Raw genomic sequence first — 57,671 nt, 5'->3', positions numbered from 1 at the left:
TCCTGGACCCCGGCCAAGGTCAAGATGGCGGTCTCGGGCTGTCCGAGGAACTGTGCCGAGGCGACCTGCAAGGATGTCGGCGTCATCTGCGTCGACAGTGGCTACGAGATCCACTTCGCCGGCGCCGCCGGCCTCGACATCAAAGGCACCGAGGTGCTCGGCCTGGTCAAGACCGAGGACGAGGCGCTGGAGCACATCGTGGCGCTGACGCAGATGTATCGCGAACAGGGCCGCTATCTCGAGCGCATTTACAAATGGGCCAAGCGCATCGGCATCGCCGAGATCAAGCGCCAGGTCATGGACGATGGCGACAAGCGCAAGGCCTATTACGAGCGCTTCGTCTTTTCGCAGAAATTCGCGCAGGTCGACCCGTGGTCGGAACGCGTTTCCGGCAAGGATAAGCACGAATTCCGGCCGATGGCTTCGGTCGGCTTTGCCCAGGCGGCGGAGTGATCATGATGAACTGGGTGTCAATCGGCTCTCTCTCCGACATCCCGCGCCGCGGCGCGCGCTGCGTCGCCACGCCCGAGGGAAAAATCGCCGTCTTTCGCACGGCGGAGGACCAGGTCTTCGCCATCGAAGACCATTGCCCACACAAGGGCGGGCCGCTCAGCCAGGGCATCGTCCATGGTGCGGCGGTGACCTGTCCCTTGCACAATTGGGTCATCTCGCTGGAGACCGGCAAGGCGCTTGGCGCCGACGAAGGCGCGGTGCGCACCATTCCGGTGCGGATCGAGGGCGAGCGTCTGTTCATTGCGCTCGAAGCGCTGGCCAGTCGCGCAGCCTGAGCATGAACATCGACGAAGCGCGCGAGGTGAGGACCACCTGCCCCTATTGCGGGGTGGGCTGCGGCGTGCTGGCCAAGGTCGCTGCGGACGGTGAGGTAACCGTCCGCGGCGATCCTGACCATCCGGCGAATTTCGGCCGGCTCTGTTCCAAGGGCTCGGCGCTGGCCGAGACGATCGACCTCAACGGCAGGCTGCTCTATCCGGAGATCCGCGATCGCCGCACCAGCTGGGACGAAGCGCTCGGCGTCATCGCCTCGACCTTTTCGCAAACCATTGCCGAGCACGGCCCCGATTCGGTCGCCTTCTACGTCTCGGGCCAGTTGCTGACCGAAGACTATTATGTCGCCAACAAGCTGATGAAAGGCTTCATCGGCTCGGCCAATATCGACACCAACTCGCGCCTGTGCATGGCCTCGTCGGTTGCCGGCCACCGCCGCGCCTTCGGCTCCGACACGGTACCGGGCAGCTACGAGGATCTGGAGCTTGCCGACCTCATCGTGCTGGTCGGCTCCAATCTCGCCTGGTGCCATCCGGTGCTCTACCAGCGCATCGCCGCCGCCCGGGAAAAGCGGCCCGACATGAAGGTGGTGCTGATCGACCCGCGCCGTACGATGACTGCAGATATCGCCGACATGCATCTGGCGATCGCGCCGGATGGTGACGTTGCGCTGTTCACAGGGCTGCTCGCCTATCTCGGTCAGCATAACGCGCTGGACCGCAGCTATATCACGGCGCACACGACCGGCTTCGGGCAAGCCCTTTTCGCCGCCTCGGCGCTCGACCTTGCCGGTATCGCCGCTGCCACGGGCTTGGGCGAGGACGAGCTTGGCCGCTTCTACAGCCTGTTTGCCGCGACGGCGAAGACGGTGACCGTCTACAGCCAGGGCGTGAACCAGTCGTCCTCGGGCACCGACAAGGTCAATGCCATCATCAATTGTCATCTCGCCACCGGCCGCATCGGCAAGCCCGGCACCGGGCCATTTTCGGTGACCGGTCAGCCCAACGCCATGGGCGGCCGCGAGGTTGGCGGCATGGCCAACATGCTGGCTGCCCATATGGAGATCGAAAACCCCGAACATCGCGACCGCGTGCAGCGCTTCTGGGACGCGCCTGACATCGCCGAAAAGCCTGGCCTGAAGGCGGTCGAAATGTTCCAAGCCGTGGCCGACGGACGCATCAAGGCGCTGTGGATCATCGCGACCAACCCGGTCGATTCGATGCCGGATGCCGATGCCGTCGAGGCGGCAATCAAGGCCTGCCCGTTTGTCGTGGTATCGGACGTGCTGGCCAAGACCGATACGGTCCGCCACGCCCATGTCCGGCTGCCCGCCGCCGCCTGGGGCGAAAAGGACGGCACCGTCACCAATTCGGAGCGCCACATCTCGCGCCAGCGCGCCTTTTTGTCCACGCCCGGCGAGGCAAGAGCCGACTGGTGGATCATCGCCGAAGTGGCCAGGCGAATGGGTTTTGGCGAGGCGTTTTCTTATGCGTCGGCGGCGGAGATCTTTGCTGAACACGCCGCGCTGTCGGCATTCGAGAATGACGGCGCGCGGGATTTTGATATCGGTGCCTATGCTGACGCAGAGACGTATGAGGATATTCTACCGTTCCAATGGCCAGCGCCGACCTTACCCTCCCCCTTGAGGGGAGGGTCGGGGAGCGCGTCGAGCGAAGCGAGACAAACGAGCCGGGGTGGGGTCGGTATTGAAGTCTCGACCTCTCCGGGTCACCCCAACGAGGTGGAAGCCGTCGCAGACGACCCCCTCTGGCCTGCCGGCCATCTCCCCCTCGAGGGGGGAGATCAGCCGCCACTACGACCTTCGCCAATCTCAGGCGTTGCAGGAATGCGCGGATCGAAGACGCTGCCAATCTCCCCCCTAGAGGGGGAGATGGCCGGCAGGCCAGAGGGGGGCGGCACGACCGGGCGCCAGCCCGTTCGCTTCTTCGCCAACGGCGGCTTCTACACACCCGACCGCAAGGCGCGTTTCATCGCCGTCCGCCCGACAGCGCAAACCCGCACCAGCCCGGACTATCCACTAATCCTCAACACCGGCCGCGTCCGCGACCACTGGCACACCATGACGCGGACCGGAAAGAGCCAGCGCCTATCTCAGCACATGGCCGAGCCCTTCGTCGAAATCCATCCGGCGGATGCCGCCCGCACCGGCATTGGCGACGCCGACATTGTGCGCGTATCGACTGTGCATGGCGAAGTGCTGGTCCGGGCGCTGCTAACGGCTCGGCAGCGACCGGGATCGGTCTTCGTGCCGATGCACTGGACCGACCAGTTCTCCGCGCGCGCTCGTGTCGATGCGCTGGTGGCGCCCATCACCGATGCTGTGTCCGGGCAGCCGGCCTCGAAAAATGTTGCCGCCCGCGTGGAACGCTTCGCTGCTGCCGCCTTCGGCTTCGCCGTGCTGGCCGAACGGCCGACCTCGATCGACGCCAACTATTGGAGCCTCGCCCGCTGTGCCGCCGGCTGGCGCCTAGAGCTTGCGTTCGAGGCTGGCCGGGACTGGCCGGCTTTCGCAGCCTCGCTTTTCGGCGCGGATGCGCTAGGCGAGACGCTCGCCTATCATGACGTCACCGGCGGGCACTATCGCTTTGCTCGTTTCGCCGGCAGCCGGCTGGCTGGCGCGCTCTATCTGGCGCCCAAGCCGGTCGCCGTGTCGCGCAGCTGGGCGGTGGAGCAGTTGAGCGCGGACCACGCCGATCGGCGTGGGCGGCTGGCGATCGTAGCCGGGCGGCCCGGCGGCAACCGCGTCGACCGTGGCGCCATCGTATGCTCCTGCTTCGGAGTTGGCGCCAATCAGATCGCGGAAGCGGTGCGCGGCGGCTGCGTAAGCGTCGAGGCGATCGGCGCCACCCTGCATGCCGGCACCAATTGCGGTTCCTGCCGTGCCGAGATCAGGGCCATCATCGAGGCGCGACGCCTTCAAGCGGCGGAGTGAGGACGTCGAGAAACGCTGTCACGCCGGGCCTCGACGCTTACCAGCAATTTACAAACCATGGGCTACCAACGTCCTCATTCGATTCGTTCCGAACAGGACCCGTATGAGCAAAGCCCTCACTTCATTCGCACTGGTCGCCATATTGACGGCTTTGCTGATGGCGCTCAGCCTGGCAGTGGCCCAGCATGGCTATCCTTATGGTGCGATCGGCGCAAAACGCCTGGACGACGTCGCCGATGCCGGGACGTTTATCCCGCTTGCATCGGTCTATTTCTTCAGCGCGCTGCTGATGATGATCCTGCCGATCAGGGCCGCCAGCGTTGTCCTGACGAACGCCGCGGATGCGATCTTCTGGACAGTCGTCGTGTTGTTTGCAGCCATCATTGGCTGCCTCGCTGCCAGATGGGCTTTCGATCGAAGCAACATCTTGCCGGCGCTGCTGAACTGGCGCTTCCTGTTCGTCGTCGCCATCGTCGGATGCCATCTTTTCATGAACGAGCTGCGCCGCAATATCCTGCTGAGAAGCCTGTTCTTTGTCGTCTTCGCCGCAGCGACGTTGGCCTGCCTGTTCTGGTCGTTCACCATCTGACAAACCCGCGCAGGCGCTGGCTTGACGGCTCAGTTCTTGTCGACCGGCTTCGAACGCATGCGCGAAACGGTTTCGCGTTCGGCCCGCTTCGAACGCATCGGCGGCAGCCCGCGGTCGATCAGGTCCATATCTTCCAGCACCATGTCGCCCATGCGCTTGAAGGCGATGTCGAGCGCGCCGGCCCGGTGGGCGGAACGCAGGAAGCCGGGCAGCGCGCGCACGGGATGATCCTGTGCCAGCGGCTCTTCCGGAAACACATCGCTGGCGGCGACGATATGACCGCTGCGAACGGCGTCCATCAATGCCGGGAAATCGACCACGCCGGCACGGCTGAGCAGGATGAAGGCAGCTCCCTTGCGCATTCTGGCAAAGGCCTCAGCGCCGAGAAAACCCTGGTTTTCGCTGGTCACCGAAGCGACGACGAAAACGAAATCGCTCTCCGACAGGACCGAATCCAGCGACGCCGGCTCGACGCCGTTCTCTATCAGGATCGACGGCGGCAGCCACGGATCGAAAACCTTGGTCCGCGTGCGAAAGCCCGACAGCAGCCGGTTGAGCGCGCGACCGAGGTCGCCGAAGCCGATGATGCCGACATCCGCGCCAGAAAGAAGCCGCGCCGTCCGGTTGCCGTCGCCGCCCCACAGCTCCTTGCCCTGCCGGAAGGCGAGGTCCGCATCGACGATGTCGCGAGCGAGGTTGAGCGCCATGGCAAGGCCGAGCTCGGCAACAGGCTCGGCGAAGACCAGGCCCGTGGTGACGACATGGATGCCGCGCGTAAACAGCGTCTCATACGGCATGTTGTTGAGGAGGTTGCTCTCGACATTGAAGATGCAGCGCAGCGTTTGCATCTTGTCGAGCGTCTCCGGCGCGATCGGCGGCTGGCCGACAATGTAGCGCGCCTCGGCGAGCACATCGGCCGGCAGGGCCGCGACGCCTTCCGGCGACGTTTCGACGATACGATATTTGGCGCGGAATCTCGCCAGTGCCTCGGGCGTGAAAATCAGATCGAGCGTGCGTGGCTCGGGCGCGCTGATCACCAATGGCAAGGCGCTGTCGGACATGGCGGTTCCTCCTGGCGCGATCCGCGTCGCACACGCACTAAAGTCATGGTTTACCACCTAGACACCTAACACATGCCTGTCGAGGAGGAGAACTTTGCGGCCGGCGGCCTTGCGGTGTGGCGGCCGGTGGTCCAGATAGACGGCAATCGAAAGACGACAAGGAAGACAGCGATATGACCCCGTTTCGAAAGAACCTCATTGATGGCGAGTGGGTTGGCGATGCCGGCTCCCGCAACATCAACCCGTCCAATCTCGACGACGTGGTCGGCGAATATGCGTCGGGCGACGCCGAGCAGGCCCGGCAGGCGATCGCGGCGGCGAAAGCGGCATTTCCGGCATGGTCGCGATCGGGCCTGCTGGCACGCCACGCGTTGCTGAGAAAGGCGTCGGACGAGATCACCGCGCGCAAAGATGAAATCGGCCGGGCGCTGGCGCGCGAGGAAGGCAAGACGCTGGTCGAGGGCATTGGCGAGACCGTGCGCGCCGCCCAGATCTTCGATTTCTTTGCTGGTGAGGCGCTGCGCCTGTCGGGCGAGCTGGTTCCAAGCGTGCGGCCCGGCGTCGGTGTCGAGATCACGCGGGAGGCGGTCGGCGTCGTCGGCATTATCACGCCGTGGAATTTCCCGATCGCCATCCCGGCGTGGAAAATCGCTCCTGCCCTGGCCTATGGCAATACCATCGTCTTCAAACCGGCCGATCTGGTTCCGGAGAGTGCCTGGACCATTGTCGACATCCTGCATCGGGCCGGCCTGCCGAAGGGCGTGCTCAATCTCGTCATGGGCAAGGGTTCGGTGGTCGGCCAGGCCATGCTCGACAGCCCCGACCTCAATGCCATCACCTTCACCGGTTCGGTTGGCACCGGCAAGCGCGTGGCTGCCGCGAGCGTCGAGCACATGCGCAAGTTCCAGCTCGAAATGGGCGGCAAGAACCCGCTTGTCGTGCTCGACGATGCAGATCTTGCCGTTGCCGTCGACTGCGCGATCAACGGCGCATACTTCTCGACCGGCCAGCGCTGCACGGCATCGTCCCGCCTGGTCGTGACGGACGGCATCCATGACCGCTTCGTCGATGCGATGAAGGATCGCCTGGCTAAGCTGGTCGTCGGCGACGCTCTCGATGCGAAGACCCAGATCGGACCGGTCGTCGACCAGAGCCAGCTGAAACAGGATGAAGACTATATCGCCATCGGCCGCCAGGAAGGCGCCGATCTGGCCTTCGGTGGCGAGCGGCTCGATCGCGAAACCCGCGGCTTCTACCTGCAGCCGGCGCTGTTTACGCAAGCCAGCAACGCCATGCGTATCTCACGCGAGGAGATTTTCGGACCGGTCGCCAACGTGATCCGCGTCAAGGACTATGACGAGGCGCTGGCGGTGGCCAACGACACGCCGTTCGGGCTGACGTCGGGCATCTGCACATCGAGCCTCAAGCACGCCACGCATTTCAAGCGCAATTCGGAGGCCGGCATGGTGATGGTCAATCTGCCGACGGCCGGCGTCGACTTCCATGTGCCTTTCGGCGGCCGCAAGGGATCGAGCTACGGCCCGCGCGAGCAGGGCCGCTATGCGGCGGAATTCTACACCACGGTGAAGACCGCCTATACGTTCGCCGGCTGATAAAATCGGCAGCGCGAGTGCACGGGCGAACATGCCCGTGCCAACGTTGCAACGGCGCTGGTGGCTGGGCTAATGCTTGCAGATGGGCAAGTTTCGTCGGCGAAGGCTTTTGCGAAAGGCGGTTCATTCCGCCATGCTGCCCTTTCTTCGCGTTCCGCCGCTGTTATGGTCGAAGGGCATCGGGCAGTTTTGCGAGTTTGCCGGTCCACGCTGGTATCGATACGCACCGACCGAATCGGCACAGACCGAGGCGTTCTTTCGCAAGTACTATAGCGGCGCACATGGCATGGTCTGGCTGCGCCTGAGCACCCGGGCCAGGGAATCGCGTGTCTGCGATCTCGACACTTTCGTCGAAGTGGCCCTGCCAACCATCACGGCGCCGTTCGCGCTGGTGACGACGGATGGCGATGCGTCGGTGCCGTCAAATCTTGCGAAAAATACCGTCGACCGGCTTCTCACCAACCCTTTCCTGGTGTCCTGGTACACCCAGAACTGCGTCGGCGATCACCCCAAGCTCAAACCTTTCCCGATCGGGCTCGATCTTCACACCCTGCGTAGCTTTACCACGCCCGGACAGCTTGCGAGGCTTCTCGAAACCATTCGCCGTCGGCAGGACGTGCCGAACCGTCGCCCGCTCCGAATATTCTGTGATCTAAGTTTGAGCAGGGAACCCAGGGAGCGACGGGATTTGGTCGATACCCTGAAGGGATGCCCGCATGTTGATTTTCTTGACAGGCGGCTGTCGCAGCGTTCGATCTGGGAGCGCTATGCACAGTACCCGCTGGTCGTTTCGACGGCTGGAAGCGGCCTCGACTGCCACAGGACGTGGGAACTGCTGTATCTAGGCTGTATCGTGGTGACCAGGACGTCGCCGCTAGATCCTCTCTATAAAGGGCTGCCCGTCATCATAGTCGATGATTGGCGACAGGTCCGGGATCCCGAAATGATGCAACGATCGGTCGACCAGGTCGCGCAGCTCACCGATCGCGACTACATCTGGCAAAGGCTGCGGCCGCAAGTCTATCTGGCACCGATCCGAGAGGAGCTCGAACGGCGTCTGTCAGTCCTGATCACCACGGAACATGGAGTATCTCAAGCTTTGGAAAACCGGCGGGCCTGATGCCCAGATCGTTGGCGAGGGCGCCGAAGCCTTCGGTTTCGATGAGATCGCGGTAGGGAATTTCCGGGAATCGAAGACCGCCACGGTGCAATGCTGTGTCGACAAGAAGCATGGTCCCGCCGACCCCATCGAGACCGATGCTTTCGAGATGCCTGACATCGCTGAGGTGAAGGCGGCCGACGGAATGGGCGGGCGGCTGGTAAAGGCCGCCGCGTATTTGACGATAGTAGCGATAGTCTTTTTCGGGTCGTGTGGTGACGAAACTGTTGAGGTCGAAGCTGTCGCCGCCGGCAATCTTTACACAGTTGGGAACTGCGATCCGATGCCCGCTTCCGATCAGCAGGTTCACGACATCGCTTGGAAATTGCCATACATCGATGTCGATCCACAGCGCCCAGTTGTCGTCGGCATCCAGCCCATGATCGATGAGGTGGTTGCGCACCTTGGCGATGGCGCCTCGTCTCTCGCGCTGCTGTCGTGGTTTCGCTCGCTTCACTCGGTCAAGGCGCGTGCCCAGACGCTTTTGCAGCAGGACGACGCCACGATAGCTGCCGGCAAGCGGCGCCACTGCCGCCTGCAATCTATCCCAGCTTCCGTCCAAACTGTCGCCCTCGCAGAAGACCAGCTTTATCCTATCCTTGGGGTAGTCGAGCGCCTGCAGCGCATCGAGGAACGGCTGAATATGGTCGGCGGCATCACGCAAAGGCACCAGAATGGCAACGTTCGAGCCTGACGGCAACGGTGCCGAAAGCGCCGCCTGGCTGACGCTCGCCTTCGCCACGGCCTCGTCCAGATGCGCGCCCCGTGTCAGATGATGCCAAAACCGGTAGGCGTGGTTGCGGACCTTGTCACGCCACGGCGTTGCCGGCCGCGCCGTCCACCATGTGCCCGCCCAGTGATGGACGGACAGCGTCAGCGCCCCGCTGCCGGCTGGCATATCCGTGCGCCCGGACGAGTCAACCGGCGTGAACAAGGCGGAGGCGTGTATGGCGAAGGCCGCCTGGTCGCCATAGGCGAGCTGAGCGGAGGTCAGCACACAGGGGCCGGTCGCGTCGAGCGCTTCCTTGGCATGGACCAGCCCCGGCAACAGCGACAGGACCTGTAGCCAGAAGGGATGCCGGGGCGGGCTCGCTATTGTGCCGTTGAACAGCAAATAGGGCAGGCCACGAAACTTTGCCTGGGCAAGCACATGCGTATCCGGTTCCTTGCAAAGCACGATCCGGTCCTCGCTCATGATCGGATCGAAAGCGGCGACGCATTCGCAGTCGATGTCGGCGTAGACCCCGCCAAAATGGTACAGCAGCAGATAGCGTGCCGCGTCGGCGCGCCGCACGCCATGTGAATAGCTGCAAAAGGTCGGCAGGAAATCCGCATAATACTCGGCGACAAACTCGAGCAGCCTCCGGTCGCTCCAGAACATCGTCGTCCAGCCGGGATGGTGCCGTTTCCAGCTTTCGACATACTCCTGGAAACGGGCAGGGACGCTGTCGGTCTTCCATGTCTGGTGCAGGATGGGTGGGATCATCGGCAGCTCATCGATCGGTGGTTGGAAAGCGTGGGTGTCATGTGCCGGCATCGTCCAGCCCAAAGCCGCCGCGGACGGCCTTGCGGATGGCTTCAGGGCCGAACCTGGACCATGCGGCTTCATGCGCGCGAACGCGCTGGCTCGCCATGCGCGTGCGGTCCAGACAAAGCTCGGCAGCCATGTCGGCAAGTCTCTCATCCGAATCCGATAGAAGCACCTCTTCATTGTCGACCAGGTCAAGGCCCTCGACCGCCAGCGGTGTCGCAATCACCGGAACGCCCCAGGCCATCGCTTCGAGAACCTTGATGCGCGTACCGCCGCCTGCCGAAAGCGGGATGATGCTGACATGCGCGTGCGACAGCAGTGGCCTCATATCGTCCGGATTTTCGACAAGGTCCACGCCTTGCAGCCCGGCCAGAGCTTTCACGGCCGGCTTGGGATAACGGCCGGCGAGGACCAGTCTTGCGGTCGGCAGTCTTTGCCGGATGCGCGGCAGGATGGTGGCGGCCAGCCGTTCGGCGGCATCGATGTTTGGCTTGTACCCGAGATGGCCGACAAACAGGATTATCGGAAAGCCGCCGTCGGTCGCGGCCTCAGCCGGCAGGTCCACGGGGCTGTCTTCGAAACGAGGGATGCCGTTCGGCACGATATCGATCGGCACATTGTGCGGAGAAAGTGCCGCCAGTCTTTCGTGGTCCTGCCTCGAGCAGACCCAGACCCTGTCGACGATGGCGAGCGCTTTTCTCTCGAGGCGCCTGACGCCAAAGGCGGTGATGGGGGGCAGCGACCTTGTGTCGTCTGCGCGGTGCAACTGTCCCGCCAGGTCAGACTCGACATTGTGCATGTCGAGAATGAGCTGCCCCGCCAATGGCCGCAACGGCCGTAAAAGTTTGAACAGCGCAATGCCCTCGACGACAAGGCTGTCCGGGGAAAATTCGCGAACGATAGCTTGGAGACGAGTCAGTGCGGAGCGGGGAATTCGGTTCTCGGCACGGATCCTCCACCAGCCGATCGAAGCCGTGCGGGCTTCCCCTTCGATTGTCAAAGCCGCTGTTTGAATGCGGCGGTTGGCCGGTTTCGACGGATGGGTCTGCGGCCGGATCGAGACAAGGCAGACTGGCCCGAATTCTGCTGCGGCCATGGCGTTGCGATGGTTCCTGAGATCGGCGCCCGATGCAGGAGGGAAGGCCGGATCGTAGGACAGCACAAGCGTGCGCCGCTCTTTGCCGTGGTTGGGGGTGGTAAACCGTGTACCTTGACTGTGCTTTTCGATCATTGCTCCGAAATGAATCCGGGCGCTGTACTGTAAGGCCTTCCAGCTCCGGCCGGATGCTTTATGGGCGTGAACGGCCCGCATCATGCCTGCCGCGTCGGGGTATCTTTTTTGCTTGATGAGCTGTCGTGAAATCCGCTGCGCGATCCAGGACTTTCGCCATTGAAGGGCATCCCTCGCGACGCCAAACTCAGCCAGCCTGTTCAGTTCGAGCGCAATGGCAAGAAATGTCCTGCGTGGCGCCAGAACGAAACGCTGCGCCATTCTTGTTTCGTCGTGATGATAGAGCAGCACCGGAGCCGAGACGATCGCCACATCGAGGCGCGCGAGCAGAGCCACCCAGTAGCACGTGTCTTCGTCGAGGCCGATCGCTTCCGCAAAGCGGATGGTGGCTGTGGCTGATGTCGCGACCAGGGCGCTTCCCATGGCGATCGGCCAGAGCTCGTTGAGAAGATATCGCTTGGTGTTTTGGGCTCTGTCGCTGGTGTATCCGTGCGGGGTCTTGAGCTTGTCCGGCCGCCCGTTCGTGCGACGGATGCAGGCCCCGATCGACAGGCCAGCCTCAGGATTGCGAAGGAGGGCGTCATGTAAAAGCGACAGGCCTCCCTCTATCAACTCGTCATCCGCATCGAGGAAAAATATGGATTTGCCCGTGGCCCGCGCAATTCCGGCGTTGCGCGCAGCACCGGCACTGCCGAGGTTGACGCTGACGACCTCCAGCGGCAATCCGTATTGTTTTGCGCTTGCGATCGCGGCAGACGCGGTCTGATCGTCGGAACCGTCATCGACCAGAAGGATCTCGCCGACCAGAGCGCTGTCGGAGATCAGGCTGCGCAGCGCGGCATCGATCGTCGCGGCAGCATTCCTTGCCGGGATGACGACCGTGACGTCCAATCGCGTTTCCTTTGATTTACTCACTGCCGCTCAAAAAAGCCGCGGTTTCGTACACGATCATAATAATGCTTGAGCGGCGAGACTGGGCGCAGCGAAAGACTGACGAGGTTCTCGACCAGCTGCGGTTCGACATCGAACGGCGACTGGTTCTCCAACCAGCTATAGGAGGATCCATCCTTCAGCACCGAGGGACTGCCCACCACGTAACCGCCAAGTGCCTTGGCGTGGCCGACCCGGCGCATGCCGAAATGCAGGCTGGATGACACCGTCGGTTCGCGTGTCCTCAGATAGACGTGGAAGCCGTTCGGGGACCTTGCGACTGGTGTGCGGTTTGCAATTTCACCATGGATGCCGAACCAGCCGCGATATGCCGCAGCGTTGTCGAAGTCCAGGATCAGCAGGTTGGCAAATCCTCCCAATATGCCGACGTTTCCGGTGAAGTCGTGAAACCAGCGCTCGATGTCTTCGGAGGTCGGTGGTTTCTGCGACAGCTGGAACGCAATGGAACAGAAGGCGAGCTCCTTTAGATCCTTGCGCCGGGTCTGTAAATGCAGCGGATCATACCCCATGGCCTTGAGGTCGAGATGCTTACCGCCGGCACGAAGCGGCAGGCATATATAGCCCTGCGCCAGCAACCGGACCGCATAGTCGGGTTCTATTTCAAGCGACATCCAGAAATGTTCCGCCCCGTGCCATTTCACTCCAATCTTCTTTAGCCGAATAGCACTTTCGTCAAGCGTTGGATGCGGCGCGGCCGCCTAGCGCCTGCCAGATTATGAGCGATCCTGTTGAATCGGGAGACCCGCTATCGTCCCGTCATCGGACATGGCAGCCAGCCTGGGCGGGTCGCTGTCTGTGACAGCCAGCCGCCGCTGAACCCTGCCTTGCACAGGCCGCGGCGGATATGCGGGCTCGACCGCATCAACTCCCAGATCAAACGCGAACGGTGATTTTCGATCATCAACACGACGATACCTTGGTCCAGTCCGTAATGCGCATCCGATATCCAGCCGCTCGGCCCGAATTTCCGCCGGTTCGCCAGCGTCGGGTTGAAGCCGCTCGGCATCCTGAAACCGTCGATCACCTCTGGGTGGCGTTCCCCAAGATGGCGTAACGCCGGCAGGCAGATTTCCGGCGCGAACGGCAGCGATGCAAGGTACGACCATGGCGCTATCGTTCCGTCGTCGGGGCCAAACGGTGCGCCGCGCGCCGCGTAGCCGGAAAATTTACGCGGTCGCCGCTCGATTTGGGCGCGGAAGTTGCCGGGTCCGTCACCTGCTGAGAGGCCCCACAGCCCTTCGCCGTAGCCGTCGTAGCCGGAAGGGTTATGCCGCGCATAGTCCCGGTGAAGGTAGGTCGCGCGGCGGCTGTTTTCGAAATAGTCCGAGTTCTTTTCCCGCATAAACGCATCCCGGATGCCATCGAAATCGATCCAGGCATGCGAGAACTGGTGCATGAACAACGGACCGCCATAGAGCACGTCGTAGCCGTAGATGTTTTCCCACTGATATGTCGCCGTCCAGCCGGCATAGCTGTCGTCCGAGGCTGGCCTGTCCGGAGCGGCCATCGCCAGAACATAGAGCACCGTCGCTTCGTTGTAGCCTTCCCAGCCATAACGCAGAAAGCCACTCTTCGGCTTCCAGCCCTGCCGCAACGTCGAACTGCTGCCTTGCGCCCATCGCCAATCGACGCGCCGATAGAGCATTTCCGCGAGGTCGCGGATTTCGGTTTCTTCGTCATTGTCGCCTTTGAAATAGGCGCCAGCCACGAGCACGCCTGCCATCAAGAGCGCGGTGTCCACCATCGACAATTCGCATCGCCAGGCGCGCAGGCCGGTCCGCATATCAAGGAAATGATAGTAGAAACCTTTGTGGCCAGTTGCGTCGTCGTCACTGCCTTGCCGGCTGTTCCAGAAGAAGCGCAGCGTGGCGAGCGTCAGCTTCACGGCTGCGTCTCGCGTCATCCAGCCACGTTCGACCCCGACCGGATAGCAGGACAGGGCGAAGCCGACGACCGCGATGCTTGCCGGCCAATTTGGCCGCGAGGTGTCGGCGACCAGCCCGTTCTCCGGGTTCACGGTTTCCAGAAAATAACCGAAGGCCGCGCGCTGGAAGCGGTCGAGCAAATCCTCGTCGGACAGTGGAGGTTCGACGCTAAGCAAACGAAGTGAACTCCAGTCTGACGGGCGCTAGCGCTAGATCGCGCCTCACTTGCTTCAATACGTCGCCCGGCCGCCGGAGACGTCGAAGACTGCGGCCGTCGTGAAGGAGCATTCCTCGGAAGCGATCCACGAAATCAGCGCCGCCACTTCCTCGACCTCGCCAAACCGCGCCATCGGTATCTTCGACAGCATGAAATCGATGTGCTGCTGGCTCATCTGCTGAAAGATCGCGGTGCGCACGGCCGCCGGCGTGACGCAGTTCACCGTCACCTTGGTCTTGGCCAGTTCCTTGCCCAGCGACTTGGTCAGGCCGATTACCGCAGCCTTCGAAGTGCTGTAGGCCGCCGCGTTGGGATTTCCCTCCTTGCCGGCGATCGAGGCGATGTTGACGATCCTGCCGTAATTGCGCTCGAGCATATGCGGAACCAGCGCCTTGTTGCAGAAGAAGACGCCGTTGATGTTGATGTCGATGACCCGGCGCCAATCCTCCACCGAATAGTCCCAGGTCGGCATGTTCGGTCCGGTGATGGCCGCGCTTGTGACCAGGATATCGACGGCGCCAAGGGCATCGATCGTCTGCCGGGCGGCCTGTTCGACCGCTACGGGATCGGCGACGTCGACAGTCACGCCATGCAAATCGGCAATGACGGCCTTGGCCTGCTCGATCTGGGCAGGGTCGCGATCCCAGACGCAAACGCGTCCGCCCTCTTCAGCGATTCTTTGCGCGACGGCCAGACCGATGCCTGAGGCGCCACCGGAGATAACGGCCGATCGTCCGGCAAACCGTCCCGCAAAGCTCATCGGCATGTGCTCGTTCTCCCAATTGGCGGCGAATGTGAAGTCAACGGCGGCGAAGTTCAAGCCGGAGTCTGGAGCCTCCGAGCATGTTCGTGGTGGGCCAGGAGCAGGCAGTTGAATGGCGTTGCCTGTTCGCTAAGCCTGCTCTGTCCAGTGCTGAAGAACTGAAAAACAGTTCGCACCCAGTGGGTGCTCTGTTCTTGCCGCACTGCCTGTCTCGGCCTTCTACCTGCCTCTCCTAAGGCGTCCGCATGGGTGTTTTTGCCTCATTTGGGTGACAGGCTGCGGGGGATGGGTTATATTGCACTGCACAACGGAAGCGCCAGCGCTTGGCGCGGCGGCAAATCGGCCTTGAGCTGTATGGACGGGAATCCGCTACCGAGATGAAGATTCCAAAATCTCTGTTGATCGACCCGGAGAAGAACACGGTCTACGGTAGCTTTGCAGTTGCCATCTCCATTTGGGCGTTCTCCTACTCCGCCGTTTTCGGCCAGATCCTGATCCTGGCCTATTATGCGGTCTGGCTTCCCCTTATCCTGGTCGACTACCGGCGGCTGTTGCGACATCTATCCAGCGCATGGCTCCCGCTGGCGTTTGCCATCTACGTCTGCCTCTCGGTGTTCTGGTCGGATGCTCCCGGCCTCACGTTGAGGACGGCAATCCAGTATTGCTCCCATATCGCTTGCGCCTACATCGCTGCGCGGACCGTCAGCGTCCGCACGTTGGTGATAGGCTCACTAATCGGGATTTTTGTCGTTCTGCTCTATTCGCTCCAGGTCGGGGGTTATTCCTATGATATTCTCGACGGGAGCTACAATTTCGTCGGCGCATTCAGCTCGAAGAATCAGATCGGCTTTGTCGCATCGCTCGGGATCTATTTTTGCGTTGTGTTCCTGGCCTTTCTCAGACGCGGCCGGGTAAGCCTTTTTCTGACGGCGCCCGTCTTCGTTCTGTCGGCCTACCTGCTGGTCATGGCGCATTCCGCCACCTCGACAGCTTCGGTGCCGGCAGTTCTCGCTCTGGTGGCTCTGCTCGCCATGGCCAAGAAGCTTTCGCTCCGTTATCGACGGGTGATTTTCCTGGTCGGTGCATCCGGGCTGGTCATGGTCACCGCAGTTGCCTTTGCCGGACTTATGGATTTCATCCTTGGCGCCTTCGGAAAGGATTCCACGCTCACCGGGCGGACCTATCTCTGGGATCAAGGCTGGAATGCGGCGCAGCAAGCGCCGATCCTCGGTGTCGGCTACGCGGCCTATTGGGTGCAGGGTTTTGCCGAGGCCGAGCGGCTTTGGAACGAATTCTACATCACAACCCGATCCGGCTTCCATTTCCACAACACCTACATAGAAGCCCTCGTGGAGCTTGGTTATGTCGGGGCGACGCTGATTTCGCTGATCATCCTGCGCACGCTGTGGGGCCACATATCGGCTTTGATATTCAGGACATGGCAAGCCGAGTCCGTGATCCTTGCCGGTGTGATGATGCTTCTGTTCATCCGGTCCTTCGTCGAGATTGATACCTTCAATCCCTACATCATGGGCTCCTTCCTCTTGTATTACAGCTACTTCAAGCTGGTGAGGGTGCCTGTCGCCCGTCCCCGGTGGACCGCGACCAACCTCGCGGAACCAGAGACCGCAAGAGGATAAGCAAAGCCCTTAATACGGCCGTCTCGCAGGCAGCTTCTGAAGCGGTGGCGAAAGGCAGTTGCTCCTTCACTCTCGCCCGAGTTGGATTGCTGCCTGTTGATCAGGCCCGAAGGGTTAGAAGCGCATACCATGCGAACCGCTTCACGTAGGGAAGCGTCAGAACGACTGAATCGATCGCTTTTCCAACCGTGTAGACGGCCTCCGAGATGCTTCGCGGCATCAGCGCGCTTCCTACGGAGCACAGGCCGAAATACTCCACCCGCACATCGCTGAAATAGTGGCGAGCCAACGCGAAGTCCGAAACCAACAAAGGATGTTCGTCCTCGGTGCGGATGAGGGGCGTCCGCCTTCTGTAGGCATTCAGGAGAGGATTGTGTCCCATCGGCTCGTAGAACGACGCCACACCGTTCGGCTTCAGGATACGGACCACCTCGGAAAAGCACCGATCCAGGTCCAGGTGATGGATGATTCCGCGTCCATACACCAAGTCGAACTTGTTGTCTTCGAAGGACATCGCTTCCGCATTCATCGCCAGGAATGTAGCGTTCGTGCTGCCAAGCGTGCTCGCCCGTTCGTTCGCCTTGTTTACCGCTACGTCCGAAATGTCGATCCCCGTCAGAGATCGGCAAAGGCCGGGCAGATGCAGGGAATGCAGCGACCACCCACCATCGGAACAACCGTACTCGAGCACATCAGCGTTTTTCGAAAGGCGTTTTATTTGCCTATCTTGATGCTCAGCACCGTGGCGAATTGTTCGATACCACTTGTCCAGACTTTCTCTTGGATCCGCCTCCTGACTAAATCTAAGATTGTGAAATTCTCTTTCCCGACTGACTATTTCGTCCCTTTCACTGCGCACGACAAAGTCCTCCTCCCTCAGATTTAAGTTGCAAACTAAATCACAACGTCTGCTTGCGCCGTAATTGCTCACGTCCCGAGTTGGCGGTAGGCTGGCTTGTCGGGCGGCGAGAACAGTATCGGTGAGTTCAAGGTCGAACTCGTCTGGGTCGAACTCTTCGCCGATCAAGTCGATCTGTTCGGCGTCGTCGTCAACGGCAGAGCAATTCCGGATCAGCGCGACGAGAATGCCTTTTTCTGGCTATGCGTTACTCCTCTTGTTTAAATGGATGTAACGGTACTATCCAAGCTATCTGTTTAGGGGAGGCACGACGGATATTCATACGCCCAACGCATAGCCGCTCCTCGCCAACGAGCGTGCACCAATGAACGGCCTTGGCCGACACTCCTTTTGAGTGCCAACCGACGTTGAATAATTCGATCGCTCGAAGGTCTATTGGCTAGCCATTGGCGCTAGCTTGACCTTGATTACGTCACCTGGCAGCACCGGTGTGTCTTCGCTGGCCGCGATTTCGCTGGTTTTGCCGTCGACCACCCTAACCAGGCCAAACGACATCGTCGGCTCTTCGCCGTCGCGATAGCGTTGCAATGCCGGGTTCCCCGTCATGGCTTCGGCCATCAAGCCTGTTTGCATGTTCATCTTGAGCATTGTCGCACTGAGGTCGGCTTCTACCTGTTGCCGATCGGCGGCGAGGCCCGCATTCTGGGTGTTTTCCAGGTCGATGGCATCCTGGGTAGCCTTGCTGATCGACTGCTTGGCGGTGAGGATGGCCGTGTCGTAATCCAGGATCTGACCTTCCAGGTCGGCGATCGTTTGTTGCGAGTTCAGAACCCGCGTGTTGACGACAAGGCCTTTCTGCGCCAGCGAACCGATGCCGCTGAGCTGTTCCTTTGCCAGGTCGACCTGCCGTTGCTGGTTGACGATCTTTTTCTGCAGCGAATCGATCTCGCTCTGCAGCAGCTTCTTCAAATCGTCGAGCGCCTGAAGGCGCAGTTTCAGCTTCTTTTGATCGGCCGTCAGGATCGCCATCTCGTCGGCAACGATGCTTGCGAGTTTCGGATCGTCGGTCACTTCCTTCGGCACGTCGAATGTCGGCTTGTCCGCGATCTCCGCTTCGATGCGCGCGCGCCTGACGATCAGCCGGACCCGTTGGTCTTGAAGGACGTCAAAATCGCCCTTGGCATTGATCATGTCGCGGTCGTAGCGCTGTCCTTCGGGGCTCCGCCGGACGCCGCCGGCGATGCTCATCGCCCTCAGGACGGTCAGGTCAGGCACGTAAGGATACTGGCCGGGGCTCTGGACCTCTCCGGAAATGTAGAACGGCCTGTACTGCGCCATTTCGACGGAGGCTTCCGGCCGGTCAGCCAGGGCGAGCTTGCGCTGAAGCGCCTGGCCGATTGCTGCAGCGACCTCGGATGTGGTCTTGCCGGATGCCGGCATTTCGCCGACGAACGGCACCGACAATGTCCCGGAAGGACCGACCGTGTACTCTCCGTTGACGGCCGTCCAGTCGCGGAAGGTGCCTTCAACGGTCTGCCATTCGGCCACTCGGATGGTCAGCCTGTCCTGCGATCCCAGGCGGTACTCGTCGGCGGCGGCGAGTTGGGGAACGGCGAGCGCCAGCGCAAGGCAAGTGGTCACAAGCCGCATCCGTCGCATGCGATTGCTAACGGTGCCGGCGCAGGAGATTTCGACGATGTCTGTTTTCAACTGAACGTTTTCCGATCCGCTTTGGCCCCGCCCGACGAACTTGCTGCAGAATGCTTGGCGTCTAGAGCGACGTGCGTCCCTTGGGACGCACAAAAGCACACTCCAGCACTTTAATCTGCGCATCGTGCTTTTCGAAAATCCACGATGCACGGGACAGTCACTCCTCGACACAGAACCGGCTGGCGGCCGGTCAATAGCAACCCCGCGACATCCAGACGGCGGGTACGGTCTTGATAATGATGCGAATGTCTTCGAACAGCGACCAGTTCTCGACATAGTGGCGATCGAATGCGACGCGGCTGTCATAGGAAACGTCGTTGCGGCCGCTGACCTGCCACAGCCCGGTCAGGCCGGGGCGCGATTTCAGATAATAGACCGCCGAACTGCCGTAGATTTCGAGCTCGTCGCGCACGACGGGGCGAGGACCGACAAGGCTCATGTCGCCCTGAAGGATGTTGACGATCTGCGGCAGTTCATCGAGGCTGAGCTTCCTCAGCACGGCCCCGACGCGCGTAACACGCGGGTCGTTCTTGAGCTTGCGGGTGGCCATCCATTCGGCTTTGGCGTCCGGGTTGGCGGCAAGATATGCAGCCAGCACCTGTTCGCTATCCTGAACCATTGTGCGAAACTTGAGGCACGGGAAAATCCGCCCTCCCCGACCGATCCGGCTGTGGCCGTAGAAAATCGGCCCGCCATCGGAAAACTTGACAAGCAGCGCGACCATTGCAAACAGCGGACTGAGCGCAACCAGGCCAATCAGTGAACCGGCAATATCGAAGCTGCGTTTGAGCAGGCCGCCGATTGGTGGAAAGTCGATGCCGGCCTGCGAAAAATCCGCATCGGCCGACTTGGCTACGTCCCTCATGCATAAACTCCATACGTTGAACGGATGGTTGGCGCCACGATACCAAAAAAATGCTGCATCGCAACACACAATTTCTCGATCGATTGAAATAATCACGTCATGAATTGACTAAATAATAAACCCATCCTGCACAAAATTTGGCCTTTATGGCACATTCGTGACATATTATGGGCAACTTTGAAAAATCTAGTGCGTTTTTGAGGCTGATTTGGGGCGAATCGCTCTTTTTGCCACGTATTTGAGCATCATGGTGCTTTATCTTTGCAAAGCATATGGGGATTATAAAGTAAAATACGATTTAATATTGTGGCTGTTACTGAAGTGAGTCCATATCCGGAGATTGGTCGCGGTGCAGATGTGTGCATCGCAACATGGCGGAGTCGATCCCGCGAATTCACCCAAAATTATTTGTGGTTGGCCTTGCCTGCTATTGCACAGCTCAATAGAGTTGCAAATTGTTTCTGTCAGAGTATGGACAGGGTGGAATAGGCCGGAAGCAACCGGCCAAAAAGCGGGCAGCCTCAACGAGCTCGCATGGCGAAGGGAGGGCTCGGGGGTGGGTCAATCATCGATTTTTGCCCGGGCAGGTTAACAGGCTGTCGGGTATGTCGCTACCAAAGTTCATCATCGGCATGTTGTTCGCTCTGGCGGTTGTGGTCGCCTGGTCTTACCTGGCCGGCGCTTCGCTCGGCACGACGCTTTTTCGCGCTATAGCCTGCGCCATCGTCATCCAGCTGGGTTACTTTCTGCTGGTTTTTGTCATGGTTGCCAGAAACGCTCCGACGTCGGCTGACAAGCTTCGCGATGCCGAACGAAAGCTGAGTTCGGCTGATGTGGCCGATGGCGAGAAGTTCAGTGCCCGGAGAAGCCTCCATTGACGACCTGACGTCAGGTCGCGTTGGCGAAATTCCTTTCTGACTGCTTGACAGCATCCTGGCAATCGGCCTCCGGATTTTCCCTCGCCTTCTGATCACCAAATTCAGCCGCATCTCGACGATGCGGCCGTTTTCCGTCGCGACCGCACAGTCGGCGAACGACGCGATGATCGACGGTCTGCCTCCATCCAAAATGAGCAGGGCGGCTTGCGAGGCGGCGCGCCATCCGCGGGCCATTTCATCGTTCATCGATTTTGCGCCACGACGACATCGAAAGGGACGACACGGAAAGGAAAGACTGGACGGAGCGAATGATTTTGGCGATGCTTTGCTTCGCACTTGCAGCATAAGCGTCGGCCGACGCTTTTTGAACAGCCGGACGGTGAGAACGAGCGCTGCATCCAAGTTCGACGGGGGAGCGGCGAGAAAATTCGGAGTTACCGGTGCAGTCGAGAGGCGAATTGATGACAGAACCCCAGGTCTGCGTGATCATCGCTGCCCGCAACGCGGCGCGGACAATCCCGGTTGCCATCGCATCGGCATTGCGCGAGCCGGAGGTGGCGGAAGTCGTCGTCGTCGATGACGCGTCCACCGACGACACCGCGAAGGTCGCTCGGGCGGCCGACGACGGCAGCGGCAGGCTTTCCGTCATCCGGCTCGACGTCAACGGCGGTCCTTCCTTCGCCCGCAACGCCGCGATCGCCAGCTCCAAATCGCCGTTCATCAGTATTCTGGACGCCGACGATTTTTTTCTCGAGGGCAGATTTCGCGAGTTGTTCGCCAGCGCCGATTGGGATTTCGCCGCGGACAACATCATGATGATCAGGGACGATGCGGCGACCGATGTCTCGAAAATCGCCGCGCCGCGGTTCTCGGCCGATCCGGAATTCCTCGATTTCGAACGTTTCATCGAGGGCAACATCTCCAGTCGCCGCGTGCGGAGAGGTGAGTTGGGTTTCCTCAAACCGGTGATCAGCCGTGCTTTTCTCGACCGGTATGGGCTTCGTTATGACGAAAACCTGCGGCTGGGCGAAGACTATGAACTCTACGCGCGTGCGGTTGCTCACGGGGCGCGGTTCAAGGTCATCAGGTCCTGCGGCTATGGCGCGATCGTTCGCGCAGATTCGTTGAGCGGCCAGCACAAGACGCAGGATCTCAAGCGCCTGGCCGACGCGGATCTGGCGCTGCTGGCGATCGACAGTTTGCCGGAAGGCTCTAAGGCGGTGCTCAGGAGGCATGAACGGCAGGTACGCGACAAATACCGGTTGCGGAACTTCCTCGACGTCAAGAATGAGCGTGGGCTGACATCGGCTGCGGCCTACGCCCTGGCCAGCCAGTCCAACCTCATCCCTATCGTTCGCGGCGTGGCCGCCGACAAGCTGGATGCGCTGTTTCGACGCGCCGGCTTTGCCTCGAAGCAACCTGTGCCGCCGCTGCGTTTTCTGATGGCCGCAACCAGCCCGGTCGGCGAGACTTGAGCTTGTCCGTGGCCGGCGCCATGCCACTCATGTCAACAGGTCCTCAACCCGCTCCAAAGTGATGCGAATTTCCGATTGGCCACACCAAAGCGCGTCGCGTTTGATGAGGGTCATGCGACGCGCTTTGAGTTCTTGCTCTTATGCATGTCGTTGTCGCAAAACCGCCGCGCACGTTTGCGCATCATGCATTAGGTGGTTGCCTACTCGCTTTGGGGATGGCATGTATGTTGCGGTGCAGCAATTTTGGCCGGCCGTTCGAATCGGCCCGAAAATGTCCTCCTGTCAGAGGAACTGGACGATGCGACGAGATTTTTTGGCTCGAACGGACACGAGGCTAGGCTTTAGGCCAGCCATGACAGGGAACTGAGCGCATGGCCTCGATATTCGGCTTCAGATCAAGGGATCCGGCTCGAGACAGGCAGACCGACGTCTCGCGGCTTGACCGCCTGGCCAAGCTGCTTGACCAGATCGCGGCCGAGGTCGAGGCGGAGAAGAACGGACTTGAGAACCGCTACCGGACAAAGGCCACCAACGCGGCCTTCCTGGTCGAGGCGATGGAGAATGGGGCAGTCTCCACCAGCAGATCCGCGGAAGTCAGTGAGCTGACGAGGTCGATCCTGAATTGCGAGCGGCGCATCGCGGCGCTCGCGCGCCAGAACGAATTGATGAAAGATCTCCGTCATTCGCTGGATGCGATCTTCGATGAAAGCGCTCAGCCTAGCTCGACCACCAAGCCTGGTTTCGCCAAGCCGGCCGCCGGCACGGGATGAATCTCAAAGTTGTGGGTGACACCGCAGGCAAGAGATTTGGTGCTACAGGGCAAGAAAGAGGCAGCACCAGGAAGGTACAGGGAGAAGGTCAAGATCAGCTCGTTTCGTCACGGTTCGAACGTCGACTTTGGGTTGGGGGCGCACAGCACAAAGGTGAGTTTGGTATGAACGCGGATCCGAAAATCACGACCACCCCAGCCATCGGCGGCGGGCCGTTTACGCGCTCGGTCGGGCGAGGGAAGCTGAGGCGGCTATGTTCGGGCGGCGCGTTTCTGCTGGCCGCACTCGGCGGCCTGGCTGCAGACCCAACCCCCTCTCATGCGCAGGATATTCCGACTGCGCCATCGTTCGTCGATGATTTCACCAGCTTCGATCGTGCGCGCTGGTACGTTTCCGACGGCTGGACGAACGGCAGCCATCAGAACTGCACCTGGTCCAAAAGCCAGGTCAAGCTTTCCGACGGCGTGCTGACGCTCGGTTTCGAAAAGCAGAAGCTGAAGGATCGCGACTTTGCCTGCGGCGAGATCCAGACCAAGCAGCGCTTCGGCTATGGCACCTATGAGGCGCGGATGAAAACCGATGCGGCCTCCGGCATCAACACCGCCTTCTTCACCTACATCGGCCCCTCCGACAAGCAGCCGTGGGACGAAATCGACTTCGAAGTGCTGACCAAGGACACCTCCAAGGTGCAGGTCAACGCTTATATAGCCGGCAAGGGTAATAACGAGAAATTGGTGGATGTAGCAGGTGGCACCGACAAGGCATTTAACGATTATGCCTTCGTCTGGGAGAAGGACCGGCTGCGCTGGTACGTCAACGGCCAGTTGGTGAACACGATCACCGATCCGGCAAAGCTGCCCTCCCATGCGCAAAAGATATTCTTCAGCCTCTGGGGCAGCGACACCATGAAGGACTGGCTGGGCCCGTTTTCGGACCCAGGCCGCAAGCTCACCATGCAAGTGGACCGTGTCGCATTCACGGCGCTCGGCCAGCCATGCCAGTTTCCGGAATCGCTGGCATGCAGCGTGAAGTGAAGGCTAATCTGAACCGGCCGGACCGAAAGCGATCCGAAGCCTCGAATAGGGATGAAACTAAATGAATTTGACGGTCTTTGGAATTGGCTATGTCGGTCTCGTGCAGGCGGCGGTGCTTGCCGAAGTCGGGCACCAGGTGGTGTGCGTCGACATCGACGTGAAAAAGGTCGAGCGGCTCAATCAGGGATTCATCCCGATTTTCGAGCCCGGGCTCGAAAATCTCGTCAAGGAGAACCATGCCGCCGGCCGCATCAAGTTCACAACCGACGCCGCCGCCGCGGTCAGGCATGGCGTGATCCAGATGATCGCCGTCGGTACACCTCCGGGAGAGGATGGTTCGGCCGACCTCAAATATGTTCTGGCCGTCGCCGAGGCCATCGGCAGGGAGATGGACGCGCCCAAGATCGTCGTCGGCAAATCGACCGTGCCGGTCGGCACCTGCGAAAAAATAAAGGCCAGGATTGCCGCCACGCTGAAGGCGCGAGGGCGCGAGGACATGGCTTTCGACGTGGCCTCCAATCCGGAATTCCTCAAGGAAGGCTCCGCGGTGGCCGATTGCATGAAGCCCGACCGCATCATCGTCGGCACCAGCAGCGAGAGCACCGAGGCAGTGATGCGTGAGCTTTACGCCCCGTTCAACCGCAACCACGAGAAGATGATCGTGATGGATGTCCGCAGCGCCGAATTCACCAAATACGCGGCCAATTGCATGCTGGCGACCAAGATCAGCTTCATGAACGAAATGGCCAATCTGGCTGAGCAGCTGGGCGCCGACATCGAGGAAGTTCGCAAGGGCATCGGCAGCGACCCGCGCATCGGCTACCACTTTATCTATCCCGGGCTCGGCTATGGCGGCTCGTGCTTCCCCAAAGACGTGCGCGCCCTGATCAAGGCGGCGGAAGGCGTCAAATTCGATGCCAAGCTGCTGCGCGCGGTCGAGGAGCGCAACAACGAGCAGAAGTCGGTTCTGTTCGACAAGGTGAACCGATATTTCGAGGGCAATCTGAAGGGCCGGACCTTTGCGCTGTGGGGCTTGGCCTTCAAGCCCGACACCGACGACATGCGCGAAGCGCCGGCGCGTGTCTTGATGGAAGCGCTGTGGAAGGCCGGCGCCAAGGTGCAGGCCTACGACCCCGAGGCGATGCAGGAATGCCAGGCAATCTACGGACAGCGCGATGATCTGCTCTTGTGCGGAACCAAGGAGGCAGCGCTGCGTGGCGCCGATGCGCTGCTGATTGCCACCGAGTGGAAGAGCTTCCGCGCGCCTTCATTCGACGCGATGAAGGATGCGCTGACCACGCCGATCATCTTCGATGGCCGAAACCTCTACGACCCGAAGGTCATCGCCCGCCATGGCATCGAATACCACTCGATCGGCAGGATGGCGGCGTGAGGCCCATGCGGGAAAGGCCTATGGCTAGACCGGATCGCACATCAGGGACTGTGACGAAGGCTTTGATGCTCGTTTCAACAAAGGGTTTTATCTGATGGTGCTGGGCATCAGGCCGGAACAGATCGCCAACGAACATTTCGACCTTGTCGCCATCGGTTCCGGTTTCGGTTCGGCCTTCTTCCTGCATGCGTTCGCGAAGCAGCGAAAGGCGCGCGTTCTGGTTTTGGAGTGGGGCCGGCACAACACGCATGAATGGCAGCTCGACCAGAACGTCAACACCGACATCGACGAAGAGACGACCTACAAGACCAACTCCGATAAGCCGTGGAACTACACCATCGGATTGGGTGGCGGAACGAATTGCTGGTTCGCGCAGACACCGCGCTTTCATCCGAACGACTTCAGGCTGAAAAGCCTCTACGGCGTCGGCAACGACTGGCCGATCAGCTATGACGAGCTCGAGCCGTTCTACTGCGATGCAGAGGACCTCATGTCGATTTCAGGCGACCCCGACATGGCCGCGATGATGCCGCGCTCCAGGCCGTTTCCACAACCACCGCATCACATGTCGACGCCGGACCGGATGATGAAGGCGGCGCAGCCGGACCAGCATTTTGTCGTGCCGACAGCCAGGGCGCGTGTGCCGACGGCGCAGCGGTCTTCGTGCTGCGCCAATTTGCGATGCGGCTTATGCCCGGTCGACGCGAAATTCACCGCCAACAACGGCCTGATGCACGTCTTCGAGCATCCCGACGTTTCGGTCTGCCTTGGCGCCGAAGTGCGCCGGCTCGACCATGTCGGCGGATCGGTCCGTTCGGTTGCATTCGTGCATGACGGCAAGGAATATTCGGTCAGCGGCGATCTTTTCATTCTGGGCGCCAATGCCATCCAGAGCCCGGCGATCATGTTGCGGTCCGGCCTGTCGGGCGAATTCGTCGGGCGCGGCCTGCACGAATCCTACGGATGGAATTTCGAAGCCTATCTCGACGGCGTCGACAATTTCGACGGCAGCACCATCACCACCGGCCTGAATTTCGGCCTTTATGACGGCGCCCACAGGTCACAGCATGCGGCGGCGCTGGTCTATTTCGAAAACCGCTGGCAGCACGGGATGCGGCCGGAAAAGGGACGTGTCCGTCAAACGCTTCCCCTCATCATCGTCACCGAAAACCTGCTCGAACCGGAAAATCTCGTTATCCTCGACGAGGATGAAAACGCCTTCGTCAGTTTCAAGGGTGCATCCGACTATGCCGTCAAGGGCATGGCGTGGGCAAAGGATAAACTGCCGGCGCTCCTGGCCCCGCTGCCGGTCGAAGAGATTTTCGATCGCGGCATCCGGCCGACCGAGTCGCATGTTCAGGGCACGTTGAGGATGGGCTCGAGCCCGGCGGATTCGGTCGTCGACCGGGACATGATCCACCATCAGCTCAGGAACCTGGTTGTCGTCGGCTCCAGCACATATCCAAGCTGTTCCTGCGCCAACCCGAGCCTGACCGCGGCAGCCCTCTCCCTGCGGGCAGCCAGCCGGATAGCGGGAAAGGAAGTGGCCGGATGATCAAGGTTTCGCGACGCGCGGCACTGGCCATCATGGCCGGCGGAGTCGCCTCGACCGGCATTGCCTACGCCGCCGTTTCCTCGCTTTCGGACGAGGACCTGGTGCGCGTCACGCTGGAAAGATATTTCGGCAGGCTGAATATGCGCATCGAACATTTGCAGCAGTTCGTTCTGGAATTCCAGAAGCGGAACCCCTGGATATTTCCAAACACCAAGCTGGGCGATGCGGTCACCCTGCTTGAGGAGCTGAAATTGGGCGCCGCACGCCGGTTGCTGCCCGAACAGAAAAAAGAGGATCTGAGGCATTTCGACCGCTGGGTCATTGCCGAGTTCCATATGCTGACCGACTATGCCCGGCGCAGTTCCCCAACCGACCCGATCCGCTTCACCGGATGGCAGCCATGCACCAATCCGTTCGCCAATTTAGAGATGCAACAGAATGCGTGAGGCGGGTCGCAAGCCCTTCACCCGCAAACAAACCATGCGTCATCGCCCGTAGATTTGAGAATGCGACGAGGAGCCGAAACCATGAAAGTGCTTTTTGCAGGCGGCAACGGTTACACGCCCCAGTTCAGTGGCGGCGTCCAATCCAGCACCCATCATCTTGCCGAGCAGTTGCTCGAGCATGGGCATGAGGCGTCGGTGCTCGCCGCCCTGTTCGGCCAAGGCGTCTTCGGCTACAAGGCACGGGCCAAGATGAAGCTTCTGAGGCAGCGCGCGGTCATCGACAGCTATCCGGGCTATCCGGTCGTGCGGGCCTGGTTTCCCTGGGAGGCGGCGGGTTTTGCCGTCGAAAAGCTGAGGCCAGATGTCGCCGTGGTCCAGTGCCACAAGTCGGTTCCGATCGGCAAGGCGCTGCAGGCCGAAGGCGTGCCGCTGGTCGTCTATCTCAGGAACGTCGAGTTCCACGAATTGGGCGGCGATCTGCGTGAGCTGCATTCGGCGCTTTACATCGCCAATTCCGAGTTCACCGCGCGCGCCTACAAGGCAAAATTCGATATCGATTCGACGGTTATACCGCCAACCATCAATCCCGCGCTCTACAGCACGCCGACGACAGGCGAGTTTGTCACGCTGATCAACCCTTACGAGGAAAAAGGTTTCGAGCTTGCGGTGCGCATTGCCGCCGCCTGCTCCGAAATCCCGTTCCTGTTCGTCGAAAGCTGGAAACTCGACGACGATCATCGGGCCAGGATCGAACGGACGATCGCGCCGCTCGGCAACGTCACGCTGGAGAGCCGGACCAGCGACATGAAGACGGTTTATGGTCGCACGAAAATCCTGCTCGCCCCCAGCAAGTGGGAGGAGGCTTGGGGCCGGGTGGCGTCGGAAGCGCATTGCAGCGGCATTCCCGTCGTCGGTTCGCGTCGTGGTGGGCTGCCCGAAGCGATCGGCTCCGGTGGCGTGGTGCTGGACTATGATGCCCCACTCGCCGATTGGGTGGCCGTGGTCAGGCGTCTGTGGACCGACAGCCAGGAATATAGGCGGCTTTCAACGGCGGCCCGCGCATTCTCCGAACGTCCGGAGCTCGATCCGGCGAGTCAGTTCGCGACTTTCTTCTCGATGCTCGACAGGGCGGCACGGCAGCCTTCGCGACAGGCCGCCTAGAGCAATTCCAGGAAAAGTGTGAAACGGTTTTCCGTCCAGAATTGCTAAAAACTAAAGAGATAGAGCGGTTCGGGTTTCCGTGAAACGACGAACCGCTCTAAATTCTGAATGGGTTCAAGCAGGTCGTTTGACCCGGCTCTTGAGCGTTTCGTAGCCGCGCTCGCCGAGCAGCGTGCGCGCGACGGTCTTGATCGCCGTCTTGCGCCCGTCCGGCGAACTGATCTCCCGCAATCTGCTGGGAAGGTTGCGCGCCGTCTGTCCGAGTGCCGGAAGCGACAGCGTGTCGGGATAGCTTACCAGATGCGTTTCCACGCACAGCACCGGTTTGCCGGAAAGCTTGGCGATCTTGAGCGCCTGCTGGTGCTCGCTCTCGATGAACAGGATGGCGTCGGATTTGCGGTAGAAGTCGGCCTTGAAACTGCCATGCACGCCAAGCCGTTGCCGTTCCGCCTTGCTCGGCAGGTCAAGCATGATCAGCTTGTCGTATTCGATGCCGTGCTTTGCGAGCCATGTTTCGGTAAGCGCGCGGTATTTCTCGAGCCGGCTGGTGACGAGCCAGCCGATCCTGCGGGTCGGGCCAAACAAGGGCAGCGCTTCGCTCAGGAACTGCTCATAGGCGGGGCCGTCGTCGTTTTCCGCTTCGGTCGGATCCAGGCAAAGCACGCCGTCAATGTCGACGCAGCATTGCGCGAGGAATTTGTGGTGCATGAAGTTCCACTGGAACATCCTCGGATGCGGTACGACTTCCAGGACGATGTCGGTTTCCTCGTGCTGGGGCAGCAGGCCGAACACTGCGGCAAAAGTGAAGTCCGCCTTGATGCCGGCGGCCTCTACCCGGCTGCGCGCCGCTTGCATGGCGGCGCCGCCGCTGACGCTGTCGTCGATCACCAGAATCTTGCGCATGTCCGACGCTTGCCGGTCGAGCGCGGCGCGGCGCTTGGTGGCCCCCGACGTGTAGATCTTTCCGGCAAGGAAACTGTCCAGATCGGTCATCGGTATGTTCGCCGTCAGGCTGAGCAGCGTGGCGGCAAGAATGCCGCTTCTGGGAACACCGACCACCAGGTCGATGTCGCGCGGCAACCGGTGAAGGTTTCTGACAATCGCATCGTTCATGTCGGAGATCGATCGGTAGTGCATGGGATCAGGCCTGGTCCTCGAATGGATGTCCGCGCAAGTTACTTCGCCTCGCTTGGTGCTGTCGCGGGCGGCCGTGCCGGCAGGAGCTTCAGGGCCTCCCGCAGCGCCTCGCGGCCGGAAGCAAACGCCAATGCGACCATAATGGTGATCATGTAGGACATTACCACCGCACCGGCCATAGCGACGATGTGCTGTTGCGGCAGCAGCGGCTTGACGAACCAGATGGCGGCAAGCGCCAGATGCGCGCCAAGCATGAAGGGCGATACCGCGCGAAGGATATGGCTTGCCCGCAGCGGGCCGGTTTTGCCGATATACAGCCACAGGAAAGGCGTTTTGAGATACTCGCTGATTGCATAGGCGATCGCCACCCCCAGTGCGCCATAGGGAAGGCCAATCAGGAAGGCCAGTACCGACGTCATGGCCGCTATGATGCCCCAGCGCATAAAATCGCCCGAGCGCCCCTGGCTGATGAAAAGCCATCCCGCCGGGTTGTTGAGCGGCTGCAGCAGCCCGGCAAAGCCGAGCGCCAGGAAGATGCTGGAACTCTGCCGCCACTGCTCGCCGAGCACGAACGGTATCAGCACGTCGGACATGGCGGTGGCGAAGGCGACGCCCGGAAGTGCGACCAGCAAGATCAGCGGCATGACGCGAAGATAAGCGCTGCGGTAGCGGTCCGGCTCGTCCTTCAGCCTGGAAAGAGCCGGCACCATGACCTTCGACAGCGGATTGGTGATCTGGCTCAACGGAAACAGCAGCAGCTTGTAGGCCCGGTCATAAAGCCCAAGCTGCGCTTCGCCCCAATATTTTCCGATCAGCACATTGTCGAGATTACGGGCAAAGAAATTGGTGAAATTGAACCCGGTGATGCCGGCGCCGAAGTTGATCAGTTCGCCGATGCCGTTGACCTTGCGCGGCAGGCTAGGACGCCATCGCGAGTTTGCCCAGAAGCAAAGCGTCGGCAGTACGGCTGCTGTCAGCGTGCCGGCAAAAAGCGCCCAATAGGAACGGTCGATGAAAGTCCAGGCGATCGATACGACCAGGCCGGCGATGGCACTTGCGACATCGATAACGGCCAGACGGGCGAACTGCATCCGACGTGTCAGCAGCGCCAGATGCTGGGCGCCCAGCCCATAGGCTATGATCTGCAACCCAAGCGCTGCCACCAGACCGGCCACCCGCGGTTCGTCGTAGAAGGCGGCGACCAGGGGTGCCGCAACCGCCAGCACGCAAGCCAGCAATGTGCTGACCGCGACATTGACCCAGAAGAGGTAGTTGACCTCCTCATGCCTGATTCCGGTTTTCTGGATCGTCGCCTGGGTCAGGCCGAAATCCTGGAACAGCGCTATGAAGGCAAGCACGGGCGCGCACATCGCCACGACACCGAAGTCCTGCGGCGACAGCAGGCGCGACAGCACGATAACGGAGACGATCTGCGTCGCGACCCGCACCGATTGCGCCAAAGCCGTGATGACAGCGCCGCGCCCCACCGATCTGCGGAGAGAGCCCTCTGGCGGGTCGAATGCATTGGCTTGCAAATTCAGGGTCCCTGATTTTTGTGCCGGTCCCGATATTCCGACCCGCGCCCGATGCCATCATCAAACTACGGCAATAATTTTGCAGCGCAACAAAAAACGTGGTTCTTTGCTACGCTGCACCAAAAATGTTGCGATGCAGCACGAGCTGTACTAGGATTCTTGCGGGCGGGCCAACAGCGGTCGAGTTTTCATGCTGCATGTCTTGTACTTGGTACACGACGTCTCCGACCCGGCCGTGCGCCGGCGGATCATAATGCTCAAGGCAGGCGGCGCCCAGGTAACACTGGCGGGCTTCCGTCGGACGGCAAGCCCGATCCTCGATGTCGAGGGCGTGCAGCCGATCGATCTTGGCGCGACGCGCGACGGCCGATTCGCCCAACGGCTGGCGGCGGTCACAAAGGCGGCCGTTTCGATCGGCTCGAAGCTCGGTTCGATGCCGCGACCCGACCTCATCATCGCGCGTAATCTGGAAATGCTGGCGCTTGCACGGCGTGCCAAATCGGCGTTCCAGGCTACGGTGCCAATCGTCTACGAGTGCCTCGACATCCATCGTCTTGTGCTTCGCCGCGACTTGGTGGGTAAGGCGATGCGCGGCGCGGAACGCTATCTGGCCAGGGATATAAGCCTGCTGGTGACCAGCTCACCGGCCTTTATCGCCAATTATTTCAAGCCGTTCGGTCAGATTGCCGCGCCTGTCGAGCTGCTCGAAAATAAATATTTCGAGCCTACCGCGGTTTCGCTGGAAGATCGCATAGTGGTGGAGCATCCCGCCGCCCCGCCTTGGCGGATCGGCTGGTTCGGCGCGCTCCGGTGCCGCCGCTCCCTGGAACTACTGGCCGAATTTTCCCGACGGCTGGAGGGCCGCTTCGAAATCATCCTCAGAGGCCGTCCGGCGCTTTCCGAATTTCCGGATTTTCACGGTTTCGTCGAATCCGAGCCCTGGCTCTCGTTTGGCGGGCCCTATCGTAACCCCGAGGATATGCCGACCATCTACCGCGAGGTTCATTTTTCCTGGGCGATAGATTTTTTTGAGCAAGGGCTGAATTCCGAATGGCTGCTGCCCAACCGCCTCTATGAGGGCTGTCGCTTCGGCGCAGTGCCGATCTCCGTGGGCAACACCGAAACAGGCCGGTTCCTGGACCGGCAGGGCATCGGCGTTCTTTTGACTCAAGCCACGCCCGAGGCGCTCGAAGCCGCCCTGGGCGATATGGAGGAGCATCGTTTCAGGAGATTGCGGGCGCGCGTTCTCGCCCGCAATCCGCGAACCTGGAGCCACGATCGCAGCGATTGCCGGGCGCTCGTTGACAAACTTCGCGCGTTGACGACTGTGTCCGATCGATATGCTGCCGAGGCACTGGCTTAGTATGGCTAGAGATGGGCATGGGTCGATGACGCAGACCGAAAAGCTTGCGCCCAGTCTGATCGTGATTCCGTGCCTGAACGAAGCGGCTCACATCGGCGCGCTCGTTGATCAGCTTCGACCGGCAGCCGAGAGGCTCGGTGCCCGGATCGTCGTTGCCGATGGCGGCAGCACGGACGGCACACGGGCGATCGTCGAGGAGATCGCCGGGACGGATCCGCGGATCGTCCTTCTTCACAATGAAAAGCGCCTGCAGAGCGCGGCGATCAATCTCGCCGTCGCCAGTTACGGCGAAGCGGCCGAATATCTCATTCGCATCGACGCGCATGGCGGCTATCCCCCGGACTATTGCGATCGGCTGGTCGAGGAGGCGCTGGCCACTGGCGCGGATTCGGTGGTCGTCTCCATGCTGACCAGCGGCAGCGGCACGGTGCAGAAAGCGGTGGCGGCTGCACAGAATTCCAAGCTTGGCACGGGCGGCTCCAAGCACCGGCATCTCTCAGTGGGAGAGTGGGTCGATCACGGCCACCACGCGCTGATGCGGATATCGGCCTTCAAGGCTGTCGGCGGCTATGACGAGACGTTCAGCCACAACGAGGATGCGGAGCTCGACTACCGGCTGCGCAAGGCCGGTTACCGGATCTGGATGAGCGGCAAGACGCAAATGATCTACTACCCGCGCTCGTCGCTCGCCGGCCTCTATTTCCAGTATCTCGGCTATGGCCGCGGCCGGGCAAAGAACGTTCTCAAGCACCGCATGATACCGAAAGTCCGGCAGATGGTGCCGCTTCTGGTGTTTCCCATCGTCCTTCTCTCTGCCTTTTTCTTCGTGCATTGGCTGGCTATCGTGCCGCTCCTGGTGTGGGCGTCGGTTTGCCTCGGCTATGGCGTGTGGACCGCCATCAGCCAGCGCAGTCCGGACAGCGCCCTTGCCGGGATTTCGGCGATGGTCATGCATTTTGGCTGGTCCGTCGGCTTCTGGCTGCAACTGTTCGGACAGCGATCACAGCGTAGGAGGGTGGCGTGACGGATGTGGCCGAGAAAAACCGCAGCATAGATGTCTGCGTATGCACTTTTCGGCGGCCGGAGCTTGCCGACACCCTTCGCTCCATAGCCGCCCTGGACGTGCCTTCGGGATTCGACATCCGCGTCATCGTCGCCGACAATGATGACGGTCCGACGGCCGAGCTGCTGGTGGCGACGCTGGCGGAGACGTTGAAGCTGCCGATCAGCTATCGTCATTGCCCGGCACGCAACATCTCAATCGCCCGCAACGCCTGTCTCGACGCCAGCACGTCGGATTTCGTCGCCTTCCTCGACGACGACGAAACGGCATCGTCCAGATGGCTCGCCGAACTGGTTGCGACGGCAGAAGCGAGTGGCGCCGCCGCCATACTCGGACCGGTGCGGGCGCGCTATCGCGCGGACGCGCCAGATTGGATGCGCCGCGGCGATTTCCACTCCACCCTGCCCGTCTGGGTGCGCGGCGAGATCCGCACCGGCTACACCTGCAACGTTCTGCTCAGGATGGGCGCCGACAGCCTCCGCGGACGACGGTTCAGCCTGGCGCGTGGCCAGACCGGCGGCGAAGACACCGAATTCTTCGACCATATGGTCAAGGCTGGCGGTCGCATCGCCTTTTCGCCGCAGGCCTGGGTCGACGAAGTGGTGCCGCGCGCCAGGGCCGCATTCGACTGGCTCCGCCGCCGCCGGTTTCGTGTCGGGCAGACGCATGGACACCTTCTGGGCCGCGACGCGCGTGGCCTCGCTTTGGTCAGGCAAGTCAGCCTTGCCTCTGCAAAGGCGGTCTTTTGTTTCGCATCGGCAATCCCGGTCGCGATCAGTCCCGTGCGCAGGAACCGCAGCGTGCTTCGCGGCATTATGCATGTCGGCGTCGTGAGCGGTCTCGTCGGCGTGCGTGAAATCCGCCAATACGGCCTGCCCTCGCCGCAGGAAGGGGGCAAGCGTGCAGCCTGACGTCACCTTTGTCATTGCCGCCTACAATGCGGAACTGACCATCGAGCGGGCGATCGCCAGCGCCATCGCCCAGCGCGATGTCAGTGTCGAGGTCATCGTCGTCGACGACCAGTCGCGCGACCGGACGCTCGATCTGGCGCGATCCTATCCCGAAGACATCGTTCGCGTCGTCGCCCTTGAGCAAAACCGTGGTCCTGGCGGCGCCAGAAATGCCGGCCTCGAGCTTGCCCGCGGCAGATGGGTCGCAATCCTCGATTCCGACGACGCGGTCTACCCGGGCCGGATCTGCACCATGATTGACCGCGCCGAAAAAGCAGGCGCCGAGATCGCGATAGACAATCTCCAGGTCGTTCGCGAGGACGGCGTCGCCGAAGAGACGATGTTTCCGGCCGACTACCTCGAGGGCTTGAGTGAAATCTCGCTGGCGGACTATATCGCCGGCAATGTGGTCTTCGAATCCAGGTTCAATCTTGGCTATCTCAAGCCGATCTTCCAACGACGGTTCCTGAACGAAAACGGGCTTCGCTATGACGAAAGCCTGATCATTGGCGAAGATTACATCCTGCTGGCCAGTGCCCTGGCCAAGGGCGGCAAATGCGTGGTCGAGCCGACGTCCGGCTATGTCTACCATATCCGGACTGGCTCGATTTCCCGCGTGCTCGAACTTCATCACGTCGAGGCGATGCGCAAGGCCGACCTGGCTTTCGCCAGAACACATTCCATGGACGCAGCCGCCGAGGCCGCTTTCGCCAGGCGCACGCGCAGCCTGCGCAAGGCGGCGTCGTTCCTGTCGCTGGTCCAGCATATCAAGGCGCGGTCCCCGCTTAAGGCGATGTGGACGGCGCTCAGTGATCCGGCGGCGGTTCGGCATATGGGCATGCCGATCGCCGTCCGGCTGCGAAGGGTGGCGGCGCAATTTGCCGTGGGTGCGGGGGAGGTGAAGAGTGCAGGCAGATGAAAGACAGTTTTCGCGGCCTGCGACAGGTTGAAAATCTCCAGAAGGATTATGCGATGAAGAAAGTCAGGAAGGCAGTCATACCGGTGGCGGGGCTTGGGACGCGATTCCTGCCGGCGACCAAATCCATGCCGAAGGAAATGCTGCCGGTCGTCGACAGGCCTGTCGTGCAATATGCGGTGGACGAGGCATTCGAAGCCGGCATCGAGCACATTGTCTTCGTTACGGGTCGCAACAAGGCGGTCATCGAGGATTATTTCGACCTGCATCCCGAATTGATCGGAACCTTGGAGCAGAGCGGCAAGACGGCGCAGCTTCAGGCGCTCGAAAGCCTGCTCCCCGTGGCCGGTGCCACGAGCTTCATCCGGCAGCAGTCGCCGCAAGGTCTCGGCCATGCGGTATGGTGCGCCCGGGAAGTCATCGGCGATGAGCCCTTCGCATTGCTGCTGCCGGACATGGTGTCCTTCGGCGGGCGCGGATGTCTCGCCGAAATTGCCGACCTTTATGCGCAGACCGGCGGAAACGTCATCGCCGTCGAGCGCTGCGACCCGACCGAAACCAGCAAATACGGCATCGTCGGCTGCGGCGCGGATGTTGGCTCGGGCTTCGAAGTCAACGCCATGGTCGAAAAGCCCGCTCCGGCCAATGCGCCGTCGAACTACTACATCAACGGCCGCTATATCCTGCAGCCTGAGATATTTGCGCTGCTCGGCAATCAGCAGCGCGGCGCCGGCAACGAGATCCAGCTGACCGACGCCATGGTCCGGCTTGCGCAGAGCCAGGCTTTCTTCGCCCAGCCGTTCAGCGGCAGGATGTTCGACTGCGGTTCTAAGGAGGGGTTCATCCAGGCAAATGTCGCCTTCGCGCTGGCGCGTGACGACATGAAGGGGCCGATCTTCGAGATGCTTCAGGAGTTCGTCCAGTCGCATGAGCGCCGGGTAGAAGCCGCATAATGCCCATTTTTTGGGAGCATTGGCATATGGATGGCCGCGCAAGACATGCCGTTTTGACCGCCAAGACCTTGCTGTGTCTGGCATGAAGCCTGCGCCGGACATGTGCTGATGCTCCCGATCATGCTCTAACGCCTGCATGCTGGAGCACCGGGCCCAAAGTCGGGCCCGGTTCAGAGAAGTCCGATGCTCGGACAAAGAAATAGAGCGGCGGCACAATTCGACTTGAGAGACCGCCGCTCTAGATGCAAACTAGAATTGGACCGAAGATGAATTATGCCAATTTTCCTCTCGACAAGAGGAAGTCATTGCCGAGTTCTGACGCAGTAAGCGCCGAAGACTTCATCGATGTCGAGCGCCTGCTGAGCATGGCGGCAAGGCAGGCAAAGGTGGTTGCGGCATGCGCCGCCATCGGTCTTTTTCTGGGCGTGCTCTATTTGCAAACCACGCCTCCTACCTACTTGGCAACGAGCCGCGTGCTGATCGATGAAGGCTTGAACAAGGTCGTCGACGAGGTCTCGGCAGCGTCGGTCAGCATGCAGACCGACTCCGCCATTCTGAGCCAGATCGAAATTCTCCATTCGGCGAGACTGGCGGCGGTGGTCGTCGACAAGCAGAAGCTCGATCAGAACGACGCTTTCTTGTACCCTCCGACGTCGCTTGCGTCGAAGGCCGCCGGTTTGGTGCGCGGCGTGATCCGGTATTTCCGTCCCAGCCCCGCCGTGGGCACCACCGACGTCACCCAGCTTGATGCGGCCACGCGCGAGGCGATGATCGCCTCGTCACGTCGCGATTACGCAATCCTCAAACTGCAGAACGAGGTGCAAGCCGAGCGCGTCGGTCGAAGCTATGTGATTTCCATCGCCTATCAAGCGACAGACCCAGTGCTTGCGACCGCGATCACCAAGGCCTATGCCGACGCCTATCTCGCGGATCAGCTCGATGCGAGCTTCGATGCGACCGAGCGGGCAGCGGTCTGGCTGCAAGGCCGGCTGACGGAGCTTCGCGAAAGTTCCCAGGCAGCCGCGCTTGCCGTCGAGAAGTTCAGGGCCGAGCATGGATTGGCCGTCAATGATGGCCAGTTGATCAGCGACAAGCAATTGGGCGATCTTAACAGCCAGCTTATTGAGGCGCAGGCCGATACCGCCCGCGCCAGCGCCCGCTATCAGCAATACAAGTCGATCGTCGAAAGCGGTTCGGATAACGCATTCAGGGATGCCGCCATATCCGCCGACCAGCCGAGCAACTCGGTCATTTCAACGCTCAAGACCCGTTATCTCACTGTCGCCAAGCGACAGCAGGATGTCGAAGCCAATTTCGGGGCCGATCATCCCCAGGCGGTCGCACTGGCCAAGGAAAAGGCCGACATATCGGCGCAGATTTTCGGCGAGCTGAAGCAACTGACCGAAAGCTACCGCAATGAGTACGAAGTTGCCCTCGCGCGCGAGACGGCGCTCCGCGCAAATGTCGCATTAGCGGCCGGCAAGAGTTCCATCGACAACCAGTCGCAGGTCAAGCTGCGTGAACTGGAGCAGAAGGCAACGGCGCTCTCGACGCTCTATCAGACGTTCCTTGGCCGCTACGAGGAGGCCTCCCAGCAGCAATCCTTCCCGGTCGGCAAGATCCGAGTCATCTCGGACGCGACGCTGCCGCAATCCGCGGCAACCCCGCGCACGTCCATTGTGCTGGGACTTTCGCTTGTGCTTGGCCTGATGATGGGGGCCGGGCTTGGCGGCCTGAACGAATTCAGGGAACGGTTCTTCAGGACCGGCGAGGACGTTCGCGATCGCGTTGGTCTCAAATTCCTCGGCTACCTGCCGATCATTGGCAGCAAGGTCGTCAAGGACGACAGGCGCGATGACGGTCAGGCGGACGTCAAAACCGCCCAGTCATCGTCGGCCGCTGAAAGACGCGCGCGCATGCGGGTGAGCGTCGACGCCCCGGCATCGATGTTTTCCGAAACGCTCCGCAGCGCCAAGATTGCCTTCGACGTCGTGCTGGAAGGGCAAGGCAGCCGGGTCATTGGCGTGGTCTCGGTTCTTCCCGGCGAGGGCAAGTCGACCGTGGCGGCGAACCTGGCCGGCCTGCTTGCCGCCAACGGTTCCAAAACGCTGCTGGTGGACGGCGACCTGCGCAACCCCGGCCTCAGCCGCGCCCTTGGCATGGAGGCCGAGCAAGGCCTGATGGAAGCGGTGGTGAGCGGGCAGACCTGGCAGTCCGTCGGCAAGATCGACCGGCAGACGAAGCTGGCGATCGTCCCGGCCGTTCCGCGCGGTCACTTCTCGCACACCAGCGAGCTTCTGTCGTCGGCCGGAATGCGTCGTTTCATCGACAACGCCAAGGAAACTTTCGAATACATCATCGTCGATCTGCCGCCGCTTGGCCCGGTGGTCGACGCCAAGGCCTTTGCTCCGCTTGCCGACGGCTTCGTGCTCGTGACCGAGTGGGGGCGCACGCCGCGTGCGATGGTGCAATCCATACTGAGTTCGGAATCCTATATCGCCAACAAGATCGTCGGCGTGGTCTTGAACAAGGTCGATTTGAAGAAGCTCGCCAAGTATGGGTCAATCGGCGGCTCGGAAAAATTCTTCGACAGATATTCGAGCTACTATCTGGAAAAGTCGGAAGCGCGCCGGAAGGTAAAAACCTGACCCTCTGTATACTGGTATACAAAGCGCGGTGCGTGAATCATCGCGCGTGCGCGGCGAGGCCTATGCCGGGCCTGGCGTCGGCGGAATCACGAATAGACCTGACCGGCGGCTAGCCGATACGGTCGGTGATGCGATGGCCGATCTCCTCGCTTGATGCTTCGCGCCGCACGGACCCGGCGTGACACACGTGCGCGGTTACGCGGCCCTGAGGCGATAGCGGAAGATGGTGTGGTCGAGCAGAAGCCGGATTCTCGGTTCGGCCTCGATCGCAATCAGCCAGCTCGCGGCGATCATGGTCGCCCCGACGATGACCACCGAAAGCAGGTATGGCGCTCCCGCACGCATCAGGGCGCCGAGAATGGCCGCGCCGACGACATCATGGATCAGATAGAGAGGGTAGGTCATCAGGCCGATCCGGCGCCAGCCGCGCCAGGACAGGTTAAGCCGCAACGACCATGCCATTAAAGCGATGGCAACGAGGAAGAAGACCATCGGCGGCGCGTATGGCATCTGTTCTTCGACCTTGACGGTGTGAACATCGACCGAACTGGCGATCTGCAGGACGCAGCCAACGAGAAACAGCGCGCAGAGGCCAAGCCGGAAGGGCGTCACCGCCTTGAATCGCATCAGCCAGATCATGACGCCCGTCGCAAAGAAGCATCCGTGATGGACCAGCAGCAGGGCGAGCCAACGCGTCTCGGCAAGGTTCGACCAATCGAGCGGATAATACAGGCACCAAAAGAGCGTGCTGACCATGCCTATCACCATGGCCACGACCTCCATCAGATGGAAGCGGCCCAGCCACAGCAAGGTCCAGACGACGGCATAAAAGGCGATCTCGATGCCGAGCGTCCAGTAGACGCTGTCGACCCAGGGAGAGTAGGGAACGAACAATGCCGTGCGAACGAGCCGGTTCACGGCATCCGTCGGCCAGCTGAGGCCGACGAGGAGCAGCACCGCCGCGGTGATAGGCGCGCAAATCCAGACCGCCGGCGCCAGCCGCTTCACCCTTGCCTCGAAAAACCGCAAGGGGGTCGATTTTTCGGCGCTGAAGGCGATGACGAAGCCGCTGATGACGAAAAACACCTGCACCCCGACCCATCCGGAGCCGAGCATCTCCAGTTCCGGATGCGGCGGGATGCCGCCGGTGGCCCGTGCCGAAACGCCGGCGGGAAAGGCCCACACCCAGTAACCGTAGTGGTAGAACATAACGAGGACTGCGGCGAGAAATCGAAGAATGTCGACGCCGCCAAAAGTGGTTTTTTGCTGAGCCATGCCGTATCGTCGGTGGGCGCCCCGACAAAACTGTATGGCGATTTGCTGCGTTGCACAATAGCCAATTGGCCACCGGCGCGCTGTCGATGGTTCGATGTCTCTACAGGCCGATTCCGCGTCCCTTCAGCGCTGCGGTGATTTCGTCGAGAATGACCGGATCGTCGATAGTCGCCGGCATCGTCCATTCTTCCTTGTCGGCAATCTTCTGCATGGTGCCGCGCAGGATCTTGCCGGAGCGCGTCTTTGGCAGGCGCTTGATCGTTACCACCGTCTTGAAGGCGGCGACCGGGCCGATGCGCTCACGCACCAGCGTGACCACCTCGGTCTCGATAGTGGCGATGTCGCGCGCAACGCCCGCATTCAGCACGACGAAGCCGAGTGGAACCTGGCCTTTCATCGCGTCGGCGACGCCGATGACAGCACATTCGGCAACGTCCGGATGCGCGGCCAGCACCTCCTCCATGGCGCCGGTCGACAGCCTGTGGCCGGCGACATTGATGATGTCGTCGGTTCGAGCCATGACAAAGAGATAGCCGTCCTCGTCCATCATGCCGGCATCCGCCGTCTTGTAGAAGCCGGGGAATTCGTCGAGATAGGCTTGGCGAAACCGGTCGTCGGCATTCCACAGCGTCGGCAGGCAGCCGGCCGGCAGCGGCAGCCTGACCACGACGTTGCCCAGCGTGCCGCGCTCGACCTCATGACCTCCATCGTCGAGCACGCGGATGTCATAGCCGGGCATCGGCACGCCGGGCGAGCCGTATTTCACCGGCAACAGGCCCAGCCCGGCCGGGTTGATCGTCATCGGCGAGCCGGTCTCGGTCTGCCACCAATGGTCGATCACCGGCACGTGCAACTTCTGCTCCGCCCATTTGATGGTTTCCGGATCGGCGCGCTCGCCGGCGAGGAACAGGGTGCGGAATTTCGACAGGTCGTATTTCGGGACGAATTCGCCCTTGGGGTCCTGCCCCTTGATGGCGCGAAAGGCGGTCGGCGCGGTGAACAGCGCCACCACCCCATGCTCCGCTATCACCCGCCAATATGTGCCGGCGTCGGGCGTGCCCACCGGCTTGCCCTCGAACAGGACGGTTGTGCACCCATGCAGCAGCGGGCCATAGACGATATAGGAATGGCCGACTACCCAGCCGACATCGGAAGCCGCCCAGAACACCTCGCCCGGCTTGACGCCGAACTCGTTCTCCATCGACCATTTCAGCGCAACCATATGGCCGCCATTGTCGCGCACGATGCCCTTGGGCTGGCCGGTCGTTCCTGATGTGTAGATGATGTAGAGCGGGTCGGTGGCAAGCACCGGAACGCAGTCGACATTGGCGCCCGCGGCGCGCTCGCGGGCGACGGCGTCGGCATAGTCGATATCGTGGTTTTCCCTGAGCTCGCAGCGCAGCTGGTCGCGCTGCAGGATGAGGCAGGCTTCTGGCTTGTGCCGCGACGTCTCGATCGCCTTGTCGAGCAGCGGCTTGTAGGCGACGACGCGCCCAGGCTCTAGGCCGCAAGAGGCGGAAATGATCAGCTTCGGCTTCGCGTCGTCGATGCGCGTGGCGAGTTCGTGCGAGGCAAAGCCGCCGAAGACGACCGAATGCACCGCGCCGATCCGGGCGCAGGCCAGCATGGCGAAGGCCGCTTCCGGCACCATCGGCATGTAGATGATGACCCGATCGCCTTTCTGGACGCCGCGGTTCTTCAGCACCGATGTCAGCGCGACCACCTCGCGCTTCAGTTCGGCATAGGTGAATTTCCGGATCGTGCCTGAAATCGCGCTGTCATGGATCAGCGCGATCTGGTCGGCGCGGCCACCCGCCACGTGGCGGTCGACGGCGTTGAAGCAGGTGTTGCAGGTAGCCCCGTTGAACCAGCGTCCATAGACGCCGGCCGCTGCATCGAACACGCTGTCGTAGGGCGAGAACCAGTCGATGGCTTTGGCCGCATCCGCCCAGAATTTCTCCGGATCGCGTTTCCAGCCGTCATAGACCTCGTGGTAGCGTGACGCCATCCAGCTTCCTCCCCAGGAATGTTTGCTGCCTTTGAAATAGCGTATGCTGTTTTTGCAAGCATGTGCAATTTCGTCTTTTGGCGACCTCGCCCTTGGCCGCAAAGCGCGGGGTGATGGTCTAGGGTCATAGTGGGGCAAGGCGCAATGAAGTTGCGATGCGAGGTTGCCGTATTGGCGGCGGTGCTGTTTACGGTCGCTTCCGCCGCTCAGGCCGGCGATGCGGCGGCGAGGCGCATTATCGGCTTTTCGCCGGATGGCAACTATTTCGCCTTCGAGCAATACGGCACGCTCGATGCCGGTGCTTCGGATTCGGGCTGGTCGGAGATCGACATCATCGACACGCGCACCGACGAGTTCGTCGGCGGCAAGCCGATCCGCATCGTCGATGAGACCGAGGATTCAACCCTGACAGTGGAGCAGGCGAGGGCACAGGCCGCCGTGCAGGCGGCACCTCTGCTCGCCCGATATGCAATCGCGCCGCGCGGTGAACGGACGGCTGTGGACAAGTTCACCTTTCCCGACGACATGGTTGCTTACAACGACATTGCGCGCCTCGAACAGGTCTCGCAAAAGTGGCTTTCGCTGAGCTATGACGAGCTTGGTATCTCGACCATCCAGCTCGACCAGATCCTGGCCGAGAGCGCGACGGATTGCTCGTCGAGTTTTGACGGGACGCAGCAAAGCTCCACGGCCGGCAAGGCGTTCGGTTTCCGCCTGACGCTGCAGGGGCAGGATGGCAAGCCGTTCAAGCTGCTGCATGAGGACAAAGCCGTGCCCGGCTCGAGGAATTGCCCGTCTTCCTACAGCCTGTCGGAATCCTATGCGTTCGCCCCGGATAGCAAATCGGCAGTGCTAGCCGTGCTCGTGCAACGCTTCAGTCAGGGATTTGAAGGACGGGATCGCCGCTTTATCGCCGTGACCGGCCAGGTGCCTTGAAAGCCCGTTCGCGCCCGGGCATCTCGGCGGGATCTCGACTGCGCCATTCGGACTGGTTCTAGAGCGGCAGCGCCGCAAGCACGAGTCCCACACCGCCGGCGATCAGCAAAGCGGCGGCGAGCGCCTTTCGGTGACGTTCGAAACCCGTCGGAGCTCGATCCCAATTGTAACGCATGTTCTGCCCCCAAAACCCGCCGAATTCCTTACCTTACCAAAGGTAAACAAAGCAACATTGTGCCTAAACTGACAATGCTCGGCGTGGCGCATGACAGTGTTGTCACCGACTATTTTTGGGGCATCTTTGCAAAGTCCCGCTTCGGCGGCAGCGCCGTGTTTGGCCGCACTACATCCCCCAGCGCAGCGCAGCCGTATGCACCGGTGCGTCCCACAACGCGGTCGTCTCGTCGTCGAGCATGGTCAGCGTGATCGAGCAGCCGGCCATGTCGAGCGATGTCACATAGGACCCGACCAGCGAGCGGGTGACCGTCACGCCGTTTTTCTCGAAGATATTCCGGGCGCTGTTGTACATCAGGTAGAGCTCCATCAGCGGCGTGCCGCCGAAACCGTTGATGAAGAGCAGCGCCGGGCCTTTCGCCCTGTCACCCAGATCGCCCAGGATTGCCGCGCAGATCTCCTCGGCGATGGCGTCGGCGCTCTTCAACGTGTCGCGGCGACGGCCGGGCTCACCATGAATGCCGACGCCGAACTCCATCTCGCCGTCGCCGATATCGAAGGTCGGCTTGCCCGCCGCCGGCACGGTGCAGCTGGTCAGCGCCACGCCCATCGAGCGCGTCGCGCCGTTGACGCGCTCGCCCAGCGCCTTCAGCTCTTTCAGCGCCATGCCTTGCTCGGCCGCGGCGCCGACGATCTTCTCGACCACCAGCGTGCCGGCGACGCCGCGCCGGCCGGTCGTATAGGACGAGTTCTCGACAGCGACATCGTCATTAGTGACGATTTGCATGACGCCTTCCGACATTTCGGCGGCCATGTCGAAATTCATCACATCGCCCTCGTAGTTCTTCACGATGAGCAGGCAGCCGGCGCCGGTGTTGACGGCTTCCGCCGCCGCCATCATCTGGTCCGGCGTCGGCGATGTGAACACCTGGCCGGGGCAGGCAGCATCCAGCATGCCATGCCCGACCAGTCCGCCATGCAGCGGTTCGTGGCCAGAGCCGCCGCCGGAGATCAGCGCCACCTTGCCCGGCTTGAGCACCTTGCGGCGGACGAATTTATGCTCGTCGCCAAGCACAAGGATGTCGGCGTGGGCGGCAACGAAGCCGTCGAGGCTTTCGATCAGCACCGTGTCCACAGAATTCAGAAATTTCTTCATGGCCGTCCTCCCGAAATGGCCAGGCGCGGCGCGACTATGTCCCGCCCTTGCCGGCTATGCTGGTGATCTTCTGGATGAAATCGTTGACCGCCCGGTCGAGCGCCGCGTTCTGCTTGTCGTCGCCAAAATCGGGAACGATGAGCGAGACATGCCGCGTCTTGCGCATGCCTGACGCCACCGACATTTTTCCCGGATGCGCCTGATGGTAGGCGGCTAGAAAATGATCGCGTTCGGCCGGGCTGAAATGACAGACGGAGAAAATAGCCGGCAAATGTTTTGAAGGGATCGGGATCGAATAGGCGGGGCTGGAAATCTGCGTGACGAAGCTGCGGTGCTTGCCGAGCGCATCGGCGAGGCGCTGGCGCATGCCGGACGGGCGCTGGTCGATCACCTGCGACAGGATGGTCTTGTAGGCGCGGATCGCCTCTTCGGGTCCCGATTCAGGTGTCTTGTCGGCCATGCCGGAGCCTAGATCGACACGTCCGCGATGGCCGCCTTGGCCATGGCGAGCTGGGCGGGAACAACCGAGAGGTCGCGCAGGCCGGCCTCGATCAGCGCCGGGATCGACGCTGGATCGCCGCCAGCGTCGCCGCACAGGCTGACCGGTATCTTTTGCGCGCGGCCGAAGGCGGCAACCGAGGCGATCAGCCGGAGCACGGCCGGGTGCCGGACGGAATTCAGATGGGCGACGGAAGCATTGTCACGCGCCGCCGCCATCACATACTGGGTCAGGTCGTTCGACCCGATCGAGAAGAAGGCGACGTTGGCAAACGCTTCCGGCGCGATCGCCACCGACGGCACTTCCACCATGATGCCCAGCGGCGGCATTTTTTGCGCGACGCCACGCGCCACAAGCCCGGCCTGCTCTTCCGTAAATAGCGTGGCAGCACGTTCGTACTCGTCCGCCAGGGCGATCATGGGGAACATCACCTTGAGATTGCCATGCACGGCGGCGCGCAACAGCGCCCGGATCTGCACGCGAAAGACCTCCGGCCTTGCCAGCGACAGCCTGATGCCGCGCAGGCCGAGAAACGGGTTGGTTTCCTCTGCTGTGAAGCCGGGCACCGGCTTGTCGCCGCCGGCATCGATGGTGCGGATCGTCACCGGTTTTTCACCGGCCCATTCGAGCACCTTGCGGTAGGCGCGATACTGCGTTTCCTCGTCCGGCAGCGTCTTGCCGAACAGGAATTCGGTCCGCATTAGCCCGACGCCGTCGCAGGTCGAAACATCGATGCCGTCGACATCGGATGGATCGGCGATGTTGACCTGCACCCGCACCGCGGTGCCGGCTTTCGTCACCGCCGGCCCGGCCAAAAAGGTCTCCGCTCTGTCGCGGCGCGCCGCAAAGGACGATGACAACAGGCGGAACGCCTCGATCTCGGCCCTCGATGGTGCCAATACGATGCCGCCATGCTCGGCATCGAGTAGGGCGACGCCAGCGGGATTGGTTGGGCAAGCGCCAAGCCCGACGATCATCGGCACCCCGCGCGAGCGCGCCAGCATGGCGACATGGCTGGCGGCGCTGCCGGCTTTCAGCGCGATGCCGCCGCCGGAACTCCAGTCGGTTTCGAGGAAGCGCGTCGGCGCGATGTCGTCGCCGTAGAAAATGGCTCCAGCCGGCGCAGCAGCCTCACTGTCTTCGGTCAGTGCGCGCAGCACCTGGTCTCTGATATCGCGCATGTCGGCCGCGCGTGCGCGGAAGTAATCCTGGTCCGACGTTTCATAGCCTGATATCTCGGCATCCAGCGCCTGTCGCCATGCCGCATCGGCCGGCTGGCCGGAAGCAATTGCCGTAAAAGCCGGGCCGGTCAGCGCATCGTCCTCCAGCATGGCGATCTGAAATTCGAGAATATCGGCCGCATCGCCGTCGGCCGCTTCGATCAGCGTGGCAAGCCGGCCTGTCGCAATGCTGATTGCCGCTTCGAGCGCGAGCCTCTCGTCTGCGGCGGTTGCCTTGCCGGCATAGCGCGCGACAACCGCGTCGAGGTTGAACAGCGGCCCTTCGGCATAGCCGGCCGAGGCCGAAATCCCCTTCAGCCTAAGCGGTTCGGGCATGGTCCACGCCCTCGTCGAAATCGCGCCGCACCAGCTCGACCAGCGCGCCGACCGCCTCGCCGGCGCCGTCGCCCTTGGCCCGGATATGCAGGACCGTGCCTTTCGGCGCCTTGGCCGCCATCACCTTGACGATGCTCTTGGCATCGAACCAAGGCCCGTTGGCGGCGAGCGCAACTTCAACGTCGGCCGAAAATGTCTTGGCGAGCTTGGTGATCTTCACCGAAGGGCGCGCATGCAGGCCCACCTCGTGGGTGATCAGGACGGTGGCTTCTGCGGATGCGGACATCGAATCAAAATTCCTGTTCATTCACGACGGCGCCAGTTCGTGTGCTGTCGCCACCACTTCCCTGAGCGAAGCGCCGCCGGAAGCCTCCGTCGCCGCCATCACCGCGCCCTCGACGATCGGCGCATTGCAGACGATGACCTTCTGCGCGCGCGGCTCGCCGATCATCTCGACCGCCATCTCGCTATTGGTCTCGGCGCCGCCGAGATCGACAAGTATGGCGACGCCCGCCTCCGACCAGGCCTTGTCGATGGCGCCCATGATCGCCTCGACGTCTGTGCCCAATCCGCCATGGCCGTTTCCGCCGCACCATGCAAGCGGCACTTCGTCGCCGACCATCTGGCGCACCATGTCGGCTGTGCCTTCGGCGACCAGCGGAGAGTGCGATACGATGACGATGCCGACATTGCTCATGCGTGCCCCTCTATGGTTTCGACAACTGCCCGTACCAGCAGCGCTGTCGATCGTGCTCCGGCATCCATATGGCCGATCGAGCGGTCGCCGAGAAACGAGGCGCGCCCGCGCGAGGCCTTCATCGGCACCGTGGCCTCGGCCGCTCTGTCGGCGGCGGCAGCTATTTCCGCCCCGGTCTTTCCCTGCAGCAGGGCGTCATGCACCGGCTGCAGCACGTCGAGCATGGTCTTTTGCCCGACCTGCGACTTCCCTCTCGCCGCCACCGCTTCGATTGCCTTGCCGAAAGCCGTCGCCAGGTCGGCTTGATCCGGCTCTGCGGAAATCTCCTTGCCGAGCGCCATGAATAGCGTGCCGAAAAGCGGTCCCGAAGCCCCGCCGACGGTCATCACCAGCTTGGTGCCGATCGCCTTCAACGCTTCGGGCAAGGGCTTTGCCGCGAACGCCTCGGCCTCGGCCCGCACCGCCTCGAAGCCGCGCTTCATGTTCAGCCCATGGTCGCCATCGCCGATCGCCTGGTCGAGCGTGGTTAGTTCGTCCGCGTGAGCTGCAATCGCGTCGGCGGTGACGGATATCAGCGTCTTCAGGTCAATCTTGTCCATCGTCCCAGTCTTGTTCATCGCCTCTGCGCTCATCGGTTCGCAATCCTGTTGCCGGCCTGGTCGAAGAACAGCGGCGCCCGGTAGCGGATAATCACCCTATCGCCCTTTTCCAGTTGGATGTCGGGGTCGGTCAGCGTCACCAGCTTTCTGCTTCCCACCGTCACATGCAGGTGATTCTGGTCGCCCAAATGTTCGACCCAGTTAACAACGCCGTCGGCGGGGCCATTCGATGCCTTGCCGATCGACAGATGTTCTGTACGCGCGCCGATCGTTTTGGTTCCCGCCGGCATGTCGCCATCGGGCAGCAGGCCGGTCGGCAGCAGATTGATCGCGGGCTGGCCGAGCCTTGCGGCGACATGAAGGTTTGCCGGCTCGGAATAGATCGTCCGCGGTGTGCCGATCTGCACCAGAACGCCATCGGCGAGAATGCCGATGCGATCGGCCATGGTCATCGCCTCGATCTGGTCATGCGTGACATAGAGCATGGTGGCGCCGACCTCGGCCTGGATGCGTTTCAGCTCCAGCCGAAGGTCGGCGCGCAGCTTGGCGTCGAGCGACGACAGCGGTTCGTCCATCAGGTAGATCGAAGGCTTGCGCACCAGCGCACGACCGATGGCGACGCGCTGCATCTCGCCGCCCGAGAGTTTCGTCGAGCGGTTGGAAAGCTTGTGGTCGATGCGCACCATCTTCGCCACCTCTTCGACACGGCGGCGCACCGCATCCTCGCTCAGCCGCCGCGCGGGCGAGCGCAGCGGGAAGGCGAGGTTGTCGAACACCGACAGGTGAGGGTAGAGCGAATATTGCTGGAAGACGAAGGCGGTGTCGCGCTCGGCCGGCGACAACATTGTCGCGTCCCGGCCGCCGATATGGATTGAGCCCGTGTCGGGCCGTTCCAATCCGGCGATCAGCCGCAGCGTCGTCGTCTTGCCGGCCCCGGTCGGCCCGAGCAGCACAACGAATTCACCATCGGCGACGTGCAGATCGAGTGTGTCCACCGCAACATGCTCGCCGAAGGCTTTGGTCACGCCTTTGATATGCACCTCAGCCATGATGCGCTCTTCCCTGGGAAGCCCCGTCATGGATTGCGGTTCTCACCGCGCGGCCGGATCGCTTGTCGAACAGCGACAGCCGTGCGCTGCTCAGCGCCAGGCCGACATGGTCGCCTGCGTTGAGCCGGATTTCGGCTGGCACCCGCGCCTTGATGATGCCGTCTGCCGTCTCCACTGCGACGATCTGCGTGGTGCCGAGATATTCGGTGCCGTAGATCGCCCCGCGCAATTTCGAGGCGTCGTCGAAGCGGATGTGTTCCGGTCGGATGCCGAGCGCCATGTCGCTAGATGCTATGTCCTCGCGCACCTCCGGCACCGCCACCTTGGCGCCTTGCACGATGATTTCCCTGGACCCCTTCGCCAGCCCGCCGCCGAAGCCGAGAAAATTCATTGGCGGCGAGCCGATGAAATCTGCGACGAACATCGTTGCCGGCCGGTCGTAGATTTCGCGTGGGGTGCCGAACTGCTCGATGACGCCGTGGTTCATCACCGCAATTTTGTCGGCCATCGACATTGCTTCCATCTGGTCGTGCGTGACGTAGACCGTGGTGGCGCGGATGCGGTTGTGCAGTTCGCGCAGCTCATGGACCATGAGATCGCGGAATTCGGTGTCGAGCGTGCCGAGCGGCTCGTCCATCAGGAAGCATTTGGGTCGCCGTACGATGGCGCGGCCGAGCGCGACGCGCTGGCGGTCGCCGCCAGCGAGACCGGAGACGGATTTGTTGAGCAGATGGTCGATGCGCAACAGCTTCGCCGTCTCTTCGACGCGCTGGCGGATTTCGATGCCGGGCATGCCTTGCGCCAAGAGCGGAAAGCCGATGTTCTTGCGCACATTCATATGCGGATAGAGCGCGAACAGCTGGAAGACAAAGGCAATGTCGCGCTCGCGGGCACGCCGCATGGTGACGTCCTCGCCGCCAAGCAGGATCTTGCCGCCAGTCGGCAGTTCGAGCCCGGCGATCATGCGCAGCGTCGTCGTCTTGCCGCAGCCCGACGGCCCGAGCATGACGAAGAACTCGCCATCCTCGACCACGAAGTTGGAGTCCTGCACGGCGACGAAATCGCCGAATGCCTTCCTTAGATGCTCGACCCTGATCTCTGCCATCATCTACTCCGGAAACTTCGAGACGATGATGAACATCGCCGTGCCGGCCAGCATGGTGATGAAGGAATAGGTGTAGAGCGACAGCGCGAACGGCTGGAACAGCATCAGGAAGCCGATGGCGATGATCGCGGTGGCGATGTTTTCCATCAGCCCGCGGCGGAGCGCGCGCGGCCATGATGATTTTCTGGAAACGGCGGGGCGCGTCATGCGGTTCTCCCTTCCTTCTCCCCGTTCACGGGGAGAAGGTGGCCCGAAGGCTCGGATGAAGGGCGGCGCGAACGTTCCGATTCAAGGCGGATGTCGGCGCTTCCCCTCATCTGCCTGCCGGCATCTTCTCCCCGTAAACGGGGAGAAGGAGCGCTGCCGCAGCGCCGGCTCCATATCTGATGTCGAGTTGCCAAGCTGCTCATTTGCGCACCGCGCCGAAGGTGATGCCGCGCAAGAGCTGCTTGCGAAGAAGGATGGTGAAGACCAGGATCGGCACAAGGAAGATCGTCGTGCCGGCAGCGACCGCCGGCCAGTCCTGGCCGCCTTCGCCGATGATGGTCGGGATGAAGGGCGGTGCGGTCTGCGCCGTGCCCGAAGTCAGCAGGGCGGCGAACGCATATTCGTTCCAGGCAAAGATCAGGCAGAAGATGGCGGTCGCGGCAATGCCGGTGGTCGCCTGCGGCAGCACGGTGCGCCAGAAGGCCTGCAGTCGAGTATAACCGTCGATCATCGCCGCTTCTTCGTACTCGCGCGGGATCTCGTCGATGAAGCCCTTCAGCAGCCACACGGCAAGCGACACATTGACCGCCGTATAGAGCAGGATCATGCCGAGCGCGGTGTCCGACAGGCCAAGCTCGCGATACATCAGGTATATGGGAATAGCGACCGCGATCGGCGGCATCATCCGCGTCGACAGGATGAAGAACAAAAGGTCGTCGGCCAGCGGCACCTTGAAGCGGGAGAAGCCATAGGCCGACAACGTGCCGAGGAACACCGCGCAAAAGGTCGAGCCGAAGGCGATGATCAGAGAGTTGACGAAGCGCGGCATGAAATTGGACGGGCCGGCGATCACCATGTTGCGCTTGCGCGTGGTCTCGTCGCAGAAGCCGGTCGCCGGTCCAAGCGAGTTGATGTATTCCGGCGTCTGCCTTGTGCGCGTCGTGAACAGATTGCAGTATCCTTCGAGGCTAGGCTGGAACAGGATCTTCGGCGGATAGGCGATCGAATCCGGCGGCGTCTTGAAGCTGGTGGCGAAGATCCACAGCAGCGGCACGATCGAGATCAGCGCGTAAAGCACGATGATCGTGCCGGCGACGCGCTTCGACGTGGCCGAGGGTGCGACGACCGAATGGGCTGATGTCAGGCTCATCTCTGCTTCACCTTGTTGAGCGCCTTGACGTAGATGTTGGCCAGCCCGAAGACCGCGACGAACAGGATGATGGCGAAGGCCGAGGAATAGCCGGTCCGCCAGCTTTCGAAGGCCTGCCGCTTCAGCGTGATCGAGGCGACTTCGGTGGTCGAGCCCGGCCCGCCGCCGGTCAGCAGGTTGACCATGTCGAACATCTTGAAGTTCTCGATGCCGCGGAACAGCACCGCCAGCATGATGAAGGGCAGCGCCATCGGCAGCGTGATCGACCAGAACTGCCGCCAGTTCGAGGCACGGTCGACCTCGGCTGCCTCATAGATATATTCGGGGATCGAGCGCAGGCCTGCGAGACAGATCAACATCACGTAAGGCGTCCACATCCAGGTGTCGACGATGACGATCGACCACGGCGCCAGCGAGACGTTGGAGAGCATGCCGATCTCAGTTGCCGGAATGCCTGAGACGAACGAGATGGCATAGGCGAACAGGCCGATCTGCGGTTCGTAAAGGAAGCGCCAGAAATTGCCGACCACCGCCGGCGACAGCATCATCGGCACGAGAATGATGGTCGTCCAGAAGGCGTGGCCGCGAAACTTTCGGTCGATCAGCCAGGCCAGCGTGAAACCGATCAGCGTCTGCAGCAGGATGGTCCAGAATACGAAATGCGCCGTCGTCTGCATGGCGATCCAGATATCCTGGTCGCCGAGTATGCGCTTGTAGTTGGCAAAGCCGACATTCTTCACCAGCTCGTTGGGGCGGTTGGCGCGGTAATTGGTGAAGGAAAGATAGATCGCCCAGAACAGCGGGAAGATGTTGATGGCGAGCAGCAAAAGGATCGTCGGCGAGATGAACAGCCAGGCGAGGCCCTTGTCGCTGATGCCGCGGACCTTGCGGGCCAACGGCTCAGGCGTAGCCCGGGCAACGCTGTCCGCAGTCCGATTGAGCATGGTCAGTCCCGCTTCGGTCACTTTAAGTCGTCTCGACAATGGAATTTATCTGAACTGTGTCCCCTGCCAAGAGCGGCACGGGACCAGAGCATGATGCCGAAAAGTGTTAAGCGGTTTTCGGGCGACATCATGCTCACTCGCTCTTGGTCCGGGGCCGGATGATTTCGGGTCTTCGACCCAAAATCATCCGGCTCGGGGTCGTGGCTCGGGAGGAGCCGGTTACAACTACATCTTGCCATCGTCCTGGAAGACCTCGGTCCAGTCCTTGACCAGGCCGTCCAGCGCGTCCTTCGCCGAACCCTGGCCGGCCACGACATAGTCGTGGAAGCGCTTCTGTGACGCCTGCAGCAGCGGCGCATAGCTGGGCTCGGCCCAGAAGTCCTTCACGATGGCCATGGAGTCGAGGAAGGTCTGCGCGTAAGGCTGGCTGGCCGGGAAGCCCGGATCTTTTACGACCGCGTTGAGGCAGGAGTAGCCGCCCAGCGACCACCATTTGGTCTGCACGTCCTTGTTGGCGAACCACTTGATGTATTTGAGCGCGGCTTCCTGCTTGTCCGAATAGGAAACCACCGAGATGCCCTGGCCACCGAGCTGGGCGAACTGGTCGCCGTCGGGACCTTTGGGATTGGCGAAATAGCCAATCTTGTCGCCGCCGACATTCTCGTCCTTCTGCAGGCCTGGCCAGGTAAAGGCGAAGTTCATGTGCATCGCCACCTGGCCGGATTTGAAGGCATCGACGCCTTCGCCCATGTAGCTGTTCGAGGCTCCCGGAGGCGTGCAGCAGTCATAGAGCGTCTTGTAGAACTCCAGACCCTTCACCGATTTCTCGGAGTTGACGAAGCCGTCCATCTCGTAGGGCTTGTCGGGGTTCTCATATTTGAAGCCGAAGCTGTAGAGCACGTCCATGGCGCCCATGGTGATGCCTTCGGAGCCGCGTTCGGTATAGATCGACGCGCCATACACGGTCTTGCCGTCGATCTCGCGCTTCTGGAAGAACTCGGCGATCTGCTTCAACTGGTCGAATGTCGTCGGCGCGCCGAGATCCCAGCCGTATTTCTCCTTGAATTCCTTCTGCAGTTCCGGCTTGGAGAACCAGTCCTTGCGATAGGTCCAGCCGACGACGTCGCCCATGGCAGGCAGTGCCCAGTAGTTCGGTGTGTTCTTCGGCCATTCGGAGTAGCCGACGACGGTCGCTGGCACGAAGTCGTCCATGCTGATCTTCTCCTTGTCGAAGAAGTCGTTCAGCTTGACGTAATGGCCGTTCTCGGCCGAGCCGCCGATCCACTGGCTATCGCCGATGATCAGGTCGCACAACTTGCCCTTGGAATTCAGTTCGTTGAGGAAGCGGTCGGCATAGTTGGTCCACGGCACGAACTCGAATTTCATGCCGATGCCGGTTTCCTTGGTGAAATCCTTGGACAATTCGACAAGCGCGTTGGCCGGGTCCCAGGCTGCCCAGCAAAGCGTCAGATCTTCAGCCTGCGCGACGTTCGAGACGGCGGTCGACGCAAACATCGCCGAGGTCAGTCCCAACGTCAGTTTCAAGGTCGATTTCATGCCTTCCTCCCATTTGCGAAACGCGCCCGGATGACGGTTTCAAAAAACCTCACCCCCCTCCTCAGGGGCCTAAACACTATGACGGGTTGAGCGCCGGATGTTTAGTAATTTGTTTAGTGATGCAATTTTTACTAAACAAGGCAAGCGAATTCGTCGCTGCACCGCAGCATGGCGCGTCGGCTCCGGGCGCTGGCTTAGGAACGGCGGCTTGTGCAGGTTATTCGGTGCGCCGGGTGCCGGCTCATTTGATCGTTTTGGTGCTCACCGTCACCGGCCGGATCGCTGGGGCCGGCGGCAGCAGGGCGCGAATGTCGGCGAAGGGGAAGATCGGTTCGAAGCGGAAGGCTTCAGCGAAGGAACCAGCCGCGCCATTGCATTGGCCGGCACGAAAAGCGTTCTGCGTGCGCGCCGCATCGACGAAACGTTCGGGATCCTGCGACTGATGCGCCCGGATCGCCATCGTCTTGAGATCGAAATGCTTGGAGATGTCGACATAATGCGTCGGCGAAAAGCCGGTGCCGCCGAGCGTATCGGCATGCAGAACCGGGACAGCGAAAGACGCCGCGATACGCACGCCGTCCGACAGCGCACGGTGGTCGCCATGATAGTCGTTCGGCGCGTGGGTGATCGCCAGATCCGGCTTCACGTCGCCGATCAGCGCCTTCAACGCCGCGATCAGCGTGGCATCGGCAGTGAGCGCGCCGTCCGGAAAATCGAGGAAGTGCGGTGTTGCGCCAAGCAGGTCCGCCGCCACGGTCGCTTCCTCGCGGCGGGCGCGGGCGAGCGGTCCTGGATCGCCCCTGCCACCCTTGGCGCCATCCGTGGCTATCGCAAAAACCAGTTCTGCGCCTTGCGCGGCATAGGCTGCCATCGTACCGAACATGAAGATCTCGATGTCGTCGGGATGCGCACCGAGCGCCAGTATCTTCACTTCTGCTCTCTCCCTGGAAACGGAAAAACGTGACGAACGGAATTCTGCTCGCCCTTATCGCCTATGCAAGCTATTCGGGCAGCGACGCCGTTGTCAAAAGCCTGGGGGGACAATTCACGGTCTTCGAGATCGGCTTCTTCGCAACCTTGTTTGCCGGCTTTTTCCTGTTCTTCACCCGGCCGGTGGGCGAACGCTGGCGCGATTTCTGGCGCACGAAGCGGCCATGGGCCGTACAGGCGCGGGCCTGGGCAGGCATCGCGTCGGGCGTGCTCAGCGTCTATGCCTTCACTACCATCCCCCTGGCGGAAGTCTACGCCCTGATCTTTTTGGCGCCTTTGCTGGTCACCATCCTGTCGACCGTCATCCTGAAGGAAAAGGTCGGCCCCTGGCGATGGCTGGCCGTGATCGCCGGTTTTGCCGGGGTGATGCTGGTGGTACGGCCGGGCTTTCGCGAACTGCATCTCGGCCATTTGGCTGCCTTCGTGAACGCCTTCCTCGCCGCGACCAGCGTCATTCTGATGCGATCGCTGGCCCAGCAGGAAAAGCGCACCACGATGCTTGGTGTGCTTGTCGGCTATGGTCTGCTGTTCAACGGGATCGCCGCCGCCGCCACCTCTTTCACCTTGCCGAATGCCATGCAACTTATCTGGCTGGCGATGGCGGGCGCCTTCACTGCGGGCGGACAACTGCTGCAACTGCTGGCCGCCAAATACGCGCCCGCCAACCGCATTGCGCCGACGCATTATTCGCAGATACTCTGGGCGGTGATCCTCGGCGCGCTGTTCTTCCAGGAATATCCCGATTTCCTGTCGCTTGTCGGCCTCGCCGTCGTCGGCGGCTCCGGCCTTTTGACGATGGTTCGCGAGGAGGTGAGGCTCGGCACGGTGCGCTGGAACCCATTCTCGCGGACCCGGCTTTGAGTGGCCAGTTCCCGGTTGCGCGGCTCCTGCCACCGCTGATATGCGGGCGCTGCGGACCTGCCGCGATTGGATGGATGCATCCTTGAACCAATGACCAGAAAACTCTTGCCGGAACTTCCGGTCTCCGCCGTGCTGCCGGCGCTCGCCGAAGCGCTCGGTCATGGCAACAGTGCCGTGCTGGTGGCGCCGCCCGGCGCCGGCAAGACAACGCTGGTGCCGCTGGCGCTGCTCGACGCGCCATGGCTCGGCACGGGAAAGATCATTCTGCTCGAGCCGCGCCGGCTCGCTGCCCGCGCCGCTGCTCGCCGGATGGCCGAACTGCTCGGCGAGGAGCCCGGCGAGACGGTCGGCTATGCCATGCGTATGGAGAACCGCACTTCTGCGCGGACGAAAATCCTCGTCGTCACCGAAGGCGTGCTGTCTCGGATGATCCTCGACGACCCGGAGCTGCCCGGCGTCTCGGCGGTATTCTTCGACGAGTTCCACGAGCGCTCGCTCGACGGCGATTTTGGTCTGGCGCTGGCGCTCGACGTGCAAGGTGCGCTGAGGCCCGATCTGCGATTGCTGGTGATGTCGGCGACGCTCGACGGTGCGCGTGTCGCGCGGCTGCTTTCCGGGGCGCCGGTGATCGAGAGCGAAGGCCGCGCCTTTCCCGTCGACATAAGCTACGACGAGCGGCCGGGCGGCATCGCCATCGAGGACGCCATGGCCAGGGCGATCCGCGCGGCTCTTGCCGATGAGAGCGGCAGCGTGCTCGCATTCCTCCCCGGCCAGCGCGAGATCGAGCGCACAGCCGAGCGGCTGCAGGGACGCACCGGCGCCGACACCGACATCGTGCCGCTCTACGGCATGCTCGACAACAAGGCGCAAGATGCGGCGATCAAGCCGGCGCCGCCCGGCCGGCGCAAGGTGGTGCTGGCAACGTCGATCGCCGAGACCTCCATCACCATCGACGGCGTGCGCGTCGTCATCGATTCCGGTCTGTCGCGGCTGCCGCGCTATGAGCCAGCCAGCGGCCTGACGCGGCTGGAGACGGTGCGTGTCAGCAGAGCCTCCGCCGACCAGCGCGCCGGCCGCGCCGGCCGCACGCAGCCGGGCGTCGCCATCCGGCTGTGGCGGGCCGAGCAGACGGCGGCACTTCCCGCTTTCACCCCGCCCGAAATCCTCGAGGCCGACCTTTCCGGGCTTCTGCTCGATTGCGCCGCCTTCGGTGTTGCCGATCCGGCGAGCCTCTCTTTCCTCGACCCACCGCCGGCCCCGGCGCTCAACGAGGCAAAGGCGCTGCTGCGTGCCCTCGACGCCATTGACGCGGCAGGGCGCCTGACGGAAGCGGGTGCTGCAATGCGCAGGCTGGCACTGCCGGTGCGGCTGGCTCACATGGTCGCCGAGGCGGCAAAGACCGGCCAGGCATTCGAGGCGGCCATGCTTGCCGTGCTGCTCACCGAGCGCGGCCTTGGCGGTGACGGCGCCGACCTCGAACGGCGGCTGATGCGGTTCCGATCCGAGAAGTCGCCACGCGCCACAGCGGCGCGGCAGCTTGCCGAGCGGCTGGCAAGGCAGGCTTCACCCTCCCCCTCGAGGGGAGGGTCGATCCGCGAAGCGGCGCGGGGGGGGGGGGGGGGGGGGCGGCCCCACCCCGCCCCCCCCCCGGGGGGGGGGCGCGCGGCGGCCCTCCCCCCCCCCCCCCCCCCCCCCCCCCCGCGCGGGCGGCGCCGGCCCGCCCCCCGCCGCGGGCGCGGCCCCCCCCCGGGTCGGGCACGCCATCGCCGACCCCACCC

Annotated in this window: 50 protein-coding genes (1 of these 50 running past the window's edge); 24 read left to right on the top strand and 26 right to left on the bottom strand. The window is 61.9% G+C overall.

The genetic code is table 11. From position 1 onward, the window contains the following. The 4 genes from nirB to NKH73_RS00235 all read left to right on the top strand — a co-directional run. Positions 1-453, top strand: the 3' portion of a protein-coding gene (gene nirB, locus NKH73_RS00250; RefSeq protein WP_352926419.1) for a nitrite reductase large subunit NirB. It extends 1,998 nt beyond the left edge of the window; 453 of the gene's 2,451 nt are visible here — the last part of the coding sequence; the start codon falls outside the window, past its left edge; it ends in the stop codon at positions 451-453. 5 nt (positions 454-458) lie between these two features. Then, on the top strand, positions 459-788 hold the full coding sequence (nirD, locus tag NKH73_RS00245) for a nitrite reductase small subunit NirD (protein WP_352926416.1): 330 nt from the start codon (positions 459-461) through the stop codon (positions 786-788). Positions 789-790: 2 nt separating this feature from the next. Beyond that, entirely contained in the window at positions 791-3,739 is a 2,949-nt protein-coding gene (locus NKH73_RS00240; protein ID WP_352926413.1) for a nitrate reductase, read from the top strand. Between the two features lie 103 nt (positions 3,740-3,842). Continuing rightward, positions 3,843-4,328, top strand: coding sequence for a hypothetical protein (locus NKH73_RS00235; RefSeq protein WP_352926410.1), 486 nt, complete (start codon positions 3,843-3,845; stop codon positions 4,326-4,328). A gap of 29 nt (positions 4,329-4,357) precedes the next feature. Here NKH73_RS00235 and NKH73_RS00230 read toward each other — a convergent pair whose 3' ends face one another. Continuing rightward, the gene (locus NKH73_RS00230; protein WP_352926408.1) at positions 4,358-5,389 is read right to left on the bottom strand and encodes a hydroxyacid dehydrogenase; all 1,032 of its coding nucleotides are present in this window, start codon (positions 5,387-5,389) and stop codon (positions 4,358-4,360) included. A 173-nt stretch (positions 5,390-5,562) separates the two neighbouring features. Between NKH73_RS00230 and NKH73_RS00225 the strand changes: the two genes are divergently transcribed. After that, positions 5,563-7,002 (top strand): aldehyde dehydrogenase family protein, encoded by a 1,440-nt coding sequence (locus NKH73_RS00225; RefSeq protein ID WP_352926406.1) that lies wholly within the window; start codon positions 5,563-5,565, stop codon positions 7,000-7,002. Between the two features lie 133 nt (positions 7,003-7,135). Continuing rightward, positions 7,136-8,122 (top strand): hypothetical protein, encoded by a 987-nt coding sequence (locus NKH73_RS00220; protein WP_352926404.1) that lies wholly within the window; start codon positions 7,136-7,138, stop codon positions 8,120-8,122. Here NKH73_RS00220 and NKH73_RS00215 read toward each other — a convergent pair. The 5 genes from NKH73_RS00215 to NKH73_RS00195 all read right to left on the bottom strand — a co-directional run bounded on the left by NKH73_RS00215 (position 8,073) and on the right by NKH73_RS00195 (position 14,782). Continuing rightward, entirely contained in the window at positions 8,073-9,647 is a 1,575-nt protein-coding gene (locus NKH73_RS00215; RefSeq protein WP_352926402.1) for a glycosyltransferase, read from the bottom strand. The genes NKH73_RS00220 and NKH73_RS00215 overlap by 50 nt on opposite strands. Before the next feature lie 37 nt (positions 9,648-9,684). After that, complete coding sequence (locus tag NKH73_RS00210) at positions 9,685-11,814, bottom strand: glycosyltransferase (RefSeq protein WP_352926399.1); 2,130 nt, start codon at positions 11,812-11,814, stop codon at positions 9,685-9,687. A 20-nt stretch (positions 11,815-11,834) separates the two neighbouring features. Further along, entirely contained in the window at positions 11,835-12,449 is a 615-nt protein-coding gene (locus NKH73_RS00205) for a bifunctional DNA primase/polymerase (RefSeq protein ID WP_352926396.1), read from the bottom strand. A 170-nt stretch (positions 12,450-12,619) separates the two neighbouring features. Next, the gene (locus NKH73_RS00200; protein WP_352926394.1) at positions 12,620-13,975 is read right to left on the bottom strand and encodes a glucoamylase family protein; all 1,356 of its coding nucleotides are present in this window, start codon (positions 13,973-13,975) and stop codon (positions 12,620-12,622) included. 54 nt (positions 13,976-14,029) lie between these two features. Then, on the bottom strand, positions 14,030-14,782 hold the full coding sequence (locus NKH73_RS00195; RefSeq protein ID WP_352927631.1) for an SDR family NAD(P)-dependent oxidoreductase: 753 nt from the start codon (positions 14,780-14,782) through the stop codon (positions 14,030-14,032). A 374-nt stretch (positions 14,783-15,156) separates the two neighbouring features. Here NKH73_RS00195 and NKH73_RS00190 point away from each other — a divergent pair, with 374 nt between their 5' ends. Further along, positions 15,157-16,419, top strand: coding sequence for an O-antigen ligase family protein (locus NKH73_RS00190; protein ID WP_352926392.1), 1,263 nt, complete (start codon positions 15,157-15,159; stop codon positions 16,417-16,419). 100 nt (positions 16,420-16,519) lie between these two features. Here NKH73_RS00190 and NKH73_RS00185 read toward each other — a convergent pair whose 3' ends face one another. The 3 genes from NKH73_RS00185 to NKH73_RS00175 all read right to left on the bottom strand — a co-directional run bounded on the left by NKH73_RS00185 (position 16,520) and on the right by NKH73_RS00175 (position 19,853). Further along, positions 16,520-17,446 carry a class I SAM-dependent methyltransferase gene (locus tag NKH73_RS00185; protein WP_352926389.1) on the bottom strand — a complete coding sequence of 309 codons (927 nt, stop codon included), beginning with the start codon at positions 17,444-17,446 and terminating at the stop codon, positions 16,520-16,522. Positions 17,447-17,710: 264 nt separating this feature from the next. Beyond that, a complete protein-coding gene (locus tag NKH73_RS00180; RefSeq protein WP_352927628.1) occupies positions 17,711-18,937 on the bottom strand; it encodes a polysaccharide biosynthesis/export family protein in 1,227 nt (408 codons plus the stop codon). Between the two features lie 241 nt (positions 18,938-19,178). Then, complete coding sequence (locus NKH73_RS00175; RefSeq protein WP_352926386.1) at positions 19,179-19,853, bottom strand: sugar transferase; 675 nt, start codon at positions 19,851-19,853, stop codon at positions 19,179-19,181. Between the two features lie 605 nt (positions 19,854-20,458). On the opposite strand from NKH73_RS00175, the gene NKH73_RS32555 reads away from it, so the two are divergent. From NKH73_RS32555 to NKH73_RS00135, 8 genes are all read left to right on the top strand, one after another. Beyond that, the gene (locus NKH73_RS32555; protein WP_473632740.1) at positions 20,459-20,731 is read left to right on the top strand and encodes an exopolysaccharide production repressor protein; all 273 of its coding nucleotides are present in this window, start codon (positions 20,459-20,461) and stop codon (positions 20,729-20,731) included. Between the two features lie 461 nt (positions 20,732-21,192). Continuing rightward, complete coding sequence (locus tag NKH73_RS00165) at positions 21,193-22,206, top strand: glycosyltransferase family 2 protein (RefSeq protein ID WP_352926381.1); 1,014 nt, start codon at positions 21,193-21,195, stop codon at positions 22,204-22,206. A 371-nt stretch (positions 22,207-22,577) separates the two neighbouring features. Beyond that, a complete protein-coding gene (locus tag NKH73_RS00160; RefSeq protein WP_352926378.1) occupies positions 22,578-22,976 on the top strand; it encodes a single stranded DNA-binding domain-containing protein in 399 nt (132 codons plus the stop codon). 164 nt (positions 22,977-23,140) lie between these two features. Next, positions 23,141-24,010, top strand: coding sequence for an endo-1,3-1,4-beta-glycanase ExoK (gene exoK, locus NKH73_RS00155; protein WP_352927625.1), 870 nt, complete (start codon positions 23,141-23,143; stop codon positions 24,008-24,010). 61 nt (positions 24,011-24,071) lie between these two features. Beyond that, entirely contained in the window at positions 24,072-25,403 is a 1,332-nt protein-coding gene (locus tag NKH73_RS00150) for a UDP-glucose dehydrogenase family protein (protein WP_352926376.1), read from the top strand. 94 nt (positions 25,404-25,497) lie between these two features. Continuing rightward, complete coding sequence (locus tag NKH73_RS00145) at positions 25,498-26,958, top strand: GMC oxidoreductase (protein WP_352926373.1); 1,461 nt, start codon at positions 25,498-25,500, stop codon at positions 26,956-26,958. Then, positions 26,955-27,404: a hypothetical protein gene (locus NKH73_RS00140; RefSeq protein ID WP_352926371.1), complete on the top strand. Its 450-nt coding sequence runs from the start codon at positions 26,955-26,957 to the stop codon at positions 27,402-27,404. Before NKH73_RS00145 ends, NKH73_RS00140 begins: the two co-directional genes overlap by 4 nt. Before the next feature lie 81 nt (positions 27,405-27,485). After that, positions 27,486-28,565 carry a glycosyltransferase gene (locus NKH73_RS00135; protein WP_352926368.1) on the top strand — a complete coding sequence of 360 codons (1,080 nt, stop codon included), beginning with the start codon at positions 27,486-27,488 and terminating at the stop codon, positions 28,563-28,565. Positions 28,566-28,679: 114 nt separating this feature from the next. On the opposite strand, the gene NKH73_RS00130 is transcribed toward NKH73_RS00135, so the two are convergent. Further along, complete coding sequence (locus NKH73_RS00130; RefSeq protein WP_352926365.1) at positions 28,680-29,702, bottom strand: phosphoribosyltransferase; 1,023 nt, start codon at positions 29,700-29,702, stop codon at positions 28,680-28,682. A gap of 38 nt (positions 29,703-29,740) precedes the next feature. Beyond that, entirely contained in the window at positions 29,741-31,237 is a 1,497-nt protein-coding gene (locus tag NKH73_RS00125) for a lipopolysaccharide biosynthesis protein (RefSeq protein WP_352926362.1), read from the bottom strand. A 190-nt stretch (positions 31,238-31,427) separates the two neighbouring features. On the opposite strand from NKH73_RS00125, the gene NKH73_RS00120 reads away from it, so the two are divergent. The 6 genes from NKH73_RS00120 to NKH73_RS00095 all read left to right on the top strand — a co-directional run bounded on the left by NKH73_RS00120 (position 31,428) and on the right by NKH73_RS00095 (position 39,130). Beyond that, the gene (locus NKH73_RS00120) at positions 31,428-32,600 is read left to right on the top strand and encodes a glycosyltransferase family protein (RefSeq protein ID WP_352926360.1); all 1,173 of its coding nucleotides are present in this window, start codon (positions 31,428-31,430) and stop codon (positions 32,598-32,600) included. Positions 32,601-32,625: 25 nt separating this feature from the next. After that, a complete protein-coding gene (locus NKH73_RS00115; RefSeq protein WP_352926358.1) occupies positions 32,626-33,624 on the top strand; it encodes a glycosyltransferase family 2 protein in 999 nt (332 codons plus the stop codon). Continuing rightward, entirely contained in the window at positions 33,621-34,574 is a 954-nt protein-coding gene (locus NKH73_RS00110; RefSeq protein WP_352926355.1) for a glycosyltransferase family 2 protein, read from the top strand. The genes NKH73_RS00115 and NKH73_RS00110 overlap by 4 nt, the downstream gene beginning before the upstream one ends. Continuing rightward, positions 34,564-35,532, top strand: coding sequence for a glycosyltransferase family 2 protein (locus NKH73_RS00105; protein WP_352926353.1), 969 nt, complete (start codon positions 34,564-34,566; stop codon positions 35,530-35,532). Before NKH73_RS00110 ends, NKH73_RS00105 begins: the two co-directional genes overlap by 11 nt. Before the next feature lie 53 nt (positions 35,533-35,585). Then, a complete protein-coding gene (locus NKH73_RS00100) occupies positions 35,586-36,482 on the top strand; it encodes a UTP--glucose-1-phosphate uridylyltransferase (protein WP_352926351.1) in 897 nt (298 codons plus the stop codon). A 266-nt stretch (positions 36,483-36,748) separates the two neighbouring features. After that, positions 36,749-39,130 (top strand): polysaccharide biosynthesis tyrosine autokinase, encoded by a 2,382-nt coding sequence (locus NKH73_RS00095; protein ID WP_352926348.1) that lies wholly within the window; start codon positions 36,749-36,751, stop codon positions 39,128-39,130. 195 nt (positions 39,131-39,325) lie between these two features. On the opposite strand, the gene NKH73_RS00090 is transcribed toward NKH73_RS00095, so the two are convergent. Both NKH73_RS00090 and NKH73_RS00085 read right to left on the bottom strand, forming a co-directional pair. Next, positions 39,326-40,405, bottom strand: a complete 1,080-nt coding sequence (locus NKH73_RS00090) for an acyltransferase family protein (RefSeq protein WP_352926346.1) — start codon at positions 40,403-40,405, stop codon at positions 39,326-39,328. 100 nt (positions 40,406-40,505) lie between these two features. Next, complete coding sequence (locus NKH73_RS00085; RefSeq protein WP_352926344.1) at positions 40,506-42,413, bottom strand: propionyl-CoA synthetase; 1,908 nt, start codon at positions 42,411-42,413, stop codon at positions 40,506-40,508. 144 nt (positions 42,414-42,557) lie between these two features. Between NKH73_RS00085 and NKH73_RS00080 the strand changes: the two genes are divergently transcribed. Then, positions 42,558-43,349 (top strand): DUF2259 domain-containing protein, encoded by a 792-nt coding sequence (locus NKH73_RS00080; protein ID WP_352926342.1) that lies wholly within the window; start codon positions 42,558-42,560, stop codon positions 43,347-43,349. A gap of 343 nt (positions 43,350-43,692) precedes the next feature. Here NKH73_RS00080 and dhaK read toward each other — a convergent pair whose 3' ends face one another. From dhaK to NKH73_RS00015, 13 genes are all read right to left on the bottom strand, one after another. Beyond that, positions 43,693-44,679 carry a dihydroxyacetone kinase subunit DhaK gene (gene dhaK, locus NKH73_RS00075; RefSeq protein WP_352926339.1) on the bottom strand — a complete coding sequence of 329 codons (987 nt, stop codon included), beginning with the start codon at positions 44,677-44,679 and terminating at the stop codon, positions 43,693-43,695. Between the two features lie 34 nt (positions 44,680-44,713). Then, positions 44,714-45,139, bottom strand: a complete 426-nt coding sequence (locus NKH73_RS00070; RefSeq protein ID WP_352926337.1) for a hypothetical protein — start codon at positions 45,137-45,139, stop codon at positions 44,714-44,716. 8 nt (positions 45,140-45,147) lie between these two features. Beyond that, a complete protein-coding gene (ptsP, locus tag NKH73_RS00065; protein WP_352926334.1) occupies positions 45,148-46,734 on the bottom strand; it encodes a phosphoenolpyruvate--protein phosphotransferase in 1,587 nt (528 codons plus the stop codon). Beyond that, on the bottom strand, positions 46,718-47,020 hold the full coding sequence (locus NKH73_RS00060; RefSeq protein WP_352926333.1) for an HPr family phosphocarrier protein: 303 nt from the start codon (positions 47,018-47,020) through the stop codon (positions 46,718-46,720). The genes ptsP and NKH73_RS00060 overlap by 17 nt, the downstream gene beginning before the upstream one ends. Before the next feature lie 21 nt (positions 47,021-47,041). Next, the gene (dhaM, locus tag NKH73_RS00055) at positions 47,042-47,431 is read right to left on the bottom strand and encodes a dihydroxyacetone kinase phosphoryl donor subunit DhaM (protein ID WP_352926332.1); all 390 of its coding nucleotides are present in this window, start codon (positions 47,429-47,431) and stop codon (positions 47,042-47,044) included. Then, positions 47,428-48,030: a dihydroxyacetone kinase subunit DhaL gene (dhaL, locus tag NKH73_RS00050; protein ID WP_352927622.1), complete on the bottom strand. Its 603-nt coding sequence runs from the start codon at positions 48,028-48,030 to the stop codon at positions 47,428-47,430. Before dhaL ends, dhaM begins: the two co-directional genes overlap by 4 nt. A gap of 29 nt (positions 48,031-48,059) precedes the next feature. Continuing rightward, a complete protein-coding gene (locus NKH73_RS00045) occupies positions 48,060-49,079 on the bottom strand; it encodes an ABC transporter ATP-binding protein (RefSeq protein WP_352926330.1) in 1,020 nt (339 codons plus the stop codon). Next, positions 49,072-50,184 carry an ABC transporter ATP-binding protein gene (locus NKH73_RS00040; RefSeq protein ID WP_352926328.1) on the bottom strand — a complete coding sequence of 371 codons (1,113 nt, stop codon included), beginning with the start codon at positions 50,182-50,184 and terminating at the stop codon, positions 49,072-49,074. The genes NKH73_RS00045 and NKH73_RS00040 overlap by 8 nt, the downstream gene beginning before the upstream one ends. A gap of 3 nt (positions 50,185-50,187) precedes the next feature. Then, entirely contained in the window at positions 50,188-50,391 is a 204-nt protein-coding gene (locus NKH73_RS00035) for a hypothetical protein (RefSeq protein ID WP_352926325.1), read from the bottom strand. 199 nt (positions 50,392-50,590) lie between these two features. Next, positions 50,591-51,541 carry a carbohydrate ABC transporter permease gene (locus NKH73_RS00030; RefSeq protein WP_095484294.1) on the bottom strand — a complete coding sequence of 317 codons (951 nt, stop codon included), beginning with the start codon at positions 51,539-51,541 and terminating at the stop codon, positions 50,591-50,593. Continuing rightward, on the bottom strand, positions 51,538-52,485 hold the full coding sequence (locus NKH73_RS00025; RefSeq protein WP_502893913.1) for a carbohydrate ABC transporter permease: 948 nt from the start codon (positions 52,483-52,485) through the stop codon (positions 51,538-51,540). Before NKH73_RS00025 ends, NKH73_RS00030 begins: the two co-directional genes overlap by 4 nt. A gap of 225 nt (positions 52,486-52,710) precedes the next feature. Beyond that, positions 52,711-54,042, bottom strand: a complete 1,332-nt coding sequence (locus NKH73_RS00020) for an ABC transporter substrate-binding protein (RefSeq protein WP_352926320.1) — start codon at positions 54,040-54,042, stop codon at positions 52,711-52,713. Between the two features lie 241 nt (positions 54,043-54,283). Further along, positions 54,284-54,973, bottom strand: coding sequence for a PIG-L deacetylase family protein (locus tag NKH73_RS00015; protein WP_352926317.1), 690 nt, complete (start codon positions 54,971-54,973; stop codon positions 54,284-54,286). A 29-nt stretch (positions 54,974-55,002) separates the two neighbouring features. Here NKH73_RS00015 and NKH73_RS00010 point away from each other — a divergent pair, with 29 nt between their 5' ends. Continuing rightward, positions 55,003-55,893, top strand: a complete 891-nt coding sequence (locus tag NKH73_RS00010) for a DMT family transporter (RefSeq protein WP_352926315.1) — start codon at positions 55,003-55,005, stop codon at positions 55,891-55,893. Positions 55,894-55,983: 90 nt separating this feature from the next. Next, positions 55,984-57,671: ATP-dependent helicase HrpB (gene hrpB / locus NKH73_RS00005; protein WP_352926313.1), on the top strand; the 1,688-nt coding region annotated here is incomplete at its 3' end.

This window comes from Mesorhizobium sp. M0938 (genome assembly GCF_040319125.1).
GTDB classification, from domain to species: domain Bacteria; phylum Pseudomonadota; class Alphaproteobacteria; order Rhizobiales; family Rhizobiaceae; genus Mesorhizobium; species Mesorhizobium robiniae.
This window is presented reverse-complemented; position numbering and strand designations above follow the sequence as displayed.

What these genes read in the sequence shown, in the direction of transcription:
- nirD (WP_352926416.1), top strand. Translation starts at nt 459, where the DNA reads ATGAACTGGGTGTCAATCGGCTCTCTCTCCGACATCCCGCGCCGCGGC.
- NKH73_RS00240 (WP_352926413.1), top strand. Translation starts at nt 791, where the DNA reads ATGAACATCGACGAAGCGCGCGAGGTGAGGACCACCTGCCCCTATTGC.
- NKH73_RS00235 (WP_352926410.1), top strand. Translation starts at nt 3,843, where the DNA reads ATGAGCAAAGCCCTCACTTCATTCGCACTGGTCGCCATATTGACGGCT.
- NKH73_RS00230 (WP_352926408.1), bottom strand. Translation starts at nt 5,389, where the DNA reads ATGTCCGACAGCGCCTTGCCATTGGTGATCAGCGCGCCCGAGCCACGC.
- NKH73_RS00225 (WP_352926406.1), top strand. Translation starts at nt 5,563, where the DNA reads ATGACCCCGTTTCGAAAGAACCTCATTGATGGCGAGTGGGTTGGCGAT.
- NKH73_RS00220 (WP_352926404.1), top strand. Translation starts at nt 7,136, where the DNA reads ATGCTGCCCTTTCTTCGCGTTCCGCCGCTGTTATGGTCGAAGGGCATC.
- NKH73_RS00215 (WP_352926402.1), bottom strand. Translation starts at nt 9,647, where the DNA reads ATGATCCCACCCATCCTGCACCAGACATGGAAGACCGACAGCGTCCCT.
- NKH73_RS00195 (WP_352927631.1), bottom strand. Translation starts at nt 14,782, where the DNA reads ATGCCGATGAGCTTTGCGGGACGGTTTGCCGGACGATCGGCCGTTATC.
- NKH73_RS00190 (WP_352926392.1), top strand. Translation starts at nt 15,157, where the DNA reads ATGAAGATTCCAAAATCTCTGTTGATCGACCCGGAGAAGAACACGGTC.
- NKH73_RS00180 (WP_352927628.1), bottom strand. Translation starts at nt 18,937, where the DNA reads ATGCGACGGATGCGGCTTGTGACCACTTGCCTTGCGCTGGCGCTCGCC.
- NKH73_RS00175 (WP_352926386.1), bottom strand. Translation starts at nt 19,853, where the DNA reads ATGAGGGACGTAGCCAAGTCGGCCGATGCGGATTTTTCGCAGGCCGGC.
- NKH73_RS32555 (WP_473632740.1), top strand. Translation starts at nt 20,459, where the DNA reads ATGTCGCTACCAAAGTTCATCATCGGCATGTTGTTCGCTCTGGCGGTT.
- NKH73_RS00165 (WP_352926381.1), top strand. Translation starts at nt 21,193, where the DNA reads ATGACAGAACCCCAGGTCTGCGTGATCATCGCTGCCCGCAACGCGGCG.
- NKH73_RS00160 (WP_352926378.1), top strand. Translation starts at nt 22,578, where the DNA reads ATGGCCTCGATATTCGGCTTCAGATCAAGGGATCCGGCTCGAGACAGG.
- exoK (WP_352927625.1), top strand. Translation starts at nt 23,141, where the DNA reads ATGAACGCGGATCCGAAAATCACGACCACCCCAGCCATCGGCGGCGGG.
- NKH73_RS00150 (WP_352926376.1), top strand. Translation starts at nt 24,072, where the DNA reads ATGAATTTGACGGTCTTTGGAATTGGCTATGTCGGTCTCGTGCAGGCG.
- NKH73_RS00145 (WP_352926373.1), top strand. Translation starts at nt 25,498, where the DNA reads ATGGTGCTGGGCATCAGGCCGGAACAGATCGCCAACGAACATTTCGAC.
- NKH73_RS00140 (WP_352926371.1), top strand. Translation starts at nt 26,955, where the DNA reads ATGATCAAGGTTTCGCGACGCGCGGCACTGGCCATCATGGCCGGCGGA.
- NKH73_RS00135 (WP_352926368.1), top strand. Translation starts at nt 27,486, where the DNA reads ATGAAAGTGCTTTTTGCAGGCGGCAACGGTTACACGCCCCAGTTCAGT.
- NKH73_RS00130 (WP_352926365.1), bottom strand. Translation starts at nt 29,702, where the DNA reads ATGCACTACCGATCGATCTCCGACATGAACGATGCGATTGTCAGAAAC.
- NKH73_RS00120 (WP_352926360.1), top strand. Translation starts at nt 31,428, where the DNA reads ATGCTGCATGTCTTGTACTTGGTACACGACGTCTCCGACCCGGCCGTG.
- NKH73_RS00115 (WP_352926358.1), top strand. Translation starts at nt 32,626, where the DNA reads ATGACGCAGACCGAAAAGCTTGCGCCCAGTCTGATCGTGATTCCGTGC.
- NKH73_RS00100 (WP_352926351.1), top strand. Translation starts at nt 35,586, where the DNA reads ATGAAGAAAGTCAGGAAGGCAGTCATACCGGTGGCGGGGCTTGGGACG.
- NKH73_RS00095 (WP_352926348.1), top strand. Translation starts at nt 36,749, where the DNA reads ATGAATTATGCCAATTTTCCTCTCGACAAGAGGAAGTCATTGCCGAGT.
- NKH73_RS00090 (WP_352926346.1), bottom strand. Translation starts at nt 40,405, where the DNA reads ATGGCTCAGCAAAAAACCACTTTTGGCGGCGTCGACATTCTTCGATTT.
- NKH73_RS00085 (WP_352926344.1), bottom strand. Translation starts at nt 42,413, where the DNA reads ATGGCGTCACGCTACCACGAGGTCTATGACGGCTGGAAACGCGATCCG.
- NKH73_RS00080 (WP_352926342.1), top strand. Translation starts at nt 42,558, where the DNA reads ATGAAGTTGCGATGCGAGGTTGCCGTATTGGCGGCGGTGCTGTTTACG.
- dhaK (WP_352926339.1), bottom strand. Translation starts at nt 44,679, where the DNA reads ATGAAGAAATTTCTGAATTCTGTGGACACGGTGCTGATCGAAAGCCTC.
- NKH73_RS00070 (WP_352926337.1), bottom strand. Translation starts at nt 45,139, where the DNA reads ATGGCCGACAAGACACCTGAATCGGGACCCGAAGAGGCGATCCGCGCC.
- ptsP (WP_352926334.1), bottom strand. Translation starts at nt 46,734, where the DNA reads ATGCCCGAACCGCTTAGGCTGAAGGGGATTTCGGCCTCGGCCGGCTAT.
- NKH73_RS00060 (WP_352926333.1), bottom strand. Translation starts at nt 47,020, where the DNA reads ATGTCCGCATCCGCAGAAGCCACCGTCCTGATCACCCACGAGGTGGGC.
- dhaM (WP_352926332.1), bottom strand. Translation starts at nt 47,431, where the DNA reads ATGAGCAATGTCGGCATCGTCATCGTATCGCACTCTCCGCTGGTCGCC.
- dhaL (WP_352927622.1), bottom strand. Translation starts at nt 48,030, where the DNA reads ATGGACAAGATTGACCTGAAGACGCTGATATCCGTCACCGCCGACGCG.
- NKH73_RS00045 (WP_352926330.1), bottom strand. Translation starts at nt 49,079, where the DNA reads ATGGCTGAGGTGCATATCAAAGGCGTGACCAAAGCCTTCGGCGAGCAT.
- NKH73_RS00040 (WP_352926328.1), bottom strand. Translation starts at nt 50,184, where the DNA reads ATGGCAGAGATCAGGGTCGAGCATCTAAGGAAGGCATTCGGCGATTTC.
- NKH73_RS00035 (WP_352926325.1), bottom strand. Translation starts at nt 50,391, where the DNA reads ATGACGCGCCCCGCCGTTTCCAGAAAATCATCATGGCCGCGCGCGCTC.
- NKH73_RS00030 (WP_095484294.1), bottom strand. Translation starts at nt 51,541, where the DNA reads ATGAGCCTGACATCAGCCCATTCGGTCGTCGCACCCTCGGCCACGTCG.
- NKH73_RS00025 (WP_502893913.1), bottom strand. Translation starts at nt 52,485, where the DNA reads ATGCTCAATCGGACTGCGGACAGCGTTGCCCGGGCTACGCCTGAGCCG.
- NKH73_RS00020 (WP_352926320.1), bottom strand. Translation starts at nt 54,042, where the DNA reads ATGAAATCGACCTTGAAACTGACGTTGGGACTGACCTCGGCGATGTTT.